The sequence below is a fragment of the Methylosinus sp. KRF6 genome (genome assembly GCF_018887255.1).
GTDB lineage: Bacteria > Pseudomonadota > Alphaproteobacteria > Rhizobiales > Beijerinckiaceae > Methylosinus > Methylosinus sporium.
In genome coordinates this window covers 3,985,949-4,035,326 of the sequence record NZ_JAHLJF010000001.1, presented here as the reverse complement: position 1 = coordinate 4,035,326, position 49,378 = coordinate 3,985,949, and the positions used below count along the sequence as shown (strand labels likewise).

The 49,378-nt window shown below is 62.4% G+C and carries 39 protein-coding genes and 3 pseudogenes; 23 read left to right on the top strand and 19 right to left on the bottom strand.

Annotated features, from left to right (window positions below; translation table 11 throughout):
* Positions 1 to 78: 78 nt before the first annotated feature.
* Positions 79 to 933, bottom strand: a pseudogene (gene istA / locus KP010_RS19000) (IS21 family transposase); the annotation flags it as partial.
* 391 nt (positions 934 to 1,324) lie between these two features.
* Here istA and KP010_RS18995 point away from each other — a divergent pair.
* Complete coding sequence (locus KP010_RS18995) at positions 1,325 to 1,732, top strand: biopolymer transporter ExbD (protein ID WP_142864358.1); 408 nt, start codon at positions 1,325 to 1,327, stop codon at positions 1,730 to 1,732.
* Positions 1,733 to 2,109: 377 nt separating this feature from the next.
* Here the strand turns inward: KP010_RS18995 and KP010_RS18990 are convergent, their stop codons facing one another.
* Entirely contained in the window at positions 2,110 to 2,349 is a 240-nt protein-coding gene (locus tag KP010_RS18990; RefSeq protein ID WP_142864348.1) for a hypothetical protein, read from the bottom strand.
* Here KP010_RS18990 and KP010_RS18985 point away from each other — a divergent pair.
* The gene (locus tag KP010_RS18985) at positions 2,330 to 2,980 is read left to right on the top strand and encodes a TonB-dependent receptor plug domain-containing protein (protein ID WP_142864349.1); all 651 of its coding nucleotides are present in this window, start codon (positions 2,330 to 2,332) and stop codon (positions 2,978 to 2,980) included. The two genes, KP010_RS18990 and KP010_RS18985, sit on opposite strands and share 20 nt — an antisense overlap.
* A gap of 120 nt (positions 2,981 to 3,100) precedes the next feature.
* Here the strand turns inward: KP010_RS18985 and KP010_RS18980 are convergent, their stop codons facing one another.
* The 9 genes from KP010_RS18980 to KP010_RS18940 all read right to left on the bottom strand — a co-directional run bounded on the left by KP010_RS18980 (position 3,101) and on the right by KP010_RS18940 (position 12,683).
* Complete coding sequence (locus tag KP010_RS18980; protein WP_142864350.1) at positions 3,101 to 3,361, bottom strand: hypothetical protein; 261 nt, start codon at positions 3,359 to 3,361, stop codon at positions 3,101 to 3,103.
* 151 nt (positions 3,362 to 3,512) lie between these two features.
* A complete protein-coding gene (gene mbnF, locus KP010_RS18975) occupies positions 3,513 to 5,192 on the bottom strand; it encodes a methanobactin biosynthesis FAD monooxygenase MbnF (protein ID WP_142864351.1) in 1,680 nt (559 codons plus the stop codon).
* Positions 5,193 to 5,270: 78 nt separating this feature from the next.
* On the bottom strand, positions 5,271 to 6,551 hold the full coding sequence (gene mbnM / locus KP010_RS18970; RefSeq protein ID WP_142864352.1) for a multi antimicrobial extrusion protein MatE: 1,281 nt from the start codon (positions 6,549 to 6,551) through the stop codon (positions 5,271 to 5,273).
* A complete protein-coding gene (mbnC, locus tag KP010_RS18965) occupies positions 6,548 to 7,132 on the bottom strand; it encodes a methanobactin biosynthesis protein MbnC (protein WP_142864353.1) in 585 nt (194 codons plus the stop codon). The genes mbnM and mbnC overlap by 4 nt, the downstream gene beginning before the upstream one ends.
* Complete coding sequence (gene mbnB / locus KP010_RS18960) at positions 7,104 to 7,937, bottom strand: methanobactin biosynthesis protein MbnB (RefSeq protein WP_142864359.1); 834 nt, start codon at positions 7,935 to 7,937, stop codon at positions 7,104 to 7,106. Before mbnB ends, mbnC begins: the two co-directional genes overlap by 29 nt.
* A gap of 79 nt (positions 7,938 to 8,016) precedes the next feature.
* Complete coding sequence (mbnA, locus tag KP010_RS18955; protein WP_142864354.1) at positions 8,017 to 8,112, bottom strand: methanobactin; 96 nt, start codon at positions 8,110 to 8,112, stop codon at positions 8,017 to 8,019.
* Between the two features lie 363 nt (positions 8,113 to 8,475).
* Complete coding sequence (locus tag KP010_RS18950; RefSeq protein WP_142864360.1) at positions 8,476 to 10,971, bottom strand: TonB-dependent receptor; 2,496 nt, start codon at positions 10,969 to 10,971, stop codon at positions 8,476 to 8,478.
* Positions 10,972 to 11,130: 159 nt separating this feature from the next.
* The gene (locus KP010_RS18945) at positions 11,131 to 12,075 is read right to left on the bottom strand and encodes a FecR domain-containing protein (protein WP_142864355.1); all 945 of its coding nucleotides are present in this window, start codon (positions 12,073 to 12,075) and stop codon (positions 11,131 to 11,133) included.
* A gap of 107 nt (positions 12,076 to 12,182) precedes the next feature.
* Complete coding sequence (locus tag KP010_RS18940) at positions 12,183 to 12,683, bottom strand: RNA polymerase sigma factor (protein ID WP_142864356.1); 501 nt, start codon at positions 12,681 to 12,683, stop codon at positions 12,183 to 12,185.
* Between the two features lie 740 nt (positions 12,684 to 13,423).
* Between KP010_RS18940 and KP010_RS18935 the strand changes: the two genes are divergently transcribed.
* The 3 genes and pseudogenes from KP010_RS18935 to KP010_RS18925 form a co-directional block, all read left to right on the top strand.
* Positions 13,424 to 13,747, top strand: a complete 324-nt coding sequence (locus tag KP010_RS18935) for a hypothetical protein (RefSeq protein ID WP_142864357.1) — start codon at positions 13,424 to 13,426, stop codon at positions 13,745 to 13,747.
* A 161-nt stretch (positions 13,748 to 13,908) separates the two neighbouring features.
* The gene (locus KP010_RS18930; protein ID WP_216281320.1) at positions 13,909 to 14,136 is read left to right on the top strand and encodes a hypothetical protein; all 228 of its coding nucleotides are present in this window, start codon (positions 13,909 to 13,911) and stop codon (positions 14,134 to 14,136) included.
* Positions 14,137 to 14,838: 702 nt separating this feature from the next.
* Positions 14,839 to 15,445 (top strand): annotated as a pseudogene (locus tag KP010_RS18925) (IS6 family transposase); the annotation flags it as partial.
* 81 nt (positions 15,446 to 15,526) lie between these two features.
* Here the strand turns inward: KP010_RS18925 and panD are convergent.
* Positions 15,527 to 15,952: an aspartate 1-decarboxylase gene (panD, locus tag KP010_RS18920; RefSeq protein ID WP_142862849.1), complete on the bottom strand. Its 426-nt coding sequence runs from the start codon at positions 15,950 to 15,952 to the stop codon at positions 15,527 to 15,529.
* A 161-nt stretch (positions 15,953 to 16,113) separates the two neighbouring features.
* Positions 16,114 to 17,028 carry a LysR family transcriptional regulator gene (locus tag KP010_RS18915; RefSeq protein ID WP_142862852.1) on the bottom strand — a complete coding sequence of 305 codons (915 nt, stop codon included), beginning with the start codon at positions 17,026 to 17,028 and terminating at the stop codon, positions 16,114 to 16,116.
* A 178-nt stretch (positions 17,029 to 17,206) separates the two neighbouring features.
* On the opposite strand from KP010_RS18915, the gene KP010_RS18910 reads away from it, so the two are divergent.
* From KP010_RS18910 to KP010_RS18860, 11 genes and pseudogenes are all read left to right on the top strand, one after another.
* Positions 17,207 to 18,757, top strand: a complete 1,551-nt coding sequence (locus KP010_RS18910; protein ID WP_142862848.1) for an MFS transporter — start codon at positions 17,207 to 17,209, stop codon at positions 18,755 to 18,757.
* A gap of 93 nt (positions 18,758 to 18,850) precedes the next feature.
* Entirely contained in the window at positions 18,851 to 19,492 is a 642-nt protein-coding gene (gene maiA, locus KP010_RS18905) for a maleylacetoacetate isomerase (protein WP_142862847.1), read from the top strand.
* A gap of 4 nt (positions 19,493 to 19,496) precedes the next feature.
* Positions 19,497 to 20,744 carry an efflux RND transporter periplasmic adaptor subunit gene (locus KP010_RS18900; protein WP_246659832.1) on the top strand — a complete coding sequence of 416 codons (1,248 nt, stop codon included), beginning with the start codon at positions 19,497 to 19,499 and terminating at the stop codon, positions 20,742 to 20,744.
* A gap of 4 nt (positions 20,745 to 20,748) precedes the next feature.
* Positions 20,749 to 23,874, top strand: coding sequence for an efflux RND transporter permease subunit (locus KP010_RS18895; RefSeq protein WP_142862846.1), 3,126 nt, complete (start codon positions 20,749 to 20,751; stop codon positions 23,872 to 23,874).
* Between the two features lie 361 nt (positions 23,875 to 24,235).
* Entirely contained in the window at positions 24,236 to 26,086 is a 1,851-nt protein-coding gene (gene asnB / locus KP010_RS18890; protein WP_142862845.1) for an asparagine synthase (glutamine-hydrolyzing), read from the top strand.
* A 130-nt stretch (positions 26,087 to 26,216) separates the two neighbouring features.
* Complete coding sequence (locus KP010_RS18885; RefSeq protein WP_210244290.1) at positions 26,217 to 27,590, top strand: KamA family radical SAM protein; 1,374 nt, start codon at positions 26,217 to 26,219, stop codon at positions 27,588 to 27,590.
* 58 nt (positions 27,591 to 27,648) lie between these two features.
* A complete protein-coding gene (locus tag KP010_RS18880; RefSeq protein WP_216281318.1) occupies positions 27,649 to 29,544 on the top strand; it encodes an FAD/NAD(P)-binding protein in 1,896 nt (631 codons plus the stop codon).
* A 51-nt stretch (positions 29,545 to 29,595) separates the two neighbouring features.
* Complete coding sequence (locus KP010_RS18875; RefSeq protein ID WP_185966491.1) at positions 29,596 to 30,429, top strand: class I SAM-dependent methyltransferase; 834 nt, start codon at positions 29,596 to 29,598, stop codon at positions 30,427 to 30,429.
* A 94-nt stretch (positions 30,430 to 30,523) separates the two neighbouring features.
* On the top strand, positions 30,524 to 31,327 hold the full coding sequence (locus KP010_RS18870; protein WP_142862842.1) for an N-acyl homoserine lactonase family protein: 804 nt from the start codon (positions 30,524 to 30,526) through the stop codon (positions 31,325 to 31,327).
* A gap of 99 nt (positions 31,328 to 31,426) precedes the next feature.
* Positions 31,427 to 32,086: a ferric reductase-like transmembrane domain-containing protein gene (locus KP010_RS18865; protein ID WP_142862841.1), complete on the top strand. Its 660-nt coding sequence runs from the start codon at positions 31,427 to 31,429 to the stop codon at positions 32,084 to 32,086.
* 168 nt (positions 32,087 to 32,254) lie between these two features.
* Positions 32,255 to 32,563: pseudogene (locus tag KP010_RS18860) on the top strand (DDE-type integrase/transposase/recombinase); the annotation flags it as partial.
* 216 nt (positions 32,564 to 32,779) lie between these two features.
* Here KP010_RS18860 and KP010_RS18855 read toward each other — a convergent pair.
* From KP010_RS18855 to KP010_RS18830, 6 genes are read right to left on the bottom strand one after another with little or no spacing between them, the layout of a single operon-like run.
* Positions 32,780 to 34,588 (bottom strand): hypothetical protein, encoded by a 1,809-nt coding sequence (locus tag KP010_RS18855; RefSeq protein WP_185966490.1) that lies wholly within the window; start codon positions 34,586 to 34,588, stop codon positions 32,780 to 32,782.
* A 27-nt stretch (positions 34,589 to 34,615) separates the two neighbouring features.
* Positions 34,616 to 35,818: a glycosyltransferase family 4 protein gene (locus tag KP010_RS18850; protein WP_142862839.1), complete on the bottom strand. Its 1,203-nt coding sequence runs from the start codon at positions 35,816 to 35,818 to the stop codon at positions 34,616 to 34,618.
* A complete protein-coding gene (locus KP010_RS18845) occupies positions 35,803 to 36,453 on the bottom strand; it encodes a class I SAM-dependent methyltransferase (RefSeq protein ID WP_142862838.1) in 651 nt (216 codons plus the stop codon). Before KP010_RS18845 ends, KP010_RS18850 begins: the two co-directional genes overlap by 16 nt.
* Before the next feature lie 4 nt (positions 36,454 to 36,457).
* Positions 36,458 to 36,856 (bottom strand): GtrA family protein, encoded by a 399-nt coding sequence (locus KP010_RS18840; RefSeq protein ID WP_185966489.1) that lies wholly within the window; start codon positions 36,854 to 36,856, stop codon positions 36,458 to 36,460.
* The gene (locus KP010_RS18835; protein ID WP_142862836.1) at positions 36,853 to 37,557 is read right to left on the bottom strand and encodes a methyltransferase domain-containing protein; all 705 of its coding nucleotides are present in this window, start codon (positions 37,555 to 37,557) and stop codon (positions 36,853 to 36,855) included. The genes KP010_RS18840 and KP010_RS18835 overlap by 4 nt, the downstream gene beginning before the upstream one ends.
* Positions 37,554 to 38,861 (bottom strand): glycosyltransferase family 2 protein, encoded by a 1,308-nt coding sequence (locus KP010_RS18830; RefSeq protein WP_142862835.1) that lies wholly within the window; start codon positions 38,859 to 38,861, stop codon positions 37,554 to 37,556. The genes KP010_RS18835 and KP010_RS18830 overlap by 4 nt, the downstream gene beginning before the upstream one ends.
* Positions 38,862 to 39,197: 336 nt before the next feature.
* Between KP010_RS18830 and KP010_RS18825 the strand changes: the two genes are divergently transcribed.
* The 7 genes from KP010_RS18825 (at position 39,198) to KP010_RS18795 (ending at position 49,295) form a co-directional block, all read left to right on the top strand.
* Positions 39,198 to 39,815, top strand: a complete 618-nt coding sequence (locus tag KP010_RS18825; protein ID WP_216281317.1) for a CDP-alcohol phosphatidyltransferase family protein — start codon at positions 39,198 to 39,200, stop codon at positions 39,813 to 39,815.
* Positions 39,812 to 41,569: a bifunctional alpha/beta hydrolase/class I SAM-dependent methyltransferase gene (locus KP010_RS18820; protein WP_142862834.1), complete on the top strand. Its 1,758-nt coding sequence runs from the start codon at positions 39,812 to 39,814 to the stop codon at positions 41,567 to 41,569. Before KP010_RS18825 ends, KP010_RS18820 begins: the two co-directional genes overlap by 4 nt.
* A 79-nt stretch (positions 41,570 to 41,648) precedes the next feature.
* Positions 41,649 to 42,287 carry a 1-acyl-sn-glycerol-3-phosphate acyltransferase gene (locus tag KP010_RS18815; RefSeq protein WP_108918463.1) on the top strand — a complete coding sequence of 213 codons (639 nt, stop codon included), beginning with the start codon at positions 41,649 to 41,651 and terminating at the stop codon, positions 42,285 to 42,287.
* Positions 42,284 to 43,246 (top strand): phosphatidate cytidylyltransferase, encoded by a 963-nt coding sequence (locus KP010_RS18810; protein WP_246659831.1) that lies wholly within the window; start codon positions 42,284 to 42,286, stop codon positions 43,244 to 43,246. The genes KP010_RS18815 and KP010_RS18810 overlap by 4 nt, the downstream gene beginning before the upstream one ends.
* A gap of 158 nt (positions 43,247 to 43,404) precedes the next feature.
* Entirely contained in the window at positions 43,405 to 46,848 is a 3,444-nt protein-coding gene (locus tag KP010_RS18805) for a response regulator (RefSeq protein WP_216281316.1), read from the top strand.
* Positions 46,836 to 47,711: a protein-glutamate O-methyltransferase CheR gene (locus KP010_RS18800; RefSeq protein ID WP_185966521.1), complete on the top strand. Its 876-nt coding sequence runs from the start codon at positions 46,836 to 46,838 to the stop codon at positions 47,709 to 47,711. The genes KP010_RS18805 and KP010_RS18800 overlap by 13 nt, the downstream gene beginning before the upstream one ends.
* A 27-nt stretch (positions 47,712 to 47,738) precedes the next feature.
* A complete protein-coding gene (locus tag KP010_RS18795; protein WP_142863394.1) occupies positions 47,739 to 49,295 on the top strand; it encodes a response regulator in 1,557 nt (518 codons plus the stop codon).
* The last annotated feature ends 83 nt before the right edge of the window (positions 49,296 to 49,378 follow it).

The following is a 49,378-nucleotide window of genomic DNA, read 5'->3' as shown; positions in this document are numbered from 1 at the left end:
AATCGATCATCACGCTATTCCGCCTGCCCCAGCCCGGCGATCATAGCCCCAACCGGCCCGCGAGAAAAATTCGCGACAGAGCCCGACGATGGCGGCGTTGACCTCCGTCAGGCTGTAGAAGGTCCGGCGGCGCAGCCTGCCGAGCAGCCAGCGCTCGACGATCAGCACCGCAGATTCGACCTTCGCCTTGTCGCGCGGCTTTCTCGGCCGCGCCGGCAACAGCGCCGCGCCGTAATGCGCCGCCATGTCGGCGTAGGTGCGATTGACCTGCGGGTCGTAAAAGCAAGCCTTGACGATCGCCGTCTTGGCGTTGTCCGGCACGATGAGCTGCGGGACGCCGCCCACGGCCTCGAGCGCGCTCACATGGGCGTCGATCCAATCGGGGAGCGCCTGCGTCCAGCTCGCCTTGGCGAAAGTGAGGCTCGACGCGCCGAGTACGGCGACGAATATCTGCGCCATGCGAAGCTCGCCGGTGAGCCTGTCGATGACGACCGGGACGCCGTCGCCGGCGTAATCGACGAACAGCCGCTCGCCGGCGGCGTGCGTCTGCCGCATCGTGACCGACAGCGTCTTTTCGAATGCGCGATAGAGCTCACAAAAACGCGAATAGCTGTAGCCGCCCGGATTGGCCGCGATATATTCGTCCCACAAAATCGTCAGGGTGACGTGCTTGCGCTTCAACTCGCGATGTACGCCCGCCCAGTCTGGCTCCTCGGCCCGCCGATGGCCCCGTTTGCTGCGCCGGGCGGCGTAGAGCGCCTCCGCCAGCCCGTCGTCGTTCATTCCCTCCGGCAGCGGCCAGGACAGTCCGGCGCTCTCCGCGCGCTCGATCGTCGCCCGCACCGTCGAGCGCGGCATGTCGAGACGCCGGGAAATTTCGTGCGCCGAAACCGATGTGGACTTCAGCCGAATAATCTCGCGCGCATGGCGCATCGTAATCCGCTCCGCTGGCATGGACCGCTCCCCTTGGATTGCCAAAGGAGCGATCTGATCAGGCCAACGACGGAGCCCGTCACTGCACGAAATCACCCGGGCGGGATCATTCCGTTACAGGGGGGCGCGATCATCTCGTAATCGGGGGGCGCCATCATTCCGTTATGGGGGGCGCCTTCATCTCGTTTTAGGGGGGCGCCTTCCGTCGGAATCACCATGGGAGAACAAAGACCGCCCCTCATAGATTCAGCGCCGCCCGATGCATCTTCAGATAAGGGCGGAGAGAAGAGGGGAGTGCGTAGCACACCGTTGGCGCAAAGGAACAACATTCCCAAAAAAAGTTATTGCCGTCGAGAAACGGATAAATGGTCTCGAACTGGACGTGCAGCAGATGCGGAACTGGCCAGCGCGCCGCGAAAGACACGCGCGCATCGAAATCATTCCTATGATCGACGTGATGATGTTCCTGCTGGTCTTCTTCGTGCTGATCAGCATCAATGTGCTTCCGGCGCTCGGGCTCAAAGTCACGCCGCCGACCTCTGCACATCCAGACAAGGTCGTCGAGCGCACACGCGTGACGATCGGCATCGATCGCGCCGGCGATACCTATATCGACGGCAAGCCGATCTCGCTCGCCGAACTCCCCGAACGCCTGCGCGGCCTCGCGAGCGAGGACAAGCCGCTCGCCGTCGTCATCAGCGGCGACGAGGGCGCGGGACTTCAGAGTCTCGTCTCCGTCCTGGACGCGCTCAAGTCGGCGAAGGTCGCGAGCGCCTCCATCGTCACGAGGCCGCAATAGTGCGGGCCAGACCGGCGATGGACAGGCTCGATGTCGCGAGCAACGCCGCCGGACTCGCCGGCGCGCTGACGCTGCTCGTTTTGTCGCTGACGATGGCGCCTGAGACAAATCGCGTCTCGCCGGCCGATCCCGGCGCGCAGACGATGGAGATCGCGCTCGATCTGCCGGTCGAGGCGGAGGCGTCCGAGCCGCGTTCGCCGGAGCCGCTTCAAGAGACGCCCATTGATGCGCCGCAGCCGCAGCCGCTCGAGGAGACGCCACCGAGCGATGCGCCCGCGCCCGTAGCCGCGCAGCCAAAACCGCAAAAGCCCGAAAAGCCGACGCCGAAAGCCGACCGGCAATGTCTCCGCCTTCGGCGCCTGTCTCACCGGCGCGCCCTATCCGACCTCCAAGGACGCGCGGCTGCAAAAGCCTTCGGGCTCCGTCGGCATAGCGATCTCGGGCGGCTCGGCTTCCGTCACCAGCAGCTCCGGCTCTGCGATCCTCGATTCCGCCGCGCGTTCTCGCGCCGTCGCCTGCGCCTCCGCGGCCGGCGGCGGCGCGCTCAGCGGCGTCGTCGTCTTCCACCCGAGATAGTTCGTAACAGAGGTCTCCCCGATGAAGTTCCGTGTCCTCACGCTCGCCCTGCTCGCCGGCGCCTCGACGCCGACCCTCGTTTTGGCGCAATCGGCGCAGGAGCCACAAAAGCCCGCGCATGACAGCCGTTCGCAAAGCGGTCTCACCGCGGCGCCGACCGACTTCGGCCGCGTCGACATCTATGGCAACAGCGCAAGCGCGCCGGCGCCGGACGGCGTCAACCGCCAGGATTTGGGCGGCGGCTATATGATCGAGGAAGAAGCGGTGAAGACGCGCTCGACCGTGACGCGCGACGCCATCGCCAAAATGTCGCCGACGGCCAATCCCTATCAGATGATCAATCTCCTGCCGGGCGTCGTCATCACCAGCACCGACAACTCCGGCCTCAATGGCGGCAACATACGTATCCGCGGCTACAACAGCGATCAGCTGGGCCTCACCATCGAGGGCATGCCGGTCAACGACTCCGGCAATTACGCGCTCTACCCGCAGGAATATGTCGACAGCGAGAACATAGAGCAGATCTCGATCGCGCAAGGCTCGCCCGATCTCGACAGCCCGCATATCGGCGCCTCTGGCGGCGTCATCAACATCTATATGCGCGATCCCTCGAAGACGCGCGGCGGCTTCGTCGATTTCTCCTACGGCATGCACAGCACGGCCCGCCGTTAACCCGAATTCGGAGCCCTGCTCCTGGCCAGCTGTCGATCGACATTTGGCTTCATTCGACCTATAGCCGAATGATAAAGTCGAAGGTGAGATTTTTTTGGAGCCGCGCTCGCACCGAAGCGGTCATTGCTTCTCCGGATCGGGTGCGCGAGCTTCGTCTGCGGCTTGAAGGACTTTTGCGCGCCGATAGGCGATCCTTTTGCGCTCCGTCGGATGCACAATCGAGAAGGTTGCCGCGTGATCGCATGCGGCCACGATCGTGTCGGCGTTCCTTTTCGTCACCTTCTCCTGCGTGAAACACGCTTGCCAGCTCGACAGGAGTTGGACAAGGCTCGCTTCACCCTTACTTTCCTCTCCTGAAAGCTGCTCGTTTCTGGGGTTCATCGACTCCGCCGCGAGCAGACCGTCTCCAGGGACGGTAATTGCTGCGATACCTAAACTTGCGACGAGCGCCGGACGCACCCATCGGGCTGGGCAGCGGAAATGAAGGGCTTGGCAATTCACTATATGGGAGAATGGGGTCGGCATCGCTCTCTCACTGCATGAGTGTCGTGCTTGTCTCACAGGACGGCGTCGGCAAACTGGGTTCTGCGACAGAGCGGATCCGCAATTGGCTTCGGTCAAGGCAGAGCGCGCGCGCGTAAGCCCGCCTCAGCGCTTGCTCCGTATCTCCGCTTGCTCCAAGTGACCGCCATGCGATGAATCCGTCTGGGCGGAGAAGCAACGCTCCTGCTGGCTCGAGTCCGGTGCGCTCCAGAAAGGTTCCGGTTGGGTCGCTAAGATCGACGCCGATGCCGAATGCCGTCGTCGCCACACCATGAGTTTGTGCGAGAATTTTTGCCGCCTCGACCCAGGATGAGCCTGCCGGTCCGGCCAACAGCGCGAAGCCGCGGCCGACGAGATCATGCGTTGAGATTTCGACGCCATCGCGAATGAGCGGGACATGGGCGAGACGGGAGCCGGGCTTTCCGCTCGGATGCAGCGTGTCGTCCGCAGGGAGGCCGTCGTCTGGCTCCTCGACGGAAATGGCCCGTGATCGATAGCGGTAGCTCATGGCGACATCGAGATAGCTCACGCGGCCAAATGCTTCGCCGAGATCGTCGCGATCTTGGCGTAGCCGACGAACGTAATTCTCCATTGCGCGGGCGATCGAAAGCTGTGCGACGGGACGCCGCTCGTCTTCATAGGTGTCGAGCAGCGTCGGATCGGCCTGCTTTTTCGTCACCATGGAGATTTTCCAAGCGAGATCGGCGGCATCTTGAATGGCGGCTTGGCCAGCAAGGCCGCCGACGGGGGGCATGATATGCGCGGCGTCGCCAGCGAGGAACACGCGGCCAATCTTCATTCGATCGGCGAGCAACGCCGACATTCGCCAAGGAAGGACGCTCAGGATTTCGACCTCGAGATCGCTCTGGCCGAGCGCGGCGCGAACCAGCGCGATGCAACGCGCCGCATCGAAATCCGATATCGCTTCACGGGCGGGATCGTACTCGACATTGAGCTGGCCCTGGTCAGGATCGTCGCAGCTGACGAAGGCCCCCGTTAGCTCGCGATTGCGGAGATAGCAGAGGAAAAAGCCGCGGCCGGCCATTGAGGCCGAGAGATCGGCCTTGAAAAGAATAGAAATGGCGTGGGAGACACCGCTTCGTCCTTTCATGTCTACGGCGAGCGACGTGCGGACAGGGCTGCTGCTTCCATCAGCGGCGATGAGATAATTAGTGACGACCGTCTTCTGCCTTCCATTCACTGCGTCGCGCAAAACTGCATGGACCTTCTCCGCATCTTGCGAGAAGCTCAGTAGTTCGGTCGAAAAGCGGATATCGGCTCCATGAGCGCGAGCATGCCGGAGCAGCACCGGCTCGGCCCGATCCTGGCCGGCGCTGCACAATGGAGCCGGCGACAATGTACGCGTGTCGAAGCCGTTCGGCGCAGCCAATATCTCGATCGGAGGACCACCGACCGTCTCCGCGATCATGATCGTCGTATCGCCGGGCTCGGCGCGTGCAGCGAGCAGCAAATCCTTCTCGAGGCCCGGCGCCTGCCGGAGCAGCTCGAGGCTACGAAGACTGAACCCATGCGCCCTCGGATGATCGGACAAGGCGCCCCGACGCTCCGCCAGAAGGCACGGAACGCCGCGCAGCGATAGCATCAACGCGGCCGTCAGGCCCGCATAGCCTGCGCCGGAGATCAGGACTGGCACATGTTCAATCGTCATGGTCCTCTAGCCTCTCGTCGCTTGCTTGTTCTGCTTTCTTTTTCGAAGGACGGCCGAGCGTGGTAGCCGAGAGAATTTTCAGTGCGCCAAGTTCCCCGACGCGCGATGCGGCGGCGCCAGCGGCAGACTGCGCCAAAAGCGCTGCGCGCAAGCGGCTTCGGGAACGATGAGCGACAAATAGGCGACCTCTGGCGCATCGACGAGCAGCCCCAACGCGAGAAGGGGAACGCCGCAGGACCAGAGCGCGACGCTGTCCGTGATCGCGACCACGGCGAAGGCGCCACGGGCGAAGAGCCCGGCTCTCGCCACATTGGCGGAATGCCGAATCGGCAATGAGACGGCGATCGCTGCGATCATCGATGACCACCATGGGCCCGCCTGCCCATATAGATTTCCTAGTGGATCGCGGCTCGCGAACAGAGCCAGAGCCGCGAGACAGGCGATCGGCGCTCCGCGAAGCCACAGATCGCGCGCGAAAGGGGCGACATCGGCGGCGTCGAGACGCGCCAATCGGAAGGAGAGGAAGCGCGTCAGAGCCAACAGCGGCGCGATGATCGCGAGCATCAGCGTCTGACCCGTCGCATAGGCGCTCAAGCGTGCGAGCTCGTAATGTCCGAGCGATGGAGTCGCAAAGAGCGCGACGCCGGCAAAGATGGCGAGATGGATGGCCAGAGTCCGCTGCGCTTCCCAGGCGGCGGAGCGAAAAAAGCCGGTGGCAAAAGATAGAGTCGGCAGGCGCAGCGGCGTTTCGCGATGCGCGGCCAGCGCGCGCCAGCACCAGGCGGCCGAGATCGACGCGACGAGAAGGCCACTCGCGAAACACCCGGAGAAGCCGCCCCCGAGATAATCGATAAAGAGGAGATTGCCGACGAATTTCAGGGCGAGCTCGATCACTTTCCAGCGCACGACTGCGGCGCCGTCGTTCAGCGCATGGAGCATGAGGACCGAGCTGTTGACGAGGAAGCGCAGCGGCGTCGTGACCGCGTAGAGGCCGATTCCCGCCGCAATCAGCGTGGAGACCGGGCCGTCTCCCGCCGCCAGCGTCGCGACGCCGGGATAGAGGACGAAGGCTCCGGCTGCGCAGGCGATTCCGGAGAGCAGCGAAAGGAGCAGCGCGCCATCGAGCGCGGATACGTCGGTCGTGCGCCGCTTCTGCGCGACGGTGGTCGAGGCGACTGCCCCGACCGCCGTCATCAGCGCCGTATCGATCATCGCCAGACGCGCGAGCAGCGCATACGCGCTCTGCGCCTCGCTTCCCGCCGGCCGCAACATGACGATGTCCAGCTGCTGGGAAATCTGCACGGCGCCGAGGCTGATCAGCAAGGGCCAATAGCCGCGCCAGAAGCCTTTCTCGATCATAGCGGGAGCGGCCGCCAGCCGGGGAAATGGTCGAGCTCGAAGCTCGGCGTCATGAAATAGCCGAAGAAATCGTCGGGCGGCGGCAGCGGCTCCTCGAAGGTCAAGCGCTCCACCTGCTCGAGGCGGCAATAAACGCTGTTCATCTTCCATCCAACGACCGCGCCGTCGAGCGCCGTCGAGCCGAGCACGACGCCGAGAGCATCGACGTCGCGGTCATATCCGAGCCAGCGAGAGGCGGAGGCGGACATCATCGACAGCATGAGCTCTTCGCTCAGCTGATCGTGGAACTGCGACTGCGTCAGCCATTTGTAGACCCAGAGGAAAAAGGTCCAGTCGAAGGAGAGCTTGTTTTCGCGCGCCCAGTCCATGAAAGGCAGAAAGATCGCCTGGCCGTCGGGGCCGGAAAGCTCGAGCAATTTCGGGACCGTGTCGAACAAAGCGTGCCAATAGGAGCGAATGCTGATGTCGACGCGGAGAAACGCGCGAGATTCGCGCGGATAGGTCGCGAGCCGATCTGGGCTCATCAAATCCTTGAAGAGATCCGCGTCGATTCTAGCTGGCGCAGGTGACAAGAGACGCATGATCGGGCTCCGGAGTGTTGGAAAAAATCTCGCGCAGACGCTGCAGATCGACGGATATCGAATCGTATTCGATGTTGTAGTCGCGCTCGTAAGTCATCGTCGCGCCGGGCTTGTCGAAGGACGATCGCATGGACGTGAGGAATTCGATCGTGTCCGGAGCCATTTCGCGGTCGTGCGCGTCGACGGTGACATGCGGCGCGCTGAATGACGGCCCATAGCCGGCGACATGGTAATGCTCGGTCGACTCGATCACATTCGACCAGCGCTCGACCGGCGCGCCACAATTGCGCTTCGCGCAGACCGCGTTCGACGCGTCGAACAAAACGCCTGCGCCGGTTTCCTTCGTGAGCCGCTCGAAAAAGGCCGGCGCCTCCCATCCGCCTTCCATGAGCGATGGATAGTTCTCGAGATACAGGCGCCGTCCGACCAAGTCCTGCCATTGCGAGACGCGTTGCTTGACGAGCTCGTATTCCGTCTCGTAATCGATTTCGCCGAGATGATAGAGACGCCGGCCCTCATGCGTGAAGCGCAGGACGTGGTCCGAGACGTAGAGCGGATTCAGCGCGTCGATCAGCTCGCGCAATCGCTTCGCAAATTTGGAGAGAAATTCTACGTCGCTCTCGAGAAACCGCGAGAACATGATGTGAAAGGCGAGCGGGCATTTGAAAACGCTCTCCAGCTCGCGCGGAGGAACATGGAGAAAATTATCGATGAGCAGTTCGCAATAATCGATCTGACGCTCCCGGATCATTCTCTGAACCATATCGAGCGTCGGGTTTGTCGTGAAATTGAAGCCGATCTGCATATCGAAGACGCCTCCGAGAATGATCCCACGCAAAATGCGCCGCCCCCGACGTGAGTGTCGGAGGCGGCGCGCGGCGAACTCAGCAGTTCGGGCCGCAGATCGAGCACGAAGCGCACATCGCGCCGAGGCGGCCGAGAACCGGGAGCACTTCCTTCTTGGAGATCTTGATAGCCATAGCTTCCTCCTGAAGACGTCAATGTTGAAATAAACCAGCAGCGAATACATGTATTGTGCACAGCGCTGATGGTAATCTGCATGTAACGTCTACCATGCAGCGAGTCATATATATAATATAATTCTATTGATGTAAACATCTTGCGGAATAAAATTCCAAAATATACGTATTAATACATACGCTGTGCTTTTGCGGAGCGGGCGGGCGCCGCGTCGCTTTATGTCCAGATTGTCGTCATCGACGGGGAATTCATAGGCGACCAGGGACGGCGAAAGAGTCGTCCGCCCCCGTCATCGGCGAGGGCGTGCGTGTCGTTCGAATATCGCAGCTTCTCGGCGCGCCCGGCTCATATTCGCGTGCCGCTCAGAACTCGACGCGCAGCGAGCCCATGAAGGTGCGCGGCGCGCCGGTCAGGATCGTGTAGCGATCCGCAGCGGTCTGATAATATGTCGTATTGCCTATGTTCTTCACATTCAGCTGCCCCGTCACGGTGTAGTCGGAGATCTTCGTGCTGTAGGCGATCATGCCATTGACCAGCGTATATCCGGGCAGGACGAAGGAGTTGGCGTTGTCGCCGAGCGCGCTCTCGACGACCGTGAGGCCCCCGCCGAGGCTCAATCCGCGCAATGCGCCATCCGCCTCATATTTCACCCAGAGATTGCCATAGTTGCGCGGACTGCCCGGCAGCTTGGCGCCGGCGATGGCGAGCTGCGTCGTGATGAGCGTCAGCGGATTGTAGGAGCTCGCGCCCTCCACGGTTCGCACATCATCATGCGTGTAATTGGCGATGACGCTCCAATTGTCGTCTATGCGGCCTTTGAGGTCGAATTCGAATCCCTGGCTGCGCGCCTTGCCGATCAGCAGCGTGTTGTTGGCGTTGGTCGGATCGGTATAGGGAACATTGGTCTTGAAAATGTCGAAGTATGACATGGTCAAGGTGAGCCGCTTGTCGAGAAGCTCGGCCTTCAGCCCGCCTTCGTACATCTCGCCTTTCTGTGGTGCGAGCGGAATGCCGACGCGGGTCGAATTGGCCACGCCGAAAGATTGCGTGAAATTGCCGTAGAGCGAAAGCCAGGGCTGCGGCTGATACACCAAGCCGACACGCGGGCTGAACGCGGTGTTGTAGGTGCTCACATAGCTCGCCTCCGCGCCGACTGCGGATTTGAGATTCTTGTTGGTGCTCGTCTCCGCCCAATCGAAGCGTCCTCCCAGCAGCACGTGAACCGTGTCGTCGAAGAAGGAGAGCATGTCCTGGCCATAAATGCCCGTCCATTTCTGGCCGGCCTTGCTGTAGACGGGATTGCTGTAAGGATTTTCGATCTGCCAGGAGTTCGGCGCGTAGATGTTGATGGTGCTCAGTATCGGCTGATATTGGAGATTGATCGGCATATAATTCTTGAGCGCGTCGAGCCCCAGCAATATCGAATGGGAGACCGGTCCCGTTTCGAATTTGCCTTTCAGATCGAGATTGGTCGCGAAGGTCCGATCCGTCGTGCCGGGAACGACGAAGGCGTAGCGGCTGAGTAGGCCGGTCGCCTGATCGAAGCCCAAGGGAGCAATGTTCACGTTTCTCGTCGCCATGCTGGTGTAGCTGAGCCGATTGGTCAGGCTCCAGCCCGGCAGGAATTCGTAGCTCATGTCATAGGCGATGCGCGTGCGCTCAAGGTGGTCCGGCATGCTGGTCATGAGCGAGGCCGAAGACAGATAGCGGCCGACGGGAATATTGGCCGGGGCCCCGCCGACGGCCGGCAGGATGAAATAATCGTCGACCCAGGTCCTGTTCTGATATTCGAAATCGACATTGATGCGGAACTGCTCGACAGGATGATAGCTGATCGTCGGAGCAACGAAGAAATTTCGGTCCGTCACGAAATTTCGATAGGAATCGGTGCGAAAAAAAGTGCCGTTGACGCGATACAGCAGCGATTTGTCCTCGGTCAGCGGCCCGGTGGCGTCGATCGTCGTCCGGGTGCCGCTATAGGACGTCACCTGCTCCTGAATGGAGTAGTATGGCGTCGCCAGCGGCCGCTTGACCACGAGATCGATGACGCCGCCCGGCTCGCCTCTGCCGAATTCCATCGCCGCAGGGCCTTTCAGCACCTCGATCGATTGGAGATTGCTGGTGTCGAGATTGCGCACCCGATATTCCATCAGGCCGTTCTTGTACATATTGCCGAGCACGTTGAAGAAGCCACGAACCTTGAACACGTCGAGCTGCGCGGTCGAGGGCGTGACGCCGCTGACATTGGTGAAAAGCGCGTCGCCGACCGAGATCGCCTGCTGATCGTCCATCGCTTGGCGCGTTACAACGCCGACCGAGATCGGCGTCTTCATCAGTGGCGCGTCGAACTTCAATGTGGTCGGCGCGCTTTCGGCGCTATAGCCGGTGCGCCTGTCGCCGGGCCCCTGGCCGAGTCCTGGTCGTCCGGTTCCTTGCGGGCGATCCGTTTCGGCGCCGATGTCGATCACCGGCAGCGGCGTCGCGCCGCTCTCGTTCGCATCGGTGCGCGTTCCTGTGGCCTGCGCCAGAACGATCAGCACAGACTTTCCGTTCGGGGACAATTCGAAGCTCAGCCCGGTTCCCGACAGCACTTCTGAGAGCGCCTCGGCGAGGCTATGAGGTCCGGAAAGCCCCGCGGTTCTATGTGAGCGAGTCAATCGCGAATCGTAGACGATGCGCACGCCACTCGCGTCCGCGACGCTGTTGAGCGCCGTCGAAATCGGTCCAGCCGGAAGGTCGTAAGTGCGCACGATGTCGGCGATTTCTCTCTGCGACATCTGCGCGTGCGCTTCGGCGCGATCGGCATTCGACGTGAATGCGAGAGCGCTCATCGCGGTCACGATGGCCGTCGCGCTCATCATCCCACCCCTCGCTGACGTGCTTCCGTTAGGAATCCGACCCGACATCTATTTTGGTCCTGTCTTGTCTCGTGGCGGCAGACATTCGCGCCTCCCCACTTTGACAAGGACGAACCAGCCCCTCCTCCGGGGAGGTCTAAGAGCAAAAAAATTTTCTTTTTATCCCGTGAGCACGACGAGGTAGCCGAGATCGAGAGCTCGGAGGCTGAGAGCCTTTTCGATTGCAGAAATTGCGGCCATTGGCTCTGCCGCGTCGAACACGCCGCTCACTCGCCTCTCACGGATCGAGGGATCGAGAATCAAAATGTACCCGCGCATATAATGTCTGAGGATCGAGACCACTTCGGCGAGCGGCCTGTCGTCGAAAATCAGCTTTCCGCGCCGCCATGCGGTCACATGGTCGACTTGCACGCGATATGGCCCGACCGCGGGGACGTCGGGCCCGAAAGCGCTCTGTTCGCCTTCATCGACGATGATCGCCGGGCCACCCGCCATGACGCGCACCTGATGCTCCACGACGGTGACCTCCGTTCGCTCCCCTGCAGTGGAGATGTCGAAACTGGTGCCGAGAGCCGTCACCGAGCCGCGGGCGACCAGAACAGAGAAGGGCCTGTTGCCGTCCGGCGCGACGTCGAACCACGCCTCGCCTTTCAAGAGCGTCACGTTTCGCTTGCCTTGTCCGAAGTCCAGCGAGATGGCCGAGCGAGGGCCGAGTTCGATCCGCGACCCGTCCGTGAGCTGAAGCACCTTCGTTTCCGCCACGCCGGTTCGGGCCTGCGCCCATAGCAAGATCCAAGCGTCGTCGAAAAAGACATAGGATAATAGGGCGAAGGCGAGCGCCGCGAGGCCGGCGGTGACGCGAGCGTGCCGCAGCCGGCGCGGAGGGCGCACCTCGAACTCGCCTATGAGCGGCCGCAGGCCTTCTAGCTCGCCCCAGATACGGCAAACCTTCTCGAATGCCTCGCGGTTGGCGGGATCACGCGTCAGCCAGAGGACGAATGCCTCGCGCTCCTGCGGCGTCGAGGCTCGACAGTCGAGGCGCGTCCACCATTCGATGGCCGCTGTCCGGCGGCTCGCCCGATCAAAGGGAGCATCATCCTCCATACGTCGCGCCAATCTGCCTCTTATTGGGCGGCACCGCCGCTATTGATCCTCTTATTGTAATAGGACGTATGTCGATGCTGATAAAGGAGGTCGTCTCGAGGAAAATTTTAGTCGAGCCCCGCGTGGCACCGCTCTAGCGCCAGGCGCAGATGTTTGAGAACCATGTTTCGGGAAATGCCCAACCGATGAGCGATCTCGTCCGGCGAGAGATCATGGAAGCGGCGTAAGATGAAGACCTCCCGGCACTTGGGCGGTAAGCTCTTCAACGACGCATAGAATAAGCGGACACTTTCCTTCGCCTCGAAAATCTGTGACGGATCGAGCCCGGCCTCGGCGATCTCGGTCGGAATGTCGCCCGGTGTGACATGCTTGGCCATGCTCTTGCTCTGACGGGAGAAGTCGCGCGCGAGGTTGATCGCCGTTGTTCGAAGATAGGCGTCTTCATCGACGATCGGCCCGCTCTCGCGACGCCGAAGGAGTCGCACAAAGGTCTCTTGTAGAAGATCGAAAGCATCCTCGTGGCCCACGCGCCGCGTCAGGCAGCCGAGAAGATCGCGCTTGTTGCGCTCGAAGAGTTCACCGATCAAACGGCTTTTGGACTTGGACATGGGTGGGCTTCCGCTGGCGCCTCGAACTCGCAATGACAGCGAAGCGAGAAGCCGCCCCGAGCGGTTCCCGCCTCGAACGATCTCCCAAGCTCTAGATCAGGGAGACGCGCGTTCAGGACAGAGGCGGCGGAGCGCGAGCAAGGTGAGAGTTTGCCCAGGGTTCGAGGCTGCGATCGAAGTCGTCGACCAAGGCTAGGGCGATGCCGGTCGAAGTCGGATGAGTGAGAAAATCGCAGGCTACGGCAAGAAGCGACAGGAAAGCAGGCGGATCGTCACGCCCCCCGGACCCACAGAGAAGGCAGCATTGATCGGTCGTGTGGCGTTCGTGGATAGGCCCACCTCGATCCGATTCGGAGTCGCCTTGGCAAATCTCATAGTTTGCAGTCGCAAATGAGGCGGGTGCATGAAATCGGACTGCCGCTGCACTACGTGTGGAGGCAATAATACCCTGCAAAGCGACCAAGCAAATCACAGCGCCGATAAGGGCGCTCGCTGCCAGTTTCTGCCGGGATAACCAATACGCCATGCTTGATTTGTAAGCTCGGTCCCCGTCGTCGGTCAAGGCGCTGGGACATCTGACGGCAATTCTAAATTGCCCTGGTCTGGTTGCGTTTTTCGGTTTTCGTAGGCTCGGCTTTCTGATTCAAGGTGGGGTGCTGATTCTCGACCGCCTCCTCTCCGGGCTGCATGACGCCTCCGCCGCCTTTCCCGACAAGCGGAAGGGCGCAGGTGACTATTCGATGGCCGATATCGGCCTGTCGGCCTTCTCCTTGTTCTTCATGCAGTCGGAGTCGTTCCTCGCCTATCAGCGTTCGCTCGAGGAAGGCCGCGCCAGCGGCGCGGACTTCCTGCTCGCGGCCAGGCCGGAGTCTCACAAGGCCTTGTATGACTTCATGAAGGGCGCGGCCTGCGAGGAGGTCACGATCATCCGCAAGGAGGGCGCCAGGAAGCTCTCCTGCCGCTATCGCTGGTTCTCGAAGGCGCCGCTGCGCGACGGCAAAGAGGCCTCCTCGTCGATTGGATCGGGCTCACCATCGCCGACGCCAAGGGCAAGAGCACTATGACGCCGCCTTCGTCACCTCGCTCGAGGCGACGCGCGAGAGCGTCGCCGAGATTCGCCTGCGCGCGGGCGAGGTGGAAGATCGAGAACGAGAGCTTCAATGTTCTCGAGAACAACGGCTATCATCTCGAGCATAATTTCGGCCATGGCAAGCAGCGCCTCGCCATGCTGTTCGCGGCCATGAACCTCCTGGCCTTCGCCAGGCACACCGTCTGCGACTGCCTCGAAGACCTGTGGGTGAAAGCCCGCGAGGCCAAGCGCGCCCGAAAGCGCTTCTTCGAGCACATTCGAACAATCACCGCCTATCCCGTCTTTCCAGACTGGCGGACCCTCATGACCATCCTGATCGACTCCAAGCCGCCCACCGAAATCGAAAAACAGATCGCAGGCTGAATCTTTCGAAGGCGGACGATTTAGAATTGCTGGAAGAGGAGCGGGTCGAACAGGGCGGCGCTGAACAAAAAGCGGGAGCGCTCTGAGCGCGGCGACCGGGAGGTCCTCGCGCGGAGAGCGCTTCAGCAAGGTCCGAATGAAACTCGGACCCTTTGGTCCGTCTGCGTTTTTCGCGTCGGCTCGTCCGACTTCGAGAGGGCGAGAGGCGGGGATCTTTCGATCCCCGCCTGTCTGGCTCAGCCGAAGGCTCCCAATATGGCAGCGGCGGACTTGCGTTCGACGCTTTCGGTCTCGCTGGGGGCGACGTAGGGCTTCCAATCTTCGCCGGTGATTTGGAGATAGGCCGCGACCGCTCCTTCGGCGGCGGCGAGGAGGTCGTAGGCCTGGATGGCGAGATTGGCGGCGAACTGGCGAGCGCGCTGGGCCTTGGACTCGAAGCCGGCGGGACGTCGCGATCCTCGTCGCGGGCTTCGTTGGCGAGCTTGGTGGTGAGGGTTCGGGCCTCCGTTACCTTTTCGGAGTAGAAGCGTCCGGCGCCCTGGGCGGAAGCGACGTAGATCCCGACGATGCGCTGACGGGCTCTGTCGCGAATTTTCTCGCGGGTCGGTTGGGGCTATGAGGGGCAGGCGGAATTGTCCGATGATTGATTTCAAGGGCAGCCATTTTGAACGCGACGTGATCCTGTGGGGCGTCCGGTGATATGTGGCGTATCCGATGAGCTATCGTCAGCTCGAGGAAATGATGGAAGAGCGAGGCGTCGAAGTCGACCACTCCACGCTCGACCGCTGGGTCGTCGAGTATGCGCCTTTGCTGGAGAAACAGTTCCGTGCTCGCAAGCGCGCGATCGGATCCAGCTGGCGTCTCGATGAGACCTACGTGAAAGTCAAAGGCTGCTGGAAATATCTCTATCGGGCCGTCGACAAGGCAGGCGCGACAGTCGATTTTCTGTTGACCGCCAAGAGGGATCGCAAAGCCGCGTTGCGTTTCCTGCGTAAGGCGATCGGCCAGCATGGCAAGCCGGAGAAGATCACGATCGACAAGAGCAACGCCAACACGGCAGCGATCGAAAGCTACAATGCGGAGCATGAAGCGGATATCGAAATCCGCCGCATCAAATATCTCAATAATATCGTCGAACAGGACCATCGAGCGGTGAAGCGAGTGACGCGGCCCATGTTGGGCTTCAAATCATTTCCGATCGGCTGCTGCGACACTCTCGGGGATCGAGCTCATGCACATGATCCGAAAGGACCAGTTGCGGATCAGGGACGAATTGCATCCAGCCCAGCAGTTCTATGCCCTCGCGGCGTGGGCCGTGTCACTCCCACACGCCCGCGTTGTCTCCGTAGACAAAATTTGCGACACAACCCATGCCAGAGCGGATGTTCGATTATTCTTCCGCCAGCGCCGGCCGGGAAAGATCGTGGGCGCAGCCGTCCTCGGGCAGGGCCAGCGGATCGTCGCCCGACAGCATCGGTCGGTTTCGGCCGTCGACGAAAACGACGGCAGGCTTGAAGCTCGGCAATTCATTGCCGGGAACGAGCGCATAGCCTATCACGATAATAAGGTCGCCAGGAGAGACCATCCGCGCGGCCGCGCCATTGATGCCGATAACTCCAGAGCCGCGCTTCCCCGGGATTACATAAGTCGATAGACGGGCGCCGTTCGCGATGTTTACGACATCGACTTTTTCGTTCGGCAACAGATCGACCATGTCCATCAGATCACGATCGATCGTGATGGAACCGACATAGTCGACATCGGCGTGTGTTACTGTGACACGATGTAGCTTGGACTTCATCATTTCGCGGTACATGCGAAACATCCTCTAACCGTTGTAATATCTAATTTGAACATATTCATATCGTGAGCTTATTTCTCCCATTGAGGTCTGAACTCGCGCGCGTGCGCCATCAGATGACCGCCATCTTCTTTCCGACGCCGTGGCGAAATGCGGAGCGACGGCGCGGGTCTCCGTCACATAGGCTCGTCCAGCAGCTCGACCGCGCCCGGCGCAGGCGGAATTTCAGATTGGCTCAGGATCATACGCCCGAACGCCCGGGCGGCCGCGCTCTTCTCGCCGACGCTCCAGACGAGCGTGAAATCGGCTCGTGGCAGGCGCGGCAGGCCGTAAGAGCCATCGACCACTTTCATGCGTGGCTGAATATCCCCGCGCGTCACCACAGTAATGGCGAGGCCAGCGAGCACTGCGGCGCGAATCCCCTGCTGGCTCGCCGAAGTATAAGCGATATGCCACTCGATGGACGTGTCCTCCAAGGCCCGGATGCCCACCTGCCGATTGACGCAAGGGGACGGCGCGAAAGCGATAGGGATGGAGGCGCCGCGCCGAATTGTGAAGGTGTCCGTTGCCGCCCACACGAACTCGGTCCGCCAAATCACCGCCTCGGCGCCGTCGCCACCGAGAGTCTCGTGACCCGGAATGGTCATCGCCACCGCGAGGTCGAGCTGCTTGCTCTTGACCATCGCTTGCAGGTCCAGATAAGTGCTCACATTCACGTCGAGCCGCACTTCGGGAAAGGCGCGGGCGAACTGAGCGAGAAGCGGTGATAGCCGCTCGCTCATAAAGTTCTCGGGCACGCCGAAACGGACGACTCCGGAGATCGGCGACGGACGGAACCTCAGCGCCAAAGCATCGAGCCGTTCGAGAATGTCTTTGGCGTGACCCAGAAAATCGCCGCCGTCCTCCGTCAGGACCAGGCTACGCGTCGTCCGCAACAGCAGCGGCCGACCGATCTGATCCTCGAGCTTTCTAATCTGATGACTGACCGCCGATTGCGTCAGATGGAGCCTTTGCGCGGCGCGCGTGAAGCTGCCCGCCTCGCTGACGGCGACGAAGGCTCGCAGAACCGTAGGATCGAAGTCGACAGCCATCAATCCATTACCATCGTTCATGAGTTCGCGAAATTATATCATTTTTATCATACGCCTCCTTTATGCCAATCTCAATAGGCGTAAACCCGACTGATTAGCACTTTGGGTTGTGTATTTTCGAACACTCCCGATCGACGAGCGCCTCGCCCATCGGAATCAAGCGCGGAAGGAAAATGTGATGGCCTTCTTCCTCCCGGGAAAGAACGGGATAGCTCTTGCGGCCGTTTGTCTCGCGGCCCTGATGTTCGGCCTGGAGATTTCCAGCGTCCCGGTGATCCTGCCGCTCCTCGAGACGGCGCTCGGCGGCGACTTCAGGGATATGCAGTGGATCATGAACGCCTATACGATCGCCTGCACCTCTGTGCTGATGGCGGCAGGAACATTGGCCGACCGTTACGGTCGCAAGCGCGTCTTCGTGCTTTCGCTGGTCTTGTTCGGCGCGACGTCTCTCGCATGCGGACTCGCGCAGAGCGTTCCGCTCCTGATCGCCGGTCGGTTTCTTCAGGGAATCGGCGGAGGCGCAATGTTGATCTGCCTCATCGCGATTCTCTCGCATCAGTTCAGTGAAGGAGCAGAAAGAAGCAGAGCCTTTGGCGTCTGGGGCATCATATTCGGCGTCGGTCTCGGCTTTGGACCGATCATCGGCGGCGGCATCGTCGCCCTTGCCGGTTGGCAATGGGTGTTTCTGGTTCATGCGCCGCTCACGCTCGTGACGCTGCTGCTGGTTTTCCGCAGTGTCGAGGAGTCCAGGGACCCGCAGGCGAAGGCGCTCGATTCGATCGGCGTCGTCACGCTGTCCTTGGCCGTGCTCGGACTGGTCTTCTTCATCACGCAGGGCTCCGAACTCGGCTTCGGAAGCAGCGCGGCGCTCGGCATTCTCGGAGCGGCGACGGTGAGCCTCGTTGTTTTCTTCGTCGCGGAGATTCGTAATCCGCATCCGATGTTCGATTTCTCCGTGTTCCGGATCCGGACCTTCTCGGGCGCTTTGTTCGGCTCCGTCGGCATGAACTTCAGCTTCTGGCCGTTCATGATCTACCTGCCCATATATTTTCAGAATGTGCTCGGCTATGACGCCGTCGCGGCGGGCCTCGCGCTTCTCGCCTATACGCTTCCGACGCTTCTCCTCCCTCCTGTTGGCGAGCGCCTTTCGCTTCGCTACCAACCCAGCATCGTCATTCCGGCCGGACTGTTCGTCATCGGTTCCGGCTTCATCCTGATGAAGCTCGGCAGCGGCGCCGTGGAGGCCAGCTGGCTGACCATGCTGCCCGGCAGCCTAATGGCGGGAGTCGGGCTGGGACTGACCAACACGCCGGTAACCAACACCACCACGGGCTCGGTTCCGAGCGCCCGTGCGGGCATGGCCTCCGGCATCGACATGAGCGCCAGGCTGATCACGCTCGCGATCAATATCGCCGTGATGGGTCTCGTCTTGCAGGACGGCATTCTGTCGCATTTGCGCGATCTGCTTCCCGACAGCGATCCACAAACATTGCGCGCGCTCGCGTCGAAGCTCGCCGCTGGCGGCGTCGCTCTCGCCGAGACAGCGGCGCCGGCGGACGCTCTCCGTGGGGCGCTCGAACACGGCTTCGGCCTCGTCATGCTCTATGGCGGTCTCGGCATCTGGATTTTCGCCGCTTTCAGCGCGGTGACATTCGGACGAGGCCGCGCGGCCAGCTGCCGCGGAACGCCTATCGAGACGAGCCCTTCCGTCGACAACCACAGCAACTGAAGGCGCGCCTCGAGGCGAGCCGATAGTGCGCCCCGGGGCGCGCGCCAGATTTCGGCTGCGTGGATGCGCGACGCAAATCGATCGGGAAACGCGATGAAGCTTCACGCCTACGGCCGTTCCTCGGCGTCGTTCCGTGTCCGAATTGCGCTCAACCTGAAAGGCTTGAGCTACGAGACGGTGTCGTATGACCTGACGCGGGACGAACAACGCAACGCGCGCTATCTCTCCGTCAACCCCCAGGGCCTGCTGCCTGCGCTCGAGGACAACGGCGCCGTCCTCACCCAGTCGCTCGCCATCATCGAATATATCGATGCGAAGAAGCCCGAGCCGCCGCTCCTGCCGAGAGAGCAATTGGCGCGCGCCAGGGTTAGAGCGCTGGCTCAACTCATCGGCTCCGACACGCATCCTCTCATCACGAGGCGCGTCGCCCACCACTTGCGAGTCGATTGTGGCCAGGACGAGCAGTCCGTTCAGAGGTGGCGTCTCCACTGGTTGCATGTGAGCTTCCGAGCTTTCGAGACACATCTCGCCACTTCTGACGAAGATGGCCGATTTTGTCACGGAGGCAGTCCCACCATCGCAGACATCGCGCTCGTTCCGCAGGCCGTCGTCGCAGAACAACTCGGCCTTTCATTGAACGCCTATCCGTCGATCTCACGGATCGTGGAGGGCTGTCTGCAATTGCCGGCGTTCCAGGACGCGCATCCCGAAAGCCTCGGCCGCGGCGAGGCGTAATCGAATGACAATGTCCGCCAATGTCGACGAGAAGCAACCCGAAGGAGCCGTGCGGCGACGCGCGCAGCGAGCTGGAATCGCCCGGCCGCCCCGCCTGAGCCGGCTTGTCTTTCTCTCGCTGGTTCTGGCGACGGGCGGCGGCCTCGCGCTCTACTTGGAGACGCCACGGGCCCAGGCTCCGGCCGCGATCGATGCGACGCTCCCGACCGTGACGGTCAGCGCTCCGCTCCGGCGGCGATTGGCGCCGTGGACGGATTTCCTCGGCCAGTTCTCGGCGGTGGACCGCGTCGAGATCCGTGCGCAGGTCGGCGGCTATCTGAAGGAGATCCATTTCAACGATGGGCAGCTCGTCGAGAAGGGGGATCTGCTTTTCGTCATCGATGCGCGGCCCTATGAGATCCAACTGCAGCAGGCGAACGCGCAACGTCGCATCGCGCTCGCGCAGCTCGAGCTCGCAAAAAAGGAGCTGGAGCGCAGCTCTGCGCTGAGTGAGCGCAATTATGTGTCGCGGGAGACGCATGATCAGCGGGTGCAGCAAAAGCAAGCGGCGGAAGCCGCGCTTCAGCAAGCCGAGGCGGCCGTCCATTCCGGCGAGTTGAACCTCGAATGGACTCGTATCCGGTCTCCGATCTCGGGCCGTGTCAGCACGCGGCGTGTTTCTCCCGGCAATCTCGTTGTCGGCGGGCAATCGGGCGGCGCGACGACCCTCCTCACGACGGTCGTGTCGCTCGATCCGATCTATCTCGATTTCGATATGAGCGAGTCCGACTATGTCGCGTATCAGCGTCATCTCCACTCCGATTCGGGACCCGACAGAATCGTTCGAATTGCGCTCAGCGACGAGGAGGAATGGACACGTAGAGGACGGCTCGACTTTCTCGACAACGAGCTCGATCGAGCGAGTGGCGTCATCCATGCACGTATCAGCGTGCCGAACGCAGATTCCTTCATCGCTCCGGGCCAATTCGCGCGTTTGCGCGTGCCAACCGCCGCGGAAGCCGATACGCTGCTCGTCCCGGAGGCGGCGTTGAGGGCCGATCAATCGCACACTCTTCTCATGACTGTTTCCGCCGACGGAACGGTCGTGCCGAAGGATGTCGAGGTCGGCGCGTCCATCGAGGGTATGCGGATCGTCAAGCGAGGGATCGGACCAGCAGATCGCGTGATCATCAACGGGCTGATTTTCGCGCGCCCGGGCGCCAAGGTGACGGCGCAGTCCGGCCGAATGGCCGAGGCCGTCGGACGGAACTGAAACCATGCGCTTCCCGCATGTTTTCATAGAACGGCCCATCCTGGCGATCGTCGTCAGCTTGTTCATCACGATTCTCGGCTCGATCGCCTACGCAGAGCTGCCGATCGCACAATATCCTGAAATCGCGCCTCCGACGATCCAGGTCACGGCGACCTATCCAGGAGCGTCCGCCGAGGTCGTCAGCAAGACGGTGGCGACGCCGCTCGAGCAGCAGATCAACGGCGTCGAAAACATGCTCTATTTATCGAGCCAATCGACGGGCGACGGCAATCTCGTCATCACGGTCACCTTCCGCCTCGGCGCGGATCTCGACAAAGCCCAGGTGTTGACGCAAAATCGCGTCGCCATCGCGCTTCCCCGTCTTCCGCTCGTCGTGCAGCGACTCGGCGTCGCCGTAAAGAAGAGTTCGCCCAATCTGATGATGGCGATCTCTCTTCTGTCTCCGGATGGGTCTCGCGACCAGCTCTACATGGCGAGCTATGCGACTTTGAATCTGAGGGATGCGCTGTCGCGGCTCGAGGGCGTCGGCGATGCAGTCGTGTTCGGAAACCACGACTATGCCATGCGCGTGTGGATCGATCCCGACAAGGCGGCGGCGCGCAATCTGACGGCAGGGGAGATCGTCGCCGCCTTGCAGGCGCAGAACACGCAGGTCTCGGCAGGCGTCCTGAACCAGCCGCCGGCGCCTTCGCCCGGAGCCTTTCAGCTCAACATAAAGACCCTCGGACGCCTGACGGAGCCGAGGCAATTCGCCGACATATTGCTCAAATCCGATCCTCTGGGTCGGGTGACGCGATTGCGGGACGTCGGCCGGGTCGAGATCGGCGACCAGAATTTCGGCGCGAACGGCTGGCTCGACGGACGCAGCGATGTTCTAATTTTGATTTATCTCCAGCCCGGCGGCAATGCGCTCGCAATGGCGGAGCGCGTGAAGAGCACGATGCGAGAAATGGCGCTGCAGTTTCCGGCAGGCCTCAGCTATCGCATTTCCTACGATTTGACGACATTCATCGCGCAGTCTGTTCGCGAGTCGATGCGCACCGTTCCCGAGGCGATCGTCATCGTGGTGGTGGTCGTCGTCCTTTTCCTGCAGACGTGGCGCGCCTCGATCGTGCCGATCATCGCCGTCCCCATCTCGCTCGTCGGCGGATGCATCGCGCTATCGGCGTTCGGGATGACGCTCAACAATCTCTCGCTGTTCGGAATCGTTCTGGCCGTCGGCATCGTCGTCGACGACGCGATTGTCGTGGTGGAGAATGTCGAGCGCAATCTGCATGACGGACTATCCCCGCGCGAGGCCGCCCATCGCACCATGGACGAGATTGGCGGAGCGCTCGTCGCTATCGCCTTGACGCTCTGCGCGGTCTTCGCGCCCTCCGCTTTCATCTCCGGAATATCCGGCCAGTTTTTTCGACAATTTGCAGTCACCATCGCCGCCTCGACTCTGATCTCCGCCTTCGTGTCTCTGACTCTGTGTCCCGCGCTTTGCGCTCTGCTCTTTCGGCCTGCCGAACGCGACGAGGGAAGAGCCGCGCGGCGCGAACCTATCACTGTGTTCTTCGAACTCTTCAACACGCTCTTCGAGTGGCTGTCCAGAGCCTATGGCCGCATCGTCCGCCGACTTCTGCAGGCGGCGCCGGCTCTGCTCGCCGCATATACAGGGCTGATCGCTCTGACGGCCTTTCAACTCGCCCGTGCGCCCACCGGCTTCATTCCCGATCAGGATCTCGGCTACTTCATTGGAGTCGTCACATTGCCGTCGGGCGCTTCCGTCAGTCGAACCGATGCGGTCATCCGTGAGGCCGCCGCTCGGCTCGAGCATGTTTCCGGCGTCGCGAATACGAATGCTTTCGCGGGCTTCGACGCCGCCACATTCACCAACGCCTCGAACGCCGGCACCATCTTCGTGAACATGGCCTCCTTCGAGGAGCGTGCTCGAAACGGCGAGACTGCCGCGCTGATGTTCGACCGGATCAGCAAGGCGCTCGCTGGTATTCAGGAGGCTTCGATCATACTGATCTCGCCGGCGCCCGTGCCCGGCCTCGGGACAGCGGGCGGTTTCCGAATGATGCTGGAGGATCGCAAAGGCCTCGGCCCCCGCGCCCTCGAAGCCGCGGCGCAGGATCTCGTCGCTCATGCCATGCTTCGGCCCGGTCTGACGCAGCTGTTCACGTCGTTCACGACCAGCACGCCGAGCATCGACGCTGATGTCGATCGCGAGCGGGCGCAAAAGCTGGGCGTCGCGCCCGAGCTCGTTTTCGAGGCGATGCAGATCTATCTCGGCTCCGCCTATATCAACGACTTCAACTATCTCGGCCGCACCTATCAGGTCATGGCGCAGGCCGACGGACGCTTCCGGAAAACGATGGACGACATTTCGCGTCTCAGGACGCGCAACGCCTCTGGCGACATGGTCCCGCTCGGCGCATTGGTGAAGTTGAGACAGACATCCGAGCCCTACCGAGTGCCGCGCTACAATCTTTATCCCGCAGCCGAGATCCAGGGAGGAATAGCGCCAGGATTCGCATCGAGCTACGGCTTGGAGGCAATGGAGCGACTCGCCGCAGAGCGCTTGCCTCCGGGGATCGGCTTCGAGTGGACAGATCTGTCCTATCAACAGAAGACGGCGGGCAATACGACCCTCCCGATTTTTGGAGCGGCTATCCTGCTCGTGTTCCTCGTGCTCGCAGCGCAATACGAGAGCTGGCGCCTGCCGCTCGCCGTTGTGCTGATTGTGCCGATGTGTTTGCTTGCAGCGGTGACCGGCCTTCTCCTTCGGTCGATGAATGTGGACATATTGGCGCAGATCGGATTCACCGTACTCGTCGGGCTCGCCGCCAAGAACGCTATTTTGATCGTCGAGTTTGCGCGGCGGGCGGAAGAACAGGGAGCGACCAGCGCCGAGGCGGTCGTGCAGGCGGCGCGCCTGCGTCTGCGGCCCATATTGATGACCTCCATGGCGTTCATCCTCGGCGTCGTGCCTCTCCTCCTCGCCGCTGGCGCCGGCGCGGAAATGCGGCAGACTCTGGGCACGACCGTCTTCTTCGGCATGTTGGGCGTGACGTTCTTCGGCTTGGTCTTCACGCCCGTGTTCTACGTGACGGCGCAGCGGCTGTTCCGAGGGCGGTAGCGGCGCCCTCCCGTCGATAGATGAATCACGACTGGGGCGGCTGGCCGCGCGCTACCGCCGATCCGGCCTTATCCAGCTTTCTATTTTTGCCCCATGCAGCAAATGAGAAGCGAAAAAGAGGCACGTTGCTTCGCGCTAGGGGAAGGAGCAATTTTCAAAATATGATACATTTATGAATATACGGCTGCCATTTATGATCATCTCTGATAAGGCGGCAAAATTATATCATTTAGCGGATAGCTACGTTCTATGCTATTTAAAAATTAATATCTTCCTGGACGGATGAATTGATGTTTCGCAAGAAACAGAATTCGAAACTAATTCTCGAAATTCTAGTTCAGTTATCAAAATGGAGGCCAATATGTGCGGAATCGCTGGTTGGGTCGCCTACGACCAGAACTTGGCGGAACAGCGCCATATCCTGCAACGTATGACAGACACTATGGCGCTGCGAGGTCCCGACGCCGAAGGCCTCTGGATCGACGGGCCTGTCGGATTGGGGCACAGGCGTCTCGCGATCATCGATCTGGAAGGTGGTCGCCAACCTATGGCGGCGCAGAACAACGCAGGCGCCGCCGCCGTCATCTCCTATACCGGCGAGGTCTACAACTTCGTGGAATTGCGTGACGAGCTGCGTTCGCGAGGGCATGTCTTCGAGACTCGCAGCGACACGGAGGTCGTCCTCCGCGCCTATCTGGAATGGGGCGAGCAGTTCGCCGAGAGGCTGAACGGCATGTACGCCTTCGCCATCTGGGACGTGGCCGCTCAAAAGCTCCTGCTCGTTCGGGACCGGATGGGCGTGAAGCCGCTCTTTTACTCGCAGACGAGCGAAGGCGTCTTGTTCGGCTCGGAGCCGAAGGCGATCCTCGCCCATCCCGACGCCGGACGGAAGGTCACTGCGGACGGATTGCGTGAGATCCTGGACATGGTGAAGACGCCGGGCCGTGCGATATTCGCCGGCATGAATGAAGTTCTCCCTGGAGAGCTCGTCATCGTCAGTCGGGCCGGACTGAAGAAAAGGCGGTATTGGCGGCTGGAGGCGCATCCACACGAGCATAACCTCGAACGTACGATCCGTTACACTCGCGACTTGCTCGAAGACATCGTCGAGAAACAGATCGTGGCCGACGTGCCGCTGTGCAGCCTGCTGTCGGGCGGGCTCGACTCCTCGATCATCACGGCGCTGGCGTCGAAGCATCTTCTGGAGCAGGGAAAGGAGAACATCCGCTCGTTTTCCCTCGACTTCGAGGATCATGGGTCGGAGTTCGTCGAGAACGCCTTCAATCTCGGATCGGACACGCCTTTCGTGCGCGCCCTGGTCGATCGGATTCGCTCCCGCCACGACGAGATCGTGCTCGACAGCCGCACGATGGCCGATCCCGCTTTACGAACGGCGATCGTGCGAAGCCTCGATCAGCCTCCGTCTTTTTGGGGAGATATGTGGCCATCTCTCTATCGGCTGTTCGAAGCGGTGCGCCGGCGATCCACAGTGGCCCTGTCCGGCGAGGCGGCAGATGAAATCTTCGGCGGCTATCGGTGGTTTCACGACCCGGACTCTCTGAAAGAAAACACCTTCGGTTGGCTGACATCCGTGACCGGCAAGTTCTTCGACGGCAGCGCGCTGCTCGACCGCGGGCTCGTGGAGCGGTTGGACCTGCCGGGCTTCCGTCGAGACAGCTATGCTCAGGCGTTGGCGGAAACTCCGGCCCTGCCGGGGGAGAGTCCGGTAAACCGCCGCATGCGGCAGGAGGTCTACGTTCATGCGACCCGTTGTATACAGATCATGCTGGACCGCAAGGACCGCATGAGCATGGCGGTGGGCCTCGAGGTTCGCGTGCCGTTCTGCGATCATCGCCTGGTCGATTACGCTTTCAATATTCCCTGGGAGATGAAGACTTTCGATGGCCGCGAGAAGAGCATATTGCGCGCCGCCGCCAGCGACATTCTCCCGAATGTGATTCTCGACCGCGTCAAGAATCCTTATCCCGCGACGCAGGATCCTGCCTACGAACAGGCGCTGCGCGCCGCGCTGGCCGATATCGTCTCCGATGGGTCCGCGCCGGTCAGACCTCTTCTCGATCTGCAACGCGTTCATGAGGTCCTGCGACGGCCGGTCGGCGCATCCTCGCCGCGCCAGGATCGAATCGCGATCGAGCTGGCCATCGGCCTCAATCTCTGGATGTCGGACTATCGCATCGATCTCGACATCTGACCACCAGATGGAGTCACGTCTCGGCGCGCCGCTCCCGGCGCGTGTCGACCCGCCTTCTCTATCCGCAACTGCAGGCGCCGTCCGATCGTGCGTGGATCATCGCCGCGCCGACGTCTGGGAGATCGAGCCTATGATTGACGCTGGCCATCCGAAGTTCAAACCTTTTACGTCGCAGACAATGAGGAATGCGCCACAATGGTCGCTCCTCGACGCCGAGCATCGCGAGGCGATCGAAATCGTATCCAGGGTGCTGCCCTTCCGAGTGAATTCTTACGTCCTCGACGAGCTGATCGACTGGAGCGATGTCCCAGACGATCCGATCTACCGATTGACTTTTCCTCATCGCAACATGCTGCGCGTCGAGGAATATGCCGCTCTGCGCGGCCTGATCCGGGGCGGCGCACGGGAGGGTGACATCGAAGCGATCGTGCGCCGCATCCGGATGCGCATGAACCCGCACCCGGCCGGACAATCCACCGACAATGTCCCGGAACTGAACGGAGCGCCATTGCACGGCCTCCAGCACAAATACCGCGAGACCGTGCTCTTCTTCCCGAGCGCTGGGCAATCCTGCCACGCCTATTGCACCTTCTGCTTCCGATGGCCGCAATTCATCGGCATGGAAGAGTTGAAGTTCGATGCTCGGACATCCGACGGCCTGATCGCCTATCTCGGGCAGAACCCTGCGGTCACCGATGTGCTCATCACCGGCGGCGATCCGCTGGTCATGAGCGCTCGCGTGCTGGCCAAATATATCGAGCCGATTCTCGCGCCCGAGCTCGAACACGTCCAGAATATTCGCATCGGAACGAAGTCTGTCGCTTATTGGCCGCAGCGTTTCGTCACGGATCCGGACGCGGACGAGTTGCTTCGCTTGTTCGAGAAGGTGGTCGCATCTGGACGCAACCTCGCATTGATGGGGCATTACAACCATCCACGCGAGATCCAACATCCGATCGCCCAACAAGCGGTGCGCCGCATCATCGGCGCCGGCGCGAGCTTGCGGATTCAGGCGCCGCTGATCCGGCATGTGAACGAAGATCCCGCCGATTGGGCCGAACTCTGGACGACTGCGGTCCGTCTCGGCGCGGTGCCATACTATATGTTCGTGGAGCGCGACACCGGCCCGCGCGAGTATTTCAGGCTTCCGTTGGCGCGAGCCTATGAGATCTTTCGCGCCGCCTACCGCGCCGTCTCCGGTCTGGCGCGGACGGTGCGCGGCCCCTCGATGAGCGCCCATCCCGGCAAAGTCGTCGTGGACGGGGTCGTCGAGTTGCACGGGGAGAAGGTGTTCGCGCTGCAATTTTTGCAGGCGCGAAACCCCGACTTCGTTCGCCGCCCCTTCTACGCGAAATTCGATCCTGATGCGACCTGGCTCGACGAGCTGGTTCCGGCCTTCGGAGAAAACCGGTTCTTCTTCGAACGAGACGCGAGGCGTTCGCCCGTTCTCGATTCCCCTCGGCTCGCGCGCCCGCGACTCCCTGTCGCCTGGATGGACGCCTGAGCCGTCGACACGCTGCGGTCGGCGCCGGCCGTCGAACTTCACGGGAGGAGATAAGCGGATGCAATCGACAGTCCTGGCGCTCGTCGGCATGGGGCCGAGAGGTTTGACCGTGCTGGAGCGCGTGGCGGAGCACGCTCACCGCCTTCCACGAGGCGTCCGCCTTCGGATCGACCTGTTCGATCGCGGCGCCTGCGGAGAGGGCGTCCATCTCTCGACCCAACCCGATCACTTGCTGATCAACACACTCGCCTCACAGGTCACAATGTTCGCGCCCGAGAGCGTCGCGGGCGGGAAAGGCGGCGTGTCGCTCGTCGAATGGGCGACCCTCGCAGGTTATAGGCATGTCGGAGACAGGTTCCAGCGCGCGCCGAACGACGTCGGCCTTTCGATGACGGAGATCGATCATTTTCCGCGTCGGTTGCTCGGGGAATATATGTCTTGGGTCTACCGACGCGTGCTCGAACGACTCCCGGCGAAGGTCGAGGTCGCCCATCACCCGGAGCTGGTCGTCGACCTGATCGAGCGCGATTGCGGCTTCGATGTCATCACGCAGGCGGGGCGCTCGCGGCGGGCCGATTTCGTCGTCCTGGCGACCGGCCACGGCGTTCGCAGGCCTACCGAGGAGGATCGGCTTCACGTCGATTTCGTCGAGCGGAACGCGCGCCGCAATCGCAATCTCGCATTCTACGCCACTCCCTATCCGGTCGAGCGGCTCGACGAGATTTCCGCCTCGGCGACGGTCGCGATCCAAGGCTTCGGGCTGACCGCGCATGACGCGATTTCCGCGCTGACGCTCGGGCGCGGCGGCCGTTATGAGGAGAACGACGGGGAACTCCGATATCACGCCTCCGGCCATGAACCAAAAATTGTTCTATTCTCGCGCAATTGCCTTCCTTTCGCGGCGCGCGGCGTCAATCAGAAGGGCTTATCCGGCCGTCACGACGCGAAGTTTTTGACCCCGGAAGCCATTGCCGCGATCCGGCGCGAGACGCTCGCGACCACCGGCGACGCGCGGATCGATTTCGAGCGCGTCGTGCAGCCGCTCGTCATCAAGGAAATGGCTTATGCTTATCGACAGGCCGCGCAAGGCCGCGCTGTCGAGTCCGCCGGTTTCGAGCCGACGAGCGAGGAACTGAGAGCCATCGACGCGATTCTTCATCCGCTCGATGGGATCATCTTTCACACATCCCGGGCCTTCCGCGCATTCTTCAACAGGCTCGTGGACGACGATCTGCGGGAGGCCGTGAAGGGCAATCTGGCCAGTCCCGTCAAAGCGGCCTGCGATGTGTTGCGCGACACCCGCGAGGCGATCCGGGCGGCGGTCGAGTATGGCGGGCTGACGCCGGAATCGCATCGCTATTTCATAGAGACGTTCAACGGAATCATAAATCGCGTATCTTTCGGCCCGCCGAAACGACGCAATTTCGAGCAGGTGGCTCTGCAGGAAGCCGGTCTGATCCGCATCGGCGGGGGCCCCGGCGCGCAGGTCCGGATCGACGAGGAAGAAGCGCGCTTCTTCATTGAAACGCGCTATGAAAGCGAGGTCGAGAAGGTTCATGCGGATGTTCTCGTCATCGCGCGGCTCGATCCCTACTCGCCGCTGACCGACTCTTCGCCGCTCACCGCCGCCTTGTTGGCCCACGGCATGATCCGACCATACCGGAACGGCGACTTTCACCCGAGCGGCATCGATATCGATACCGCGCTTCATCCGATCGACTCCTCCGGAAAAGCCTGCAAGCGCCTATGGGCGCTCGGATTTCCGGTGGAGGGCCCGCACTACTACACCCACGCGCTGCCACGCCCGATGATCGCGTCGCGGCAGACGCTCGACGCCGAGCGTTGCGTGCTGGAGATGCTCGATGTCATCGCCGCTTCGAACGAGGCGGCCCCGACGACGAGCCGCTACCCTGCGCCGCATGTCGCGATGCAGGCTCAACCGCGCGTCTCCTGAGACGCTGTCGCATTCAACCCGGCCATGCTCGGCCCATCGAGGACACCGGCAATGGAATTGACAGACACTTATTTCGACAGAAATCATCTCGCTCGGCACTACGCCACCGTGGAAGATTTCGCATCTCGCTCCCGCGCGTGGGAGACGCTCGCGAAGACATCGATCTCACAATGGTATGTCGACACGCTCGCGAAATATTCCTTCACGGAGGTCTTGGACGCCGGTTGCGGCCACGGACGCTTCAGCGTCGCTCTGGCGCAGGCGCGGCCCGTGAACATAACGGCGCTCGACATCGCCGAGGAGATGGTCGAGGCGACGCGCCGAGCGCTCGGCGACAAAGCCGGCAATCATGGTTTCATCCAAAGCTCGATCGACGAGGCGCCGTTCGAACGCGGACAATTCGACCTCGTGCTGGCCAATCTCGTGCTCCACCACGCGCCGGACATTCGATCCTCATTCGCGCGTATCGCCGAACTGACGAAGTCGGGCGGCCATGTCGCCTTGCTCACGGCGGATTTCGATTGGATGAGCGAGCTCAACCGATTCCAAGACGAAGCCCTGCTCCGATTGGGCTTCGCCCACGATCATCCGGCCTTGGCCGCGCCCGGCACGAACCGCTTCTGCGCGGCCAACATTCGGCTGTTCTCGCCGGACTCGTTGACGTTGGTGGAAAAACCCTGGTTCGACGGAACGATGACCTTCCCGACCATCGATGCTCTGCTCGACTTCTACGTTCGAACCTTCCGTCACAAGAACGTCGCTTCGCAGGCCGGCGGCGACGTGCTTCGCCGCGCGGTGCGGGAGATCGTCGAAGAGCATGTCGAACGTACCGGCTCGCTGGATGTATCCAGCAGCGTCTACCTCTACATCTTCCAAAAGCGCTGACCTGTCGCGTCGACCGGCCGCATTCGTCAAATCCAGGCGCGGACCCGGATCTCGACCGAGGGGCTCGCGTCCAGATTCACTCCACGGAGGGAGCATGACACAGCTCGATCCGGCGCCGACCTATGAGGTCTATGCGCTGCGTTACGCGACACAGCCGGATCGGGTGGCCCGCGAGGCCTATTTCCGCTGCGATCTCCCCGAGACGCCGGCTCCGCAAGACTATTTTGTCTGGGCGATCCGTGGCGATGGAAGAACGATTGTCGTCGACACCGGCTTTTCCGCATCGAGCGCGCAGAAGCGTGGACGCGAGCTCCTATGCCACCCGGTGGAAGCCTTGGCCAGGATCGGGATCGACGCATCAACGGTGCGAGACGTCGTGCTCACTCATGCGCATTATGATCACGCCGGAAATCTGGCGTCGTTTCCAGAAGCGCGGTTTCATGTTCAGGACAAGGAAATGCAATATTGCACCGGCAGGCTGATGCGGCACGACATTCTGCGCCGCACTTTCGATGTCGCGGACGTGATCGCCCTGGTGCGCCTCCTCTACGAGGGGCGTCTCATCTGCCATGACGGCGATGTAACTTTGGCGCCGGGCGTCACCCTGCATCTCGTCGGCGGCCACACGCTGGGCCAGCAGGTCGTGCGCGTCGCCACTCGGCGCGGCCCCATCGTGCTCGCCAGCGACGGCGCGCATTTCTGGGCGAATCTCCTAGATCGCAATCCCTTTCCGATCCTCGTCGATCTGGGAGCGACGCTCGAAGCATTCTCGCTCATCGAGCGTCTTGCCGCGAGTCCGGAGCACATCGTTCCGGGACACGATCCGACGGTCCTGACGCGATTTCCAAAATGGCGCTTCGAGGCGGACGTCGTCGCTCTACACGAAGAGCCGCTCTAGAGATTTCCTCTCGAGCGATCACAATTCGCCAGACTTTGGACCGGACGCGGCGCCGAGCGCCGGCCAACAAATTCTCGACGCGTCCAGGGAGGCGCAACCATGACATCCTTCGATCTGTGGACGCGATATTTCTCGGGATGGCGGCTCGTCACGGTCATCATCATGCTCTCTACGCTTCTGAGCCTCGGCGCCGTAGGCGCCTTCCCGGGAGTCGAAGGCGTCCGGCTCATCGTGTCGATGACGGCCAGGGCATCCGCGATCTTTTTCTGCCTCGCCTTCTCGGCCTCGGCCTTGCACGGGATCTCTCCGACCCCTTGGAGCCGATGGCAGCTTCGCAACCGGCGCTATCTGGGCTTCGCCTTCGCCGGCCTCCAGACGCTGCATGTCGTGGCTCTCATCTCCTTCGCGACCCTTGCGCCCGCCTCATTCGAAACTGCCGTCGGCGGAATCGTCATCGGAATTTTCGGCATAGCCGGATATATCACAGTGGTCGCGCTGGCCCTCACATCATTCGAGCCCACATCAAAAATGCTCGGGCCCGAGCGGTGGCGAACTCTGCATCGATCCGGCTCGTATTTCATCTGGTTCATCCTGGCGGTCGCCTTCGCCCTGCATCTTCTCCGCGCCCCTTCGCTGATCTATGCGAATGTCGAAATGGCGATGCTGCTCGCCTCCCTCGTCCTTCGGCATATCCCACGTCGGCGAGGCTCGATCCAGGACGACCATAGCATGACGAGGAGAGCCGTCATTCATTCGTAGTGGAAGCTCCGCCGCGCCCCACATTCGCCTCAAGAACGGACTCTGGCTCGGTGGGCGGTTCTGGTGCGAACGGCGTGAGCGGGACATAGTCCTTCCGTGGGCGCAACCGGACGCTGGGGCTATGGGCGATGCTGAGGGTGTCCCGCTCCGGTTCGCACCAGAACCCGCAAAATCACGCTCGACGGATATCAGGCGTCACATCGGGCGGCGCGTGAGCTTCTCGTACAGCATCGAGGAGGCGCACGGACTCGAATTCGATCATCGAAATACCTGCATAATCTCATTGAGCAGGATCATCGATCTATCAAACTTCGTTTGGGGCCTATGCTCGGGTTCAAGCGATTCCGACATGCGGCGATCACGATCGCCGGCATCGAACTCATGCATCGCATCAGAAAGGGTCAATTCGCGCTGAGCAGATTTAGAGCCACCGGGACAACTGCGCCCGAAATCTGGAGTGCGGTGCTCGCTGCCTGATCCAAACGAACTGCCGGACCCCATCACGTAGCTATCGGCAAAAATTGCACCGCGACCATCGGCGGCTTGTCGGCAGATGGCCTCAGTCTTCGATGTCGAACGCTACGATCCCGCGAAAAATCTGAAGCGCGTGCGCGATCTTTGGGTCGGCATGGACACGCCGGACGGGAGATAAGGCGGAGGCGCCTTTCGGTCTCACGCAATATCAGCGGCGGCTCATCGATTTCGCTGGCCCATATCGGCGCCGCAGCGCAGATCCGACATGAGCCTTCGCTTGCGGCCCAGCATGTCGTCATCGGTCTTCGTCGCCTCGTCGTGACGCGAAACGCCGAGCGCGGTCGCATCCGCCTTTTCGAAGAGAGCGATCTCATTCGTCGCGCAAAGAGCGCGAATCTGGTCTTCCTCTAGATAGGTGAGATCGAGAATTTTCGGCCTGTTTCGCAAGAAAGGGTCATTGCGAACGAGGTCCGCGGCGAACAAAAGTCGCGACTTGTCGACGATCACGAAATCCGCGTCGGTACGAGCGATTGCGTCGGCGGCCCTCGCATAGGGTTCGACGAAGCGCTGCGCTTGGATGAGATGGGCGGGAAGCAGAACGAGCGCGCCGATGACGCAGCCGATCGCCAGCGTCGATCCGAGCTCTCGGCTAGCGCGTGCATTCGCGCGCGCGGCGAGGTCGACCCATCCATAGGCCGCGAGCAGCGAAAAATTTCCGAGCAGCCCGTGCAAATAGCGATATCCCCAGCCATGACCCTGATAGGGGAGGACGATGAACATGGCGATGAGCGTGAGGCAGACGCCGGCCGCGAGCTCCCGGGCGATTCCGGAACCTTCGCGTATCTGCGTGTAGGAGAGAATGACCAAGGGCAGGAGAACAGGATTTTGCCAGACGACGAATCGCAGAATGTTCTTCGCCATGAGATCTGCGCCCGACCATTGGAAGCTCGTCAGAAGGACGAGGACGCGCGCGATGAAATAGACGAGTCCGACCTCGTCCGACGTTTCCATGGAGACGCCGCGCCATAAGGCGAGCAATTGCCAATAGCCGATCCAAAAGAGAAGCGCGATCGCATAGGAGCCGATATAGGCCGCAGCGACGCTTCGCCGTTGCGATATCCAAAGACGCAGGATGAATGGCGCGGCGAAGAGCGGATGAAAGATCGTTTGATGAAGTCCGATCGCGAAGGCCCCGACGATGATCGCGGCGGCGTGTCCGGCTTTGTCGTCGCGTAGAAACAGCCAGAGCCAGAGCATGTCGAGAGTAAGATGGGCGGTCATCGCGTAGCTCGTCATCGAGCCGACGATCAGCTGCGAGGAGGTCGCCGTCAGCACGGCGGCGACGAGCGCCGGAGCCGGATCGGACGGCCAGAGGCGGCGCGCGACTGCAAAAACGGCGATGACGGCGAAGGCGGCGAGAAGCGGATTGGTCGCGGCCGGATCGATGAAGCCGACGAGCGCGCGCAACGCCGCATTGCCCGGCAGATAGGCGGAAACGAATCCATCGATCTGGTCGATCGGGACCATGAAAGTCGGCGCGAGCGCCGTCGCGAGGGGGCGATGCTCGGGAGCTATGGGCGCGATCAAATGACCGGAGCGGAAGATCGTCGCGTCGAATTCCGCCAATATTTCATCGCGTGACAGATGATAGTCGTGAAATATCGAATGCGTTCCGACGACCCCGCAAACGAGAACGAGAAGCGCGAGCAGCGAGACGGCCGTGACGCGGCGAGACGGTTTCCCGAGACAGCCGAAGCTCCGAGGAAATGTCGGCCGCGCGATGGCGAGGATCGCGAGGAGAAGGGCGACGCCGATGAGCCATGGCGCATCCTGACTGCGAAAAAAATAGGTCGTCAGCCAAACGAACTTCGGCTGCCTCACTGTGTCGATATAGACAGGCTCGGTCAGGGAGGCGACGCCGACGCCGAAAAGGACGAGCGCCGATGAAATGATTGTCGCGCCCTTCAATGTCCGATGAAATGCCGCGTTCCGGCGTTCTGCGTCGCAAGACGTATCGAGGTCGGACATCGTTTCTCTCTATCGTTGGCGCTTCGGCTATGGTTCTGGATGTGCGACCAGTCGCCTCAAAAGTGTCGCATAACGCTCCGCCGAAGCGCTCCAAGAATATCGCGAGCGACAGAATTCGGCGCGTGCGAGACGCGATCGCCTCGGGTTCTCATCCGGCTCGAGCAGCCGGGATGTCGCCGCTGCGAGCGCCGCGGCGGTCGCTCGCGGAGCCTCGTCGTCGATGACGACCTTGGTCAGAAATAGTTCGGCGGCTTCATCTGCGGCGGCGGTGTCGGCGCCGCAGACGATCGGCAGACCACAAGCGAGCGCTTCTTGTATGACGAGCGGAAAGCCTTCGCCGACGCTCGGCAGCAGCAATAGGTCGGCGGCGCGATAGAGGGGGGCGAGCGACGCGCCCGCTAAATTTCGATAAACGCGTATGTTGGGCAGTCGCCATTGCGCAGGATCGATGACGCCCCAGCCGGCGAAGACGAACAAGATGTCGGGACGTTCGCGCGCCAGACGCTCGAGTCGGAGCAGGCCCTTTTTTTCGACGAAGCGTCCGACGAAAAGAGCGATAGGACCGGCGGCGGGCAGGCCGAGATCGGCCCGCGCCGTAGCCCTTTCGGCTTCCGATTCGGGAGGAGAGAAAATGTCGGCGTCGACGCCGTTGAAGACGAGCCGAGGCGGGCACCGATAGGGGATGGCTTCGAAATAACGTCGCGTGAGATCGCTGATGAAGACGATCTGATCGGCGCGGCTCAGAAGCGGAACGGCGACGAGTCGATTGGCGATCGCCATGAGCGATCGGAGAATGGGATTGCGATAGGGAACGACGCCGATATGCTGCACGACGAGGAGCGGCTTGCGAAACAAGCGCGCCGCGAAAAATGCGGCGACGCTGGTCAAATAGAGCGCGTCATGGACGATGACGACGTCGGCGTTGCGCACTTGCGCGAAGATCGAGCGAAAGGCGCTCGGAAACAGAAGCGGATAGGGAATTTTGGCGATCCGTTCGACGATGTCGGAAGCGGGCAGCTCGCGCTGCGCGAGGTTGGACGACGGGTCGCCGCCGTTGCTTTTTCCGGTCGCGAGCCAGACGATTTCGAAACCGAGCGGCGACAAGGCCCTCGCCAGCGCGCCGGCGACGATCTCGACGCCGCCGCGACGCGTTTCGAAGTAGTGCGACAGCATGGCGAGTCGGATGACAGGGCTGCGCATCTTCGCGCGGTCGGTCAGATCGGTCGCCATTTCATGCTCGTTTCGAGGCGATTGGGAAAGACCATCGCCTCGACGCCGCGACGATAGTCGCCGTCGGAGACGATTTCGTACGCATAGCCGGCGTCATGCGCGAGCGTCCGCCAATCTTCGGCGCAGAGATAGGAGGCGCTCACCATTCCGTTGAAGGGAAGATTGCCGATGAGATCGAGCGCGGTGAGCCGCGCGGTGTCGAGCAGGCCAGTAGAAAGATGATCCTTGATGTAGAGAGGGCCTGCGCCGGCGACGCGGCGACATTCGCGCATCAGAGGACGGCGAAGCGGAGCCGGAACATGATGCAGAACATTGAAGAGGATGACGCATTCGAAGGAATTATCGGGAAATGGAAGCGTGCGGCCGTCATAGATGGACGTTTCGACATCGAGTGACGGCAGGAATCGGTTTTCGACGTCGACGGAGGCGATGTGATCGAGGCCGAACAGCGACTTGATCGTATGGGCGAGGAGCCCGGTGCCGCCGCCGACATCGAGGGCGCGACGATGCGATTTGTCCCATACGCGACGCAGATTGGAGAGAGCCACAAATTGATAGATCGGCTTGCGCCAGGAATAGACAGGCGCATGGGGCGACATGCAGCGCGTCAGATCATCGAGCGTGAAGCGTTCCATGCAATTATCCTCGGCTCGTGGAACGCAGTCCCTGCAGGGGCGCGCGGACGCGCGACAGCGCCCATCTCGTGCAGTTGTAATTCCAGAGCGTTATCAGAATCGTGGCGAGTGGCGCCGCGATCGCCATGGGGAGATCGGCGAGATCGCCGAGAATATAGAGAGACGCGAACCAGAGCGGACAATTGGCGAGCATGGCGAGAGCGTAGCGCGCAAAGGAGGGCCAGGACGCCGCCGCGTCGAAGGTGATCGAACAATGGAGGACGTATCCGATGACGAGAATCGGCCCGAATGCGAGAAGCGTCGCCCAGATATAATGAACGCCGACGAAACCAAAGCCGATGACGGAGATGTTGTTGAGAAGCGCGCAGAGCCCGCCGACGAGGATAAAGCGCGGCAGTCTCATGGGGAGAGCCGGATCGGCCGACACAGCACGAGGTACACACATGCATTGTCGCGCGTGACCCAGTCCGGTGTGATCGCGTCTTCGAGCAATGCGCGAAAATTGAGGACTATGGCGAGCGTTCGGCCGATGACACGGCCGAGGATCGGCAGCTTTGCGAGGGCATGGTAGCCGCACGTCAGCCTGAGCAGCGTCGTCCAGGCGGGCAGCCCGATCAGAGGCGCGCATTCGATGGACTCGAATCCATGTGCGGCGAGCTCCGTCAGCAGGCCGGGTCGCGTCCAACGGCGATAGTCCTCTGGATGCGGATAGTAGAACCAATTGCCATGTGTCGATAAAATCAGCCGGCCGTCGGCGCGCAGCAGCCTATGCGCTTCGCCGAGATAGGAGCCGACATCGGCGACATGCTCCAGTAATTGAAACGACAGGACGATATCCGCGCTCGCATCGGGCGCGTCGACGCGGCCGCTGGGATCAATCGCAATGTCGGCATTCGCGAAATCCGCGCCGCGATAGGTCGCGCCGAGCGCGTCGAAGATCGGCTTGTAAGGTTCGGAGCCGCATCCCAAATCGACCGCGACGGCGCCGGGCCGCACGATCCGCGCGGCGACTTTCTCGATGCTGGCGCGCATCGCGCGGAGCAAAAGCCAGTCCGTATCGAAAATGCGGGGACGAAGGCGACGGCGGGCGTCCTCCGTGATCATCGATCAGCCGCCTTCGCCGCTCGATCGAGACGCTCGACGTCCTCGCAGGTCCCGATGGGCGAGCGCACGGAGCGTCGTCGCGTATCGGACCAAGTCTCGGCTTCGGCTCGGTCGATGAAATTCGCTTCATGGCCATTGACGATCGCCAGCAGGAACCCGGCGAGCGCGTTTTGCGCGCCGATCACGATCAACGTCGTGCCGACGACGGCGGGAAGAACGGTGCCGATCGGCTCGAAATTACGGCTCGACCAATAGCCGAAAACAGACAGGAGAATCAGGAGGCCAGAAGCGAAGAAGACGCTTCCTGCGACGAGCATCGTCTCCAGCGAGAACCAATCGGCGACCTTGTCCTCCCACCAAGATGGGGCGCGAAAACCTTGTCGCCGACCATAGAAATGCGTCGCGGCGGCGAGAACTGCGGCGGTGTGTCCGAGGCCGAGCAGAGAGCCTGCGAGAATCATCCAATAATTGCCGAAAGGCGATTTGTTCTCGGTCAGCGCGGCGACGCCGGTCAGCGTCAATATCCCCAAGGAGACTGCGATCGCCAGAGCGGCCGGCGCAGCGAAGGCCCAGTCGGGACTGAACATCAGGAGATAACGCAGATGTCGCCATCCGTCGCGCCACGGCCGCAGATGCGAGGGCCGATCGCGCCGATCGCGCGAGAGCGTCACCGGGACCTCGACGATATGCTGCTGTTTGAGCGCCGCCTTGATGATCATCTCGCTCGCGAACTCCATGCCGCGGCCCGTGAGATCGAGCCGTTCGAAACAGGAGCTGGTCAAGGCGCGCAAACCGCAATGGGCGTCGCTGACGCCCGCGCGGAAAAACAGATTCAAGACGAAGGTCAGCGCGGGATTGCCGATGTGGCGATTTTTCCAGGGCATCGCTCCTCGTTCTATCCGCCCTTTGAAGCGCGAGCCGACGCAAAGATCAGCGCCGGCGGCGAGGCGGCGCACCATTTCGACCGATTCCCGAAAATCATAGGAGCCGTCTGCGTCGCCCATCACGAGATAGGCGCCATTGGCGCAACGGAGCCCTGCAATGAGCGCGGCGCCGTATCCGAGCTGCTCGACGTCGACGACCCGCGCGCCGAGCGCGCGCGCGATCAGCTGGCTGCCGTCGCGGCTTCCATTGTCGGCGATCACGATTTCGCCCGACAATCCGAACTCGCGGCTCATCGTCTCGAGCGCCTCCCGTGCGTTGGCGATGCAGTTGGGCAGGCAGCGGGCCTCGTCGAGACACGGCATTATGATCGATACGTCGATCTTGGTGGACGCGCTCCCTAAAACAGCGACCTGCGTCATGCTCAAAAGTCTCGGATAGCCACGCTCACGATATGTCGAGAGATTGGTTAGCATTTCGTTAAAGCCGCTGGCTTTCGCCGCGTGGGAAGCGCGTCGCGCGCGCTCGCCGCATGGACGTTTTCCGATTCTTCTACCGGCGCCTCGAAGGGTCTTGACGCGAGGCGTCGCTTAAGCTTCTTTTCAATCGTCGATACTAGTGATTTGCTTCATCTGAACCCGAGAATTCGAAGAGCGAGCATGCAGGCTCGCTTCTCGAGACTTGTCAATTCATCTGACGCAGACTGCCGGCGCTGTTCTCGTTTCTTCGGCCATTGGCGCGTTTCCTATGAGTTTCCTATGACTCTCTATGCATTGAAGCCGCGGTTTCAGGCTTTGCTGAGGCCCGCGGTCGCGCGGGCCGTCGCAAACGGCGTCACCGCCAATCGGGTCACTGTCGCGACCGCCGCGATTTCTTGCCTTCTCGGACTGGCGCTCGTGTGGAGCGATCGGCCGGGGCTTTTTCTCGTGCTGCCGCCGTGGCTGTTCCTGCGCATGGCGCTCAACGCCGTCGATGGGATGATGGCGCGGGAATTTCGGCAGCAGTCGCTGCTCGGGATCTATCTCAACGAGATCTGCGACGTCGTCTCCGACGCAGCGCTCGTCATTCCCTTCGCCTCTGTGGCGCCCTTCGACCCCTCATGGATTTTCGCTGTCATATTTCTCGCCGCCATCTCGGAATATGCCGGCGTGATGGGGCCGCTCGCCGGGGCCGGCCGCCGCTATGACGGTCCCTTCGGCAAGAGCGATCGGGCATTCGCCTTCGGCGCGCTCGGCCTCGCCGTCGGCCTGCTCGGCGCGCTGCCGCAATGGGCCGGCTGGATCATGCCGTTCTTCTCGCTTCTTCTCGTCGTCACCACGATCAATCGAGTCCGTCGCGGGGTGGCGGAGGCCGGGCTCCGAAAGGATGTCGCATGACACGCATCGCCGAAGACGGTCGTTTCACGACGCATGACGGGGTCGAGCTCTTCTATCGCCGCTGGCCGGCGACGGCGGAACGCCGGGGCGCGGTGGCGCTCTTCCATCGCGGTCACGAGCATGGCGGCCGGATGGCGCATCTCGTCGACGAGCTCGATCTGCCCGAATTCGACGTCTACGCCTGGGACGCCCGCGGCCATGGCCGCTCGCCGGGCGCGCGCGGTCATTCGCCGTCCTTCTCTCATAGCGTGCGCGACGTCGAGAGCTTCGTCTCCCATATAGAGCGCGCCCATGGCGTGGCGCGCGCCGATATCGCCGTGGTGGCGCAATCGGTCGGCGCGGTTCTCGCCGCGACTTGGGCGCATGACTATGCGCCGCGAATTCGCGCGCTGACGCTCGCCGCGCCGGCCTTTTCGGCGAAGCTCTATGTTCCTTTCGCGCGGCCGGGACTGGCGCTGCTGCGCCGTCTGCGCGGCGATTTCGACGTCAATTCCTATGTGAAGTCGCGCTTCCTCACTCACGATCCGGCGCGGCGCGCGAGCTTCGACGCCGATCCTCTGATCTCTCGCGCCATTTCGGTCGATAGTCTGCTCGGGCTCTATGAGGCGGCCGAACGTGTGACGGCGGATGCGCGGGCGATCGCCATTCCGACTCAAGTGCTGATCGCCGGCGCCGATTTCGTCGTTCGTTCCGGCCCGCAGCATGAATTTTTCGTGCGCCTCGGCAGCCGTTCGAAGGAGCGGCGGACATATCCCGGCCTCTATCACGATCTGCTCGGGGAGGCCGATCGCGGTCCCGTCGTGGCCGATATTCGCCGTTTTCTGCTCGCCCGTTTCGCCGAACCGCTGGAGACGATCGATCTTCGCGACGCCGATCGCATCGGCTACACGCGCGACGAGGCCGATCGGCTCGCGACGCCCTTGCCCGCTTTGTCGCCGCGCGGCCTCTGGTGGTCGGCCTATCGCGCCAATCTGAAATTGGGCGGCCTCCTCTCCGAGGGGATAAAATTGGGCCACGCCACCGGATTCGATTCCGGCTCGACGCTGGACTACGTCTATCGCGACGCCGCCAATGGCGTCGGCGCGATCGGACGAACGATCGATCGCGCCTATCTGGACGCGATCGGCTGGCGCGGCATAAGGCGGCGAAAACTGAATGTCGAAGAGCTGATCCGCCTCGCGCTCGCTCGTCTGCGGGCGGACAGCGCGCCGGCCAGAGTGGTCGACATCGCCGCCGGCCATGGGCGCTATGTGCTCGAGGCGCTGACCGCCGGCGTCGAGCGGCCGGAGTCGATCCTGCTGCGCGATTATTCCGAGCTCAATGTCGCCGCGGGCGCGAAGCTGGTCGCTGAAAAAGGCCTCGCCGACATCGCCCGTTTCGAGCGCGGAAACGCTTTCGACGGCGATGATCTCGCCGCCCTCTCGCCGCGCCCCACATTGGCGATCGTCTCCGGTCTGTATGAGCTTTTTCCCGACAATGCGCTCGTCGCCGGCTCGCTGGGCGGCCTCGGCCGCGCCATCCCCGCCGGCGGATATCTCGTCTACACCGGCCAGCCCTGGCATCCGCAGCTCGAGATGATCGCCCGCGCGCTCACCTCGCATCGCGAGGGGCAGGCCTGGGTGATGCGGCGGCGCACGCAGGCGGAGATGGATCAGCTGGTCGCCGCCGCCGGCTTCCGCAAGATCGAGCAGCGCATCGATCCTTGGGGCATATTCACCGTATCGCTGGCGGTGCGCGAAGCGGAGGCCGCGTGACAGCCCTCGACTCGAAAAAGGATGCGCATCGCTCGGCCGCGCCGCCATGGCGCTCGCTCCTCGCGCAGGACGGATTGCGATGAGACCTCTCGCCGCCGCCGCCACGCGGCGCCTCATCGCCGGCTTCGCGCGCGCCGTCACCGGCGTTTCGGCCGATTGGCGCGGCTGCCGGCCGGAGCCGCGGCAGCGGGTCTATTTCGCCAATCACGCGAGCCATGGCGATTTCGTGCTGATCTGGACGGTGCTGCCGCCGGAGCTGCGCCGGGTCACGCGGCCGGTCGCTGCGGCCGAAATTTGGGACGGCCGGGGGATCGGCGGCTTCATCGGACGCGAAGTGTTCCGCGCCGTGCCCATCGACCGCAAAGGGGTGGATCGTCTCAACGCCGCGATGGCGGCCATGTCGGCGGCGCTCGACGAGGGCGCCTCGCTGATTCTCTTTCCCGAGGGCACGCGCAATACCGGAGAGGAGCCTCTCCTGCCGCTGCGATCGGGCCTGTTTCACCTCGCCATGGCGTTTCCGCAGATCGACTTCGTGCCGGTGTGGATCGACAATATCTCGCGGGTCATGCCCAAGGGCGAATTCCTGCCCATTCCGCTCCTGTGCAGCGTCACATTCGGCGAGCCGCTCGCCGTCGATCGGACCGAGGAGCGCGCCGCTTTTCTCGATCGCGCGCGCGGCGCTCTGCTCGCTCTGAAGCCCAAGGACCTCGTCGCGTGACCCGTATCGTCGATTTCCTCGCCGCGCAGCATCCGGCCGTCTGGCTCTTTCTCGGCGTCGGCGTCATTCTGATCGTGGCGACCGCCATTGGTCGGGAGCTCGCCCGCCGCGCCGAGGGCGAGCCGTCGCCGACCATCGACAATCTCAACCAGCGCATCGCCGCCTGGTGGGTGATGGTGGCGGCGATCGGGCTCTCTTTCCTCTTCGGCCTCGGCGGCGTGATCCTGCTCTTCGCCTTCGCCTCCTTCGGCGCGCTGCGCGAATTCGTCACGCTCACCCCGACGCGCCGAGGCGATCACTGGGCGCTCGCCTCGGTCTTCTTTCTCGGCATTCCGGTCCAATATTGGCTCGTCTGGGACCAATGGTACGGGCTCTATTCGATCTTCCTGCCGGTCTATGGCTTCCTGTTCCTGTCCATGGCGGCGGCGCTGCGTGGCGACACCACGCATTTCTTGCGACGCGTCGCCTTTCTGCAATGGGGAATGATGATCTGCATCTTTTTTCCCTCGCATGTGCCCGCGTTGCTGACCCTCGACATCCCCGGCTATGAAGGAAAGGGGCTGCTGCTCATCGCTTTTCTGGTGATCGTCGTGCAGGGCTCCGACGTGCTGCAATATGTGTTCGGCAAATTGTTCGGACGTCACAAAGTGGCGCCCAATCTGTCGCCGTCCAAGACTTGGGAGGGGCTCGTCGGCGGCGTCGCGACGGCCACGCTGCTCGGCGCGGCGCTGTGGTGGATCACGCCCTTCTCGCCGCTCGCCGCCGCCGGCATGGCGCTGGCGATCTGCGCGCTCGGATTCTTCGGCGGGCTGGTGATGTCGGCGATCAAGCGTGATCGCGGAGTCAAGGACTGGGGGCATATGATCCGCGGCCATGGCGGCATGATCGATCGCCTCGACAGCGTGATATTCGCGGCGCCCGTCTATTTTCATCTGATACGCTATTGGTACACGCTTTGACGCGGCGCCGATCGCGAAGCCTCCTCGCGCGCCGCGCGCCTGCGCGAGACGAAATGAGTTTCCAAAGGGGAGAGTGACAGCGACCGCCGAGGCGAGCATAGTAGCGCTCTTGCCTGGATGACGGCGCCGGGGAATTCGCGAGCGACAGCGAGCAGCCGATGATGATGACATTCCTCAGCCGGTTCAGCATCCCGACGAAGATCGCCGGCGGCTTCGGCGCGCTCATCTGCCTTTTGATCGCCGTCGCCGCCATCTCCTATCAGGGGCTCACCGCCGCCCGGAGCGATTTCGGCGAGTATCGACGCTTGGCGCGGCAAAACAACGCGCTCGCTCGCATCCAGACCAATCTGGACGAAATTCGGCTGCACGCCGACGAGTGGCTCCTCGGGGGGCGCGAGGAATCGATCCGGCGATTGCGCGACGAGGCGGCGCGGTCCGTTTCCGGGATCACCGAGGCGACGCGGCTGTTCGAGGGCGATCGCCGGGCGCTGGACGTTTTGAGGCGCATAGAGGCCGACGGGCGAGATTATGTCGCGACCTTTTTCGAGCTCGTGAAGCTCGGCCGGCCGCTCGCGAATAGCGACGACAAGAGCCGCCGCGCCGACGCCGAGACCAATGAGAGAGATCGCCTGCTTCAGGATCTGCTGAACCGGCTGGGCCCGGCTATGGACTCGGCGATCGAGACGATGCGATCCGCCAATTTCGCTGCGCAGGACGCTCTCGGACCTCGAGCCGCGATGGAAATAGATCAGACGGCGACGGCCGCGGTCGCGGCTTCGGCGGTCGCTCTGGTGATCGGCCTCCTCGCCGCCGCCCTCACCAGTGCGGCGATCATCCGGCCCATCACGACGATGACCAGCGCCATGCGGCAATTGGCGGAGGGAGATCTCTCCGTCGCCATTCCGGCGCAGGACTCGCGCGACGAGATCGGCGTCATGGCCTCGGCGCTGCAATTTTTCAAAGAGGCGCTGATCCGCCGCGAGAGACGCCGCGCGCTGAACGCCGAATTGGCGGAATTGTCGATCGCGCTGCAGCTCGCGACCACGCCATCGGCCTTCGCCGAGCAGCTGCTCGCTTTTCTCGCGCCGCGGCTTTCGGCGGGACTGGCGCTTTTCTTCGTCCGCGACGCCGACAAGGAGAGATTCCACGCCGTCGGCGGCTATGCCTGCGACGCGAGCGCGGCGTTGAGCAGATCGTTCGCGATCGGCGAAGGCTTGCCTGGACAATGCGTCGCCAGCCGGCGCATGATCGTCGTCACCGATGTGCCGCGCGGCAGCCATTTCATCGGCTCGGGATTGTCCGCAGGAACGCCGGATGTCGTCGTCTGCGTTCCGGTCGGCGCGGCGGAAGGGATATCGGGCGTGATCGAATTCGCCCGCTATGGCGAATTCCCCGACATTCATCGCGAGCTGCTGGACCTCGTCGTTCCCATTGTCGCGCTCAATCTCGGTCTGCTCGAGCGCAATCTCGAGACCAGCGCGCTGCTGACGCGAACCAGCGCGCAGGCCGAAGAATTGCGCGCGCAGACGGATGAATTGCAGACATCCGAGGAAGAGCTTCGTCTTCAACGAGAAGAGCTGCAGATCGCCAATGATCGGCTGGCGGAAAAGAGTCGCAAGCTCGAGGAGCAGGCCGGAGCGCTCGAGGCCGCCAAGCTCGAAGCCGAAATGCGCGCCGACGAGCTGGCCGAGACGAACCGTTACAAATCGCAGTTCCTGGCCAATATGTCTCACGAATTGCGCACGCCGCTCAACAGCATATTGATTCTCGCCAATACGCTCGCCGAGGACGAGAAGCTCGACGCCGACGAGATCGAATCGGCGAAAGTCATCGGCGAGAGCGGCAATCATCTGCTCGCCTTGATCAACGATATTCTCGATCTCGCCAAGATCGAGGCCGGAAAGCTCGAGCTCGTCGACGAGAGCATCCGCCTCGACGAGATGTTGAATTCGGTGGCGCGGACATTCGCCGCGCAGGCCGAGCGCAAAGCCGTCGCTCTCGTCGTCGAAGCCGATCCCGCGACGCCGCCCGTCATCCGCGCCGATCGTCGACGCCTGGTTCAAGTGCTGTTCAATCTCGTTGGAAACGCGGTGAAATTCACCGATCGCGGCGAGGTGCGCGTCGTCGCTTCGCCGGCGGAGGGCGGCGTGCGGATCGCCGTTTCGGACACTGGCGTCGGGATCGCGCCGGACCAGATCGAAACCGTCTTCAGCGCCTTCCACCAGGCCGATGGCGCCGCCTCCCGCCGCTATGGCGGGACGGGCCTCGGCCTGACGATCAGCCGCGACCTCGTGACGCTGATGGGCGGGCGCGTCGAGGTCGCGAGCACGCTCGGCGCCGGCAGCGTCTTCTCCGTGTTCTTGCCGGCCGACTCGGCCGCGCGGGCGGATGATCGGCTCGGCGCGGAGCGCCCGACCGCGCCGGCGGCCGATGCGCGCCGCATCGAGGAGCGTCCTGCGCCCGCCGATTCGACGATCCTCCTCATCGAGTCCGATCCCTATCTCGCGGCGATTCTCGGCGAGCTGATCGCCGGATCCGGCTATCGCATCGTACATGCCGACAGTGGCGAAGCCGCGTCGCCGATCGTCGCGCAGGTCGCGCCGACAGCCATTCTTCTCGATCTCGACCTGCGCGATCTTCCGGGGCTGGAGGCGCTGCGGCGGTTGAAGTCGGATTCCGCCGCCGCGCGAATTCCCGTCTACGCCATCGCATCGAATGTCGAGGACGCGCGCGCGGCGCGATCCGCCGGCGCGATGGGAAGCATCGACAAGCCGGTCAAGCGCGACGAGGTCTTCGCCGCGCTTTCGAGGATGCTCGACAGCCGCTTCGCCGCCTCTGGGCGACGCCGCGTTCTCGTCGTCGACGACAACGCCCATGACGCCCATGCGCTCAGAACGCTGTTCCGACGCGACGCCATCGATATCGTCGTCGCGAGTTCCGGCGATGAAGCCATCCACCGGCTGATGGACAGCTATTTCGACGCGGTGGTGCTGGATCTGATGCTGCCCGACATGTCCGGTTTCACGCTGCTGGAGCGCGTTCACGCCGAGCCGGGCGCGCATCCTCCGGTGGTCGTCTATTCCGCCCATGATCTGACGACGGAGGACATATATCGGCTGCGCACATTCGCCGAAAGCGTGGTTTTCAAAGGTCGCGCCGACAGCCGGCTGCGCGAGGAGGTGCTCCAGGCCATCGAAGAGCCGAACGCCGATCTCGTCATCGTGGATGCGCCGGCTCCCGCGCTCGGCCGACGTCTGCTACTCGTCGACGACGACCCTCGCAATCTGCTCGCGCTCTCCAAGAGCCTGCGCGCCAGAGGCTTCGACATAGAGGTCGCCGTCAATGGAGCCAAAGCGCTGGAGATTCTGGAAGGCGCCAAATTCGACGCCGTGCTCACCGACATCATGATGCCCGATATGGACGGCTATGAATTGATCGGCCGTATGCGCGCGCGCTTCGAGAGACTGCCCATTGTCGCGCTCACGGCCAAAGCGATGCCGGGAGACGCGGAGCAATGCCTGCGAGCGGGCGCGACCGCCTATCTCGCCAAGCCGATCGATTCCGATCGCCTCTTGGAGACGCTGGCGCGATGGCTGATCTGACCCGCCGGCTCGCGAGCCGCAACGAGATCGAGGATGTCGAGGTTTCGCTGGTGCTGACGGCGCTGGCGCAACGCTGGGGATATGACTTCACCGGCTATGCGCCTTCCGCCGTCAAGCGTCGACTCGCGCGAATCTGCGAGGCGCATGGCGCCGCTCGCGCGCTGGATCTTCTCGCGCCCATGCTCGCGGACGAGCGTATCGCTTGGTCGATCATTCATGGCATGTCGGTTCCGACATCGGAGTTCTTCCGCGATCCGGAGGTGTGGCGCTATTTGCGCGAGACCATCATTTTTCAATTGGAGAGCTTTCCGCGCGTCAATATTTGGCAGATCGGCTGCGGCCGCGGCGAGGAGACCTATTCCTTGGCGATCCTGCTGCACGAATTGGACCTGGCCGCGCGCGCACGGCTGATCGTGACGGATTTCAACGCCGAGCTTCTGGCCGCCGCGCGCGCCGGCGCCTGGCCCAATAGCGAGCTCGACGCTTGGAGACGCAACTATCTCGCGAGCGGCGGCGTCGGCGAATTCGACGAATATTTCACGATCTGCGGCGATCAGATCATCGCGGCCGACAGACTGCGGCGTCCGATCGAATTCGCCCAGCACAATCTCGTGACCGATGACGTCTTCCTCGAAGCGCAGCTCATTGTCTGTCGCAATGTCTTGATATATTTTGGCGTCCCTTTGCAGGAGCGCGGCCTCGATCTGTTCGGCAGGAGCCTTCAACGCGGCGGCTACTTGTTATTGGGCCGCTCGGAAGCTATTTTCGAAAGCGCTGGAACGCTCGATGATTTCGACGTCGTGCATGATAGTTATCGAATTTATCGCAAGCCCGTGCGGGCGCGGCCGCGAGTGGGCGTCTGAAATTGACCGGCTTCCCGAGGACCGCTCGTGACATCATCGATCAAGATTCTGATTGTCGACGACGACGCGCCGACGCGGCTCGCGATACGCAAGGCGCTGAACGGCGTGAAGATCGAGATTCAAGAAGCCTCCAGCGGCTTCGACGCTCTGTCCCTGGCGCTGGCGCATGACTATGCGGTCATCCTGCTCGACGTTCGGATGCCGGATATGGATGGGCGCGAGGTCTGCGCGCGGCTTCGCTCCACGCCCCGAACCGCGAAGACGCCCGTCGTTCTCCTCACCGCCGCTCTCGTCGCCGCGGAGGATGCGCTCAGCGGCTATGCGGAGGGCGCGACCGATTATCTGATCAAGCCGATCAGCGGCCAATTATTGCGCGCCAAAATCCAGGTTCTGCTGCGCCTCCATATCCAGCAGGAGAGCTTGCGCAAGGCGATCGAAGCCGCGGACCGCGCCAAGGCGGAAGCGGAAAGAGCGAGCCTCGCCCGCTCCAAATTCTTGATGGCCGTGAGCCATGATCTGCGTCAGCCCGTCCAATCCCTCGTACTGGCGCAGGCGATGCTCCGGCGCCGCAGGGACAATCCGGATTTCGTCGCGAAGGCGCTCGACATTATGGACAGCGCCTTGACCGGGCTCAACGGCCTCCTCTCCGGCGTCATCGATCTCTCGCAATTCGACGCCGGCGTGGTGACGCCGCATATGGGCTCCGTCGACGTGACGCAGCTTCTCGCCCGCTTGTCGCGCGAATATTCGATCGCCGCGGCCGACAAGGGCCTGCGCCTCGCTTTGTTCCGAGGCCCTGCGCGACAGGTTCGCGCCGATCCCGTTCTCCTCGAGCGAATGATCCGCAATCTGATCGAAAACTCTCTGCGCTACACGAAGCGCGGCGGCGTTCTGCTGGCCGTGCGCCGTCGATCGGAACGTCTCACGATCGAGGTGATCGACAGCGGCGTCGGCATTCCCGAGCAACAGCAGGAGCTGATTTTCGAGGAGTTCTATCGCCTCGGCGACCCCGCCGGCGAACGCGCGCAAGGATTGGGCCTCGGTCTCTCGGTGGTCGCGCGGCTCGCCCGCCTCATCGGCGCAGAGATCAAAGTGACATCGAGAGTCGGCCGGGGCTCGCGCTTCTCCATTCTTCTGCCGTTCGACGAAAGGACTCGGCGAGTTCCCTATCCGCAAACCGCGGAGCAGCGATGCATTCTGCTGATCGAAGACAACGCCGCCTTGCGCGCTGGCCTCGTGACCATGGTCGAAGGATGGGGATATGGCGTTTTGGCTGCAGATACGGGAGAGGGCGCCTTCGACCTCTTCACCGAAGCGCGAGCCGATATCGACGCCATCGTCACCGACTATCATCTGGGGCCCGGGCAGACCGGCCCGGTCGTCGCCCATCGCATACGCGAGCACGCCGGCCGAGCGATACCGACGCTGATCATGACCGGCGACACCAATCCGGCCCGCATCGCCGACGCCCAGGCGAACGGCTTCGAAATGCTCCACAAGCCGATCGGGGCCGAGGAATTGCGCCGTAAGCTCGCCTTGCTCGTGAATGGCGAATCCGCCTCTCGCGCCGACCTCGCAATGTGAGGCTCTGTCGCGAATTTTTCTCGCGGGTCGGTTGGGGCTATGATCGCCGGGCTGGGGCAGGCGGAATAGCGTGATGATCGATT

Coding starts and splice junctions, on each gene's coding strand:
- KP010_RS18995 (WP_142864358.1), top strand. CDS start 1,325: ATGCGGAACTGGCCAGCGCGCCGCGAAAGACACGCGCGCATCGAAATC.
- KP010_RS18985 (WP_142864349.1), top strand. CDS start 2,330: ATGAAGTTCCGTGTCCTCACGCTCGCCCTGCTCGCCGGCGCCTCGACG.
- KP010_RS18980 (WP_142864350.1), bottom strand. CDS start 3,361: ATGAACCCCAGAAACGAGCAGCTTTCAGGAGAGGAAAGTAAGGGTGAA.
- mbnF (WP_142864351.1), bottom strand. CDS start 5,192: ATGACGATTGAACATGTGCCAGTCCTGATCTCCGGCGCAGGCTATGCG.
- mbnM (WP_142864352.1), bottom strand. CDS start 6,551: ATGATCGAGAAAGGCTTCTGGCGCGGCTATTGGCCCTTGCTGATCAGC.
- mbnC (WP_142864353.1), bottom strand. CDS start 7,132: ATGCGTCTCTTGTCACCTGCGCCAGCTAGAATCGACGCGGATCTCTTC.
- mbnB (WP_142864359.1), bottom strand. CDS start 7,937: ATGCAGATCGGCTTCAATTTCACGACAAACCCGACGCTCGATATGGTT.
- mbnA (WP_142864354.1), bottom strand. CDS start 8,112: ATGGCTATCAAGATCTCCAAGAAGGAAGTGCTCCCGGTTCTCGGCCGC.
- KP010_RS18950 (WP_142864360.1), bottom strand. CDS start 10,971: ATGAGCGCGACGGCCATCGTGACCGCGATGAGCGCTCTCGCATTCACG.
- KP010_RS18945 (WP_142864355.1), bottom strand. CDS start 12,075: ATGGAGGATGATGCTCCCTTTGATCGGGCGAGCCGCCGGACAGCGGCC.
- KP010_RS18940 (WP_142864356.1), bottom strand. CDS start 12,683: ATGTCCAAGTCCAAAAGCCGTTTGATCGGTGAACTCTTCGAGCGCAAC.
- KP010_RS18935 (WP_142864357.1), top strand. CDS start 13,424: ATGGCCGATATCGGCCTGTCGGCCTTCTCCTTGTTCTTCATGCAGTCG.
- KP010_RS18930 (WP_216281320.1), top strand. CDS start 13,909: ATGCTGTTCGCGGCCATGAACCTCCTGGCCTTCGCCAGGCACACCGTC.
- panD (WP_142862849.1), bottom strand. CDS start 15,952: ATGTACCGCGAAATGATGAAGTCCAAGCTACATCGTGTCACAGTAACA.
- KP010_RS18915 (WP_142862852.1), bottom strand. CDS start 17,028: ATGGCTGTCGACTTCGATCCTACGGTTCTGCGAGCCTTCGTCGCCGTC.
- KP010_RS18910 (WP_142862848.1), top strand. CDS start 17,207: ATGGCCTTCTTCCTCCCGGGAAAGAACGGGATAGCTCTTGCGGCCGTT.
- maiA (WP_142862847.1), top strand. CDS start 18,851: ATGAAGCTTCACGCCTACGGCCGTTCCTCGGCGTCGTTCCGTGTCCGA.
- KP010_RS18900 (WP_246659832.1), top strand. CDS start 19,497: ATGACAATGTCCGCCAATGTCGACGAGAAGCAACCCGAAGGAGCCGTG.
- KP010_RS18895 (WP_142862846.1), top strand. CDS start 20,749: ATGCGCTTCCCGCATGTTTTCATAGAACGGCCCATCCTGGCGATCGTC.
- asnB (WP_142862845.1), top strand. CDS start 24,236: ATGTGCGGAATCGCTGGTTGGGTCGCCTACGACCAGAACTTGGCGGAA.
- KP010_RS18885 (WP_210244290.1), top strand. CDS start 26,217: ATGATTGACGCTGGCCATCCGAAGTTCAAACCTTTTACGTCGCAGACA.
- KP010_RS18880 (WP_216281318.1), top strand. CDS start 27,649: ATGCAATCGACAGTCCTGGCGCTCGTCGGCATGGGGCCGAGAGGTTTG.
- KP010_RS18875 (WP_185966491.1), top strand. CDS start 29,596: ATGGAATTGACAGACACTTATTTCGACAGAAATCATCTCGCTCGGCAC.
- KP010_RS18870 (WP_142862842.1), top strand. CDS start 30,524: ATGACACAGCTCGATCCGGCGCCGACCTATGAGGTCTATGCGCTGCGT.
- KP010_RS18865 (WP_142862841.1), top strand. CDS start 31,427: ATGACATCCTTCGATCTGTGGACGCGATATTTCTCGGGATGGCGGCTC.
- KP010_RS18855 (WP_185966490.1), bottom strand. CDS start 34,588: ATGTCCGACCTCGATACGTCTTGCGACGCAGAACGCCGGAACGCGGCA.
- KP010_RS18850 (WP_142862839.1), bottom strand. CDS start 35,818: ATGGCGACCGATCTGACCGACCGCGCGAAGATGCGCAGCCCTGTCATC.
- KP010_RS18845 (WP_142862838.1), bottom strand. CDS start 36,453: ATGGAACGCTTCACGCTCGATGATCTGACGCGCTGCATGTCGCCCCAT.
- KP010_RS18840 (WP_185966489.1), bottom strand. CDS start 36,856: ATGAGACTGCCGCGCTTTATCCTCGTCGGCGGGCTCTGCGCGCTTCTC.
- KP010_RS18835 (WP_142862836.1), bottom strand. CDS start 37,557: ATGATCACGGAGGACGCCCGCCGTCGCCTTCGTCCCCGCATTTTCGAT.
- KP010_RS18830 (WP_142862835.1), bottom strand. CDS start 38,861: ATGACGCAGGTCGCTGTTTTAGGGAGCGCGTCCACCAAGATCGACGTA.
- KP010_RS18825 (WP_216281317.1), top strand. CDS start 39,198: ATGACTCTCTATGCATTGAAGCCGCGGTTTCAGGCTTTGCTGAGGCCC.
- KP010_RS18820 (WP_142862834.1), top strand. CDS start 39,812: ATGACACGCATCGCCGAAGACGGTCGTTTCACGACGCATGACGGGGTC.
- KP010_RS18815 (WP_108918463.1), top strand. CDS start 41,649: ATGAGACCTCTCGCCGCCGCCGCCACGCGGCGCCTCATCGCCGGCTTC.
- KP010_RS18805 (WP_216281316.1), top strand. CDS start 43,405: ATGATGATGACATTCCTCAGCCGGTTCAGCATCCCGACGAAGATCGCC.
- KP010_RS18800 (WP_185966521.1), top strand. CDS start 46,836: ATGGCTGATCTGACCCGCCGGCTCGCGAGCCGCAACGAGATCGAGGAT.